Source organism: Bombilactobacillus apium (assembly GCF_013385145.1).
In the GTDB taxonomy this organism is placed as follows: domain Bacteria; phylum Bacillota; class Bacilli; order Lactobacillales; family Lactobacillaceae; genus Bombilactobacillus; species Bombilactobacillus apium.
Genome location: NZ_JABZEC010000001.1, coordinates 288,358 through 345,707 on the forward strand (window position 1 = coordinate 288,358; position 57,350 = coordinate 345,707).

The following is a 57,350-nucleotide window of genomic DNA, read 5'->3' on the forward strand; positions in this document are numbered from 1 at the left end:
CGTCAAGAAGATTTGAAGTATGTCAGAATCATTGGTCAGAGGGTCTCATATATTCAAAATTCTTAAACTGCAAATCACTTATTTTTTAAGATAGAAAAAATGATAATAGAGTTATTCGAAGTTTATATAATAGTGTTGATAATTGTGATCCAAAATAAGAATAATAACTCTAATAGTAAATCTAGAAAACAAGTGGCAGCAACTTTATTTTGTGATATTGAATCTTTGGATAAGTTAAATCAAACTGAGACTGCCCTGCGAAAAACATCAAAAATTGGCTTTTCTTGGAAACACTGTTTTCAAAAAACAAGTTGGCAACAATTATTGTCTAAGAACTAAAAACCTATTACTTTAAATAATTAGTGGATAATTTTAACCATTTTAGAGTTTAAAATAATTTAATTAATTTGAATTCTCTATAAAAGTAACCTTTATAACTATAAAAAATACACTTAGTTAAATAAATTAGCTGAGTGTATTTTTGTATGCTTTTAGTTTTTAGGAATCTACTAAGCAAAACCATAATTCCTACTATTAGTTATCGCTCTAACTAGATTAGCTTAACAAAGAGGGTTAGTCCGATTCAAAGAGAGGAACCGGTGTTTGACTAGGGACATCGAAGAGCCCGCGATCAGAAATTTTTAGAGCCGGAGAAACCAGTAACGATAACGTAGAAAAAGACATGATTTCATTAGGATTTCGGTAACCTAATTCGCGCATCTTTTGCCGTACCTGTTGGATTTGTCGACTTAAAACAGGCATCGGAGCTGGGCTAATAATTCCCCCTAAAGGAAGCGGGGCGTTAGCTGTAATTTTCCCCTGTTGCGCCACCAAATACCCCCCTTGTTGAGCAATTAGTTGATGTTGAATCGCCAAAATAGATTGGGAATCGGTCCCTAAAATCATTATATTATGATGATCGTGGGCCCAAGTAGCCCCCACGGCCCCGGGTTGAGTTAAGGAATTAGCAACTAAGCCATAAGCTAGACGTTGACTTTTTCCATAGCGCTCTTGCACTAGCAGTAAGGCTAGACCAGATTCTTTCCACTGAACTTGATGGTTGATGACCTTTAATGATCGTTGGCTGCGCTCCGTAAAAGTTCCCTGCTCGTTAATTGCAATTACATTGGTCTTAACAGTTCCCCCTTCTTGCGGAACTTGTAATTCTAAATCTGTTGTCGTCAATTTACGAGCATGGACGCTTTGTTCAAGTTCAGGCAAAAAATTAGTTTGGGATTTTTCCCAAGCGGTTTCATCTGGAACCAACTGGCCATTTTTATAAACAGCCGCAATTTGAAACTTTTGATAGTCATCTAAGACAATAAAGTCGGCTTGTCGTCCCGGAGTAATCGAGCCGCGATCCCATAAGCCCATGCGTCGGGCCGGAGTATAAGTGGCCAAATAAATTGCCATTTTGGGGTCTAAACCGCACTGAATTGCTAGTTGAACTAAAGCATTCAAGTGTCCGTGAGTTAAGTCATCCGGCAAAACATCATCAGTAACTAAGGCAATATGTTCTTCTAACTGATGTTTTTGGACAGCTTGAATGACTTCTGGAGTAATTGATTTTCGCTGAAGTTGGACAAACATCCCATTGAGAACTTTTTCAACAACTGAAGCTGCAGTTTGTTGAGTATGATCAGAAGTAATGCCACTGAAAATAAAACGGGCTAAATCTAAACCTTGATATCGGGGACAATGCCCTTCCAAAGGCATGGTTGGGCGAATTTTTCGACAACTAGCAATAATTTGACGAATCAGTGATTGAGTTTCAGAGGTGATTCCTTGAAAATTCATCGCCTCTCCTAAACAAATCACTTGGGGGTTTTGGAGGAGAGCTTGAACTTCTGGAACCCCAATCGTCCCTCCCGTAGTTTCCAAATCAGGATTGGTTGCTGGGACGGAGGACGGAATTGCGTAAAAAATATCAATTGGTGCTGGTTGCTTCATGAAAGCTTCTAACCCAGCTAAGCCAGCAACATTGGCAACTTCATGGGCATCAGCAACTACGGTTGTGGTCCCCCAAGGAGCTACAGCACGACCAAAGTTTTCGGGAGTCGTCATGGAACTTTCAATATGCATATGAGAATCGACTAGTCCCGGAACGAGATATTTTCCCGCTAAATCTAAAGTTTCTTGAGCTTGCACTTCTGAATAATCCGAAGTCAACCAGTAAAACTTACCGTCTAAAACGGTCACTGCCTGGGGAATAAAATCACGTAAAACGCTGTTGTAAACTAGGGCGTTTTTAATTAATAAATCAACTTGAGCCATTGTGTCCCTCCCTTACTATTGATTTAAAATCCGATTCCATTGTTTAACCCAGCTAGCTAGATGGCGATTAATATAAGTGAAATCAAGCATTCGGGCTCTTTGAGCGACATCACCGTAAGTTTTATTCTTAGCAGCTGCCCCTTGAAGTTGGACCTGTTGATTAACTGGTGCATTGTTTAGTGACGTTGGGGCGGCTACTTTCTTTTGAACCGATTTACTTAAGCGTTGGTTGAGATATTGATAGGCTAATTTTTGTTGTTTACTGTGGCGCACGATGGCCAGAGTATTGTAGTTGGCATAAGTTCCTTGTTGGGGAACGAGGTAGGTCGTTTGCGGGGCGGCCTTTTCAATTATCCCAACCGCAAAATCTCCCACTACTGCCGCTTCAATCTCACCACTCTTAAACATATTTGCTAGATCAGAAGCTTGGGAGTAGGTCTTCACAATATTCGGCCGGAGTTGACGTAAAGCTTGAAAAGCTGCTGCTCCTTGATCTTGAGTTACCGGAATCTGCGCGTGATCGCCGGCTAAGTAAACCATTGCGGGTCCAAAAGTGGTTGTGATATCAGGAATTGCAAGTTTATTTTGCAGTTTTTTCGACCAGAGTTGATCCCAAGAAGTAATTTGACCTAATTTTTTCGGGTTATAGATGATCCCTAAAGAATTAACAGTATAGGGAAGACTATTTGTTTGGCGCGCTAACTTTTGTTGTGTCGGAGTCAAGGTCGAGAAGTTTTTAATCTTTTTAAAATCTAGCTTCTGGAAAAGTTGTTTCTGATTACCCGTCAAAGCATTATTTTGCGAAAGTTCAATCACATCAATTCCACTACGAGAATTATGTTCAATTTGGGTATAGCGAGCTGAACTAGCCCCTGATTGAACGTGAACTTGGGCCTGATGTTGTCGCGCAAAAGGTTGAGTAACATCACGGGCCATTTGGCGGGTAGAAATTCCAAAAGTAGATAAATTCAAGGTGGTTGAGGCGGATTTAGAAGCACATCCTCCCAAACTAAAAGCAGTTAAAGTGACGCCTACTGTCAATAGCAATTTTTTGGTAATTTTCAAAATAAAGACCTCCTAATCGGTTAACGGTAACAAAGCAGTTACAGGAAGATTAATAGTAACAGCCGTATTTAAAGGATAAGTTTGCTCTTCCGCAATGACTTGCAGAGTTCCTAAGTCGGTTTGTATTTGGTAATTGTAACGCCCACCTAGATAGGTGCAATCAATAATCTTCCCCTTGATTTCGTTAGGGCCCGAGCCAAAACGGATGGCTTCAGGACGAATTGTCAACCATTGGGCCTTTTGACCAGTCGCTTGGGTGGTTAATTTTTGACCAGTAACTTGATAATGGTAGGCATCTTCTTGCTGAAGAACATTAATAAAATTAGCGTAACCGAGGAAACGGGCTACAAATTTGGTTTGGGGCTGTTGATATAACACTTCCGGGGTCCCAATCTGTTCAACGCGACCTTGGTTTAAAATGGCAATTCGATCAGAAATAGCGAAACATTCGGTTTGATCGTGAGTCACCATAATAGTTGTGAGCTGAAACTTTTGTTGGAGACGGCGAATTTCTAAGCGCATCTCGAGCCGGAGTTTAGAATCCAAATTGCTTAGAGGTTCATCCATCAATAATAACTGTGGTTTAACAACTAGCGCCCGGGCTAAAGCAACTCTTTGTTGTTGGCCCCCAGATAATTCACGAGGATAGCGGGCAGCTAAAGGTGTGAGTCCAGTACTAGTGAGCATTGCTTGAACAGCTGCTTCAATTTCAGATTTCGGGCGATGCGCTTGCCGCAGACCAAAAGCGACGTTTTCAAAAACAGTTAAATGCGGAAAAAGGGCATAGCTTTGAAAAACCATCCCAAACTGTCTTTGATAAACCGGAACGGTCTTTAAATCAGTTCCATTAAGTAAGATTTGGCCACTGGTCGGAGTTAAGAATCCGGCAATTAGCCGTAAAGTCGTAGTCTTTCCTCCCCCACTAGGTCCTAAAAGTGAAAGTAGTTCTCCTTGATGAACAGTTAAATTCAGATCTTTGATTACTGCCGGAGTTCCCGGATAATTCATATTTAAATTTCGTAAGACTAATTCGGTCACTTTACTTCTCCTAATTTAAAATTGATTTTAAACCGAGGATCCGTTCTATTAAGACCATCAGGAGTGCCGTAATCAACATTAAGATTACCGAAATCGCCGAAACAGTGGGATCGTAGTTATTTTGTAAATAATTTAAGATTGCGGTCGGCAGAAGATTCAAGTCAGGACCATTTAAGAATAAAGTAATTGGAATGTTGTTAAAGGAAGTAATAAAGGAAAGGCTTAAAGCTCCCAAAATACTAGGATAAATATTGGGTAAAACAACTTTAATAAAGGTTGTCTTCCAAGGGCAGCCGTAAATTGCTGCCGCCTCCTCTAGATGAGGATCTAAAAGTAATAAACTCGCAGTTAATAAACGAATTGTATAAGGTAGACAAAGTAAGATATGTCCTAATAACAAGGCCAGAATTAATGGAAAATGACAGGTAATTACTAAGCCCTGATAGAGAGCAAATCCAACTACGATTTCCGGAACAAAAGCCGGACTAAGAAAAATAGTTTGAAACCAAGTTTGATATTGCAAGTGGCAGCGGGTCAGTGCGTAAACCGCTGGAATCCCAATTAGTAAGGCTCCTAAGCTGGCAACAAGGGCAATTTCCAAACTGGTTTGAAAACCTTGGAGAAAATCTGGTTGTTTCCCAATGTTTTGGAACCAACGTCCAGTTACTCCATGGATTGGAAAAGTAATTGTTGTCTCAGAGCCGAAGGCCGTGATGAACACGACAATTAAAGGGCCAATTAAGAAAGCTAGTGTTAAAACACTAAGCAAGGTTGTTCCTCGATACTTAGGTCTAAACATGTTTCAATCCTTTCCGGCGACGCATCAAATAATGCATTCCCCCTGTCCAACAAAGGGTAATTACAATTAAAATCAGGGCAATTCGACTAGCTTGCGTCCAATCGCCTAAAGTCATCGCCTGTTGGTAAATTAACGTTGAAAGAACCAAACTACGATTCCCTCCCAAAATCTGTGGCGTCGTGTAAGCCGTCATTGCCCCCGCAAAAACTAAGGTTAATCCTGTTAAAATACCAACTCGTAATTGGGGTAAAATGATTTTTCGCAAAATAACGGCCGGTTTTGCGCCGCAAATACTAGCAGCGGCTTCTAAATTGGGATCTAATTCTTCTAAGCTACTTAATAAAGTCGTAATCATAATCGGTAAAAATAAGTAAACAGAACCAATAACAATCGAAAAACTGGTATAGAGTAATGGCAATGGCGTAACAATTAAATGAGATTTTATTAAAATATTATTTAAAATTCCGTTTTTTCCCAGAATAATAATCCAAGTAAAATTACGAACAATAGCGTTAGTTAAAATCGGAAACAAAATTAATATTGTCCAAAATCTTTTCTTTTTTTGAGCTTTATTATTGATCCAAAAAGCAACCGTAAATCCCAAAATAAGAGTTACAAAAGTAGTAATTATTGCTATAAAAAACGTTCGTCCAATAATCTTTAGGTTACTATAATTGCTAATTAACCCCCAATAACTATTGTTCGTATTTTCCCCAGATAAAGTCGGTCCCAAGATCAGTAATAATGGTCCAATTAAAAAAAGCAAGACAATGATTAGTCCTGGAAGCAACAAGAGTTTGCCTTTCTTATTTGAAAGCATTGATTTCATCCCCTTTCTTTTATTTTATGAAGCTACTATACCACAAAAAGCGAACTAAATAAAATAAATACTCATATATAGTTCGCTATATTATATAAATAATATTCCTCAAATTATTAGATCAGTCTTTAAATGGCCACTTTTTAAATTTATATTTTTAAATAATAATTTACAGAATATAAATATCTATCAGACAGATAAGCCCTGATAGTTGTCGTTAAAAATAGTATTTATTAATATAAGAAAATTATATTAATAAACATATATTTAAGATATTAAATTAATTTAATTACGTATTTTTATTTTATGAAGTGTTTTTTATAAAGACATCTTTTTTAAAAAATTGGCAAATGATTAGTTATATACAATTTAGATTAAAATATTATTATTAATAATTAGTAGATACTATTTTAGTAACGGAGACTATCTAAAGCGGTTATGATTCCTTATAAATTCATTTATATCAATGAATAAACATGGTTTTTATTTTTGTGGTAACATATGTGGTAACAAAAATCGTATTTAAAAGGAAATTTAAAAATGGGACCAACAAATTCAGCAATTCGAAAATATCAGCTTAAATCCGGGCGAGAAAAATATGAGTTCTCAATTCGGGTTAATAGTCAGAAGATAATCCATCGCCGCGGATTTTTAACTTTTAAAGAAGCTAACTTGGCTTATCTTGATTTAAAGCAACAAATCATTCGCGGCTCTTATCTCACTTTAAAGGCTAAAATTAAGTATCAAGACCTCTATCAAACTTGGATTAAACGTTATGCAAATGAGGTCAAAGAAAGCACGCTCAACAAGACGATTCGGACTTTTGAACTCCATATTTTGCCTTATTTTGGCTCAAAATACTTAGATCAAATTACAGTCGCTGAATGTCAAAAGGCTGTCGATCAGTGGTCTTTAAACCTGGTTAAGTACAAATTCATTAGTAACTACGCTGAAAAGATTTTTGCGGAAGCTCTCCGCTTGAGTTATTTAGAGAAGAATCCCTTTAATCAGGTTATTGTTCCTAAGATAACTAATCATGTTAAAGAAGTTCAGCAAGGAAGAAATAACCATAACTTTTATAATAAGGAGGAATTGGCCCGTTTTTTAAAGACGACTAAGGAACGCATGCCCTGGCAGATCTACACTTTCTTTCGTTTATTAGCCTACTCGGGCCTGCGACGAGGGGAAATTTTGGCTCTAACTTGGGGAGATTTAAACTTTAAAGCGGCCACGTTGACCGTTCAGCGAACCATTTCGGTGGGTTTAAATTATCAAGAGTTTATTGCGGCGCCTAAAAGTATCGCTTCTCAACGGACTTTAGTTTTAGACGCACAAACCTTACGGATTTTACGCCAATGGCAAAAAAAGCAGGAACAAGAATTAGCTTGGGATATTGTTCCCGTAACGCAATTTATTTTTCAAGACCCACAAAACCAACACTATCCTTTAGCGCGTCCACGACAGTGGTTGCAAAAGATTATTCGTTGGGGACAGTTACCGCCAATTACTATTCACGGCTTTCGGCATACGCATGCTACCTTGTTGTACGATGAAAATCCCTATATTACCCCCAAGGATGTCCAACGGCGATTAGGTCATGCCAAGGTTGATGTGACGATGAATATTTATGAACATACGACAAGTAATTCGGATTCGAAGATTCTCCAAGCCATGAATCAGCTCAGTCAAGAAAGCCAAGCATAAAAAAACCTCGATGAAAATTATTTTTTCATCAAGGCTTTTTGTACTTTAGGTGGAACTATTCAGCTTATGAAGTTGCCATACTAGTTTAGAAGATAATACTATTGATAGACACATTTGAAGAGCTCACAGACACATAAACTCTCCGGAGTAAATTCTAAACCAGCAGTTTGATATTCTTTTTGGAAAAAATCCCAATGGACTCGACGCCAGTAGTCTAAGGAACGATCCCCTTCTCCTTCTAAATAAGCATGTTCAGCAGTAACTTGCTGGAAAGGAACTTTTTCGACAACTAAGGTTTGCGTAATACAAACCGGCTGATTTTGCGAATCTAAAATAATATTGTAATCACCTACAAGTGGGAGCGCATCTCCATCATGCTCATACAAGGTAAAACCCGAGGTCGTTGCTGTCTTTTGCCCCTGTAAAACTAATTGCGCTAATTCATCAATGGTTTGGGGGTAATAGCCAAAGGACCAGGCTTCGTAATTGTCACTTTGTAACTGCTCTTGCAGCTTAAATTGTTGCCAATAGTCGGTAATTGCGGTCATATTTGTCCCCCAAGAAGTTTATTTCTTAGTTTAACAGTTTCTCTGAATAAACAAAAGCAACCACTTAGCTAAGTGGTTGTTAATTACTCAATGAATTAATCGTTAAATTGATGCCAAATTTCTTGGTCAAAATGTCCCAAACCATTTAAAGCCAAAGTCCGCAAGTAAGCCAGCAATTGAACAAAACCTCACGACTGACTTGGGCCACGACGTTCAACCCCGTCCAATTGGAACCACGTTACTCATGGCGGTGATTCTTTGTCCTGGAGCAATGGTCACTTGAGAACAAGTAATTGTCCATTGGTCAGGAAGAATAGGAGCAAAAATCAAAAATAAATTAAAGTCCGCTGACAAGTATGCCGGTAGGGCCCAAGCCAAGTCATCCATTGCTTCTGGAAGTAAATTTTCTTGAAAGGCAAAGCGGGTGATATTATTTTTTTGAGGCGCAACATCTAATAGGAACATCGTTTGTTCAAAATGAGGATCTGCTAAATCTAAGTCTGAAAATTGTTGATCCATTACTTTGGCTCCTACACAAAATTTGTTCGATAGAAATTATATTTTTGCCGAATTGATTGTAAAACGGGATCCATAATATGTTCCATCCCAGCTTTGTCAAGTTGAAAATGTTGTTGAATAATCAGCTGAATTTTTTCTTGTAACTGAGGTGCCGCTGCCAAAATAGGCTGTAATTTGGTCGTCATAATTTCATAATGCTGCGTATATTGGGGCACGAGCAATCGACAAAAATCCTGATAGGTATCTCTGCTAAAACATCGGCATAGATATGATCAGCATACTTGAGTTCCACTTCTTCTAACAGATCATAGTATTGCCGGTTACTGAGACCACGTTGATCTTTCAACAAATGTTCTTCATCATATTTGTGAACTAAATAAGAATCTTACTCCCGAAAAGCATAGCTAACTAAGCGTTGGCGAAACTTTTGTCCTTCAAAACTCAGATTCGATATTTCAAAGGAAGCAGTAGAGTCCAAACGGTAGGGCTGTAATAATTGTTGAAAGACTAACGCATAAAAAGTATCCTCTAACAATTCCGGCTCTTTTTGCCCCTGATAAAGCGGGCCAGTTCCCTTCAAGGAGGGAGGATGGCGTAAACCATGCCGCGTTTGTTGTAAGGCAAAAATTAAATTCTCGCTAACTTCATCAATTTCCGCTTGGGAACTTAGAATTTGTAAAATTCGTGTCAAAAGTTGAACTAAATGATCTCTTTCCAAAATCTTATTGGAAAAGATTCCCCCCTGATGTTCATACTTGCGCATTTGGCGTTCTAATATGTTCTTCATAAGCATTAATTTGATGTTCAACTTCGACCGGAAGAACTCTTTACATGAAAGACTCACGGGCTAAAGTTCGGACAGCTAAACGTAAACGTTGCCGCATTTTTGGTAAGATGCTTTTTTCGGATTTCTCGATGAGTTAGGAGCCGGGGATCTACTCCCACTACTTGAACAATTGCTTTAGTCTAAGGCAATAAGTCATTAAATTGTTCGGTGGTGTTAATTTAGCAGCCAAACTGAATAAATCAAGCAACGGTTCAGGAGCCCGAGTCTTAATAGTTGAGCTAACTTGGGTCTCATGATATTTGGTTAATTCTGCTTTACAGATATTCTTTTGGATAAAAGTCGGTTGATCATCATCACTACTAGTAAATATATGGCCATTTTGGTCTTTAAATTTAACTTGGTAAAAAGGCTGTTTAACATATCTCTTAATTGCTTCCATTTGATCATAAATCCGACGAACGATTACGCTTTTAAGACGGCCTTGGCGGATACTTTTAACGTCATAACCTGCACTACGTGCAACAGTTGTTGAAGCTCGAGTTAACTGCATTGAGGTAAAATCCCATTTTGAACGTTCTTGGGCCTTTAAATAGTCTCCATCTTGAGCTTGACTAGAAATAGTAATAATTTTTTCAAAGGCTACTTGAAGACTCTTAGCTGACTCATCTGCAAAGTACATTCGGCCCTCAGCCCACTTAAGTGCTTCAATGATTTCCCAGCCAATTAATTCTCCTTTTCCTCAAGGATCATCATCAGTTGCAATTATCAGGGCTTCAATTCCGGAAGTTGCCGCTTTAATCTGATCTAAGACTTTTCTAGAGCCAGTAATCAATTGTTGTTTCCAAGTAAAATCATGCGGATCCCAAGGTAAATCCTCAAGGTTCCACGAAGAATATCTCGTCATTAACTGCAACTGCGGATCTTTTAACATGTTGTGGTCATTAGGCTCACAAAAGGTTATGAGTTGGCCATGACTGGCTACAATTCGAAAATTTTTGTGAGCGTACGTCCCCTGGTAACTGCCAAAAGCAACAGCCATCTTCTTGGCGGCACTGGGCTTTTCCGCTAAAATTAAATAATCAATCATTTTTAACACTCCATTTCTTGATGTCGTTGCTTAGTTTGCCGAATTCGATTAATTATTTGATCCATTTGAATATCAATCTTTTTTAATAAAAGCTTTGAAGTTCTATTGGCGCGATCTAAGCTTTTGAATTTATCAAAGTGCTGTAAGCCTTCCTTTTGGATAAACGTGGCTAAATAATTGAGCGAATCAGTTTTCGTATTAATAACGTAATTTTTAGCTACTGTATATGCCGTCACTTCTGCCTCAAATTCGGCGGTATTTTTATCTACTGGCTGTTTGTCAACTATTTGATCCAGCAGCGTTGCAATAGCATCAAGATTATCAGGAACGTTCCACAAAGACATGCCAGTTAACGTAATATCTTTGCTGATAATTAGTCGAGGATTGAAGTCAAGAGAACCACGATGGCCAATAATAACAATTCGGCAAAACTTTTTTAATATCCCAATATCGTTAATCAAATTAACATTTGCTAACATCTCAATCACGAGATCAACATTTTGAATGTTATCTAAATACGATGGATCATGGTGATTTAAAATCAAATCGGTGCCGGCTTGTTCAACCTGATTGATCCCGTTCAGTGAACTAGCGGTCCCAATAACTTTAGCGCCAGCACGCTTAGCTAGTTGAACAGCCAATAGTTCAATGCTGCCTGAAGCGCCATGAATTAAAATGGTTTCCCCGGCATTCAATTTAGCTTTGTCAAATAGTGAATGATAAGCTGTTGAAGCTGGTGATCCTAAAGTGGCCCCTTCTGAAAAGCTGACAAATTGCGGTAAGAGACGAACAAACTTAACATGACGAACCGTCTTTTCAGCATACGTGCCATTTTGAGCATTAGCTAGAGACGAAGTAACAAAGACCCGATCACCTTTGTTGAATGCAGTGACTCCTGGGCCAAGTTTATCGATTACCCCAGCGCCATCTAAGCCTAGAATATACAGCAAGTTAGGTTTAAAAGCAGTACAGTTTCCCGAACGAATATAGGTATCGACGGGATTAACTCCGGCTGCGTATAATTTAATTCGAACTTCATTTGTCTGTGGCTCAGGTTCCTGAACATCAGTTAATTTCAATAGGTCAGGTGACCCAAATTTTGATAAGCGGATAGCTTTCGTTTTAAGTCTCCTTTAAACATGATTCTTAAAAAAATAATGCCATTTGTAATGAATGCTTCTATTGTGCTTCTGTATCTACACTAATTTCTACAACTTCAATTTCACATAATATATTGGCTGGTAGTTGACAGCCACACAAGTACGAGTCGGTTTTAAAATAAAATACCGTGCATAGATTTGGTTAAAAGCATCAAAGTCAGCCACATCTTGTAGAAAACAAGTTGTTTTTAACACCGCTTTGAAATCACTTTTGCTAGCTTTGAGTACAGCTACAATATTCTGATAAGCTAATTCTGTTTGGGCGGTGATCCCTACGGGAACGTCACCACTTTGGGGATCTAATGGTCCCTGACCAGAGCTGTAAAGTACCCCCCTTAGAAACCATACCCTGAGAATATGGTCCAATCGGCTGTGGAGCTTGACTGGTTTTTATGGTTTTCATAATAAACGCCCTCCTGTTAACATCGTGTATAATTTCTTAGCTAGTGAACTATTTTAAAATTGGTCACAGCTTTATTTTAGATTAAGGTTACCTGTTGAATATAGCGTAGCATGTCCAGCTAATTTGGTAATTTCCCCTTGATAATCGCAGTAAAGAGTACCGGTACGTTCAGAAGCTTGAAATGCAGCAATTTGATTTTTGCCCAGCTTCTTTGCCCAGTAGGGAATGACGTGACAATGACCACTTCCACAAACCGGATCTTCATCAACATTTAATTTAGGTGCAAACGAGCGGGACACACAATCATAGGCCTTACCAGGAGCAGTAACATTTTGCAAAAGGCCATCAAGATGCTTTAACTTTTCCAAATTCGGTTGCATTTTTTTAACTTGATCCTCATTAGTAAATACTGCTAATAAGTCACGTCCAAGATAGGCTTCAATCGGCCGCACGCCAAAAGCCGCTTCCATTTCATCAGTAACTGGTACTGACTTAAGTTCGTAAGATGGGAAGGTCATTTCATATAAGTCGCCTTTCTTAGTCACTTTTAAAGCACCGCTTTGAGTATTAAAGGTGACCGTGTCGGTATCCTTGGGGGTGGCATTTTGAAAGACTAAGTAACCCGTAGCTAAAGTTGCGTGTCCACAAAGGTCGATTTCTCCGCCTGGAGTAAACCACCGTAAATCATAATTAGCATCTGATTTTTTGATAGCAAACGCTGTTTCTGAAAAACGATTTTCCATAGCAATATTTTGCATTAATTTGTCAGTGAGCCATTGATCAACAAAACAAACCGCGGCTGGGTTGCCCTTAAACAACTCATTGGTAAATGCATCTACAACAGACATCTTCATTGAATACCACTCCTTTGATAGTTCGATATAACCTAATCATACTTGTACTTATAGGATAGTTAAAACAAATATAATTAATGATTTCATTAGATAAAATGATTTGTAATGTATAACTGCTATTACCCATACTAGTTCAAGCAAAATTTTGGTCTTTAGTTACAAAAAATTTACTAGCGCAATTGACCCTTATTTTTTAACAATTCCTGAATAAAGTACTGACTAGCAATTGGCAAACGTTGTTTGTCTTGATAAGCAACTGCAATTTCACGCTGAATAGCGGGAACTAGCGGTCGAGTAACAATGTTAAATGGCATGCGTTGCAATACCAATTTAGCCAAAATACTGACTCCCAGTCCTGCCTCTACCATCGTCATGATGGCATAGTCATCGTGAATACGATATTTTATGTTGGGCTTAACCCCTGCAGTGGAAAAGGCGTTTAGTGGCTCACTATAATTGCCTTCTTCCAACAGAATCAAGGGATCGTTCTTAAGTTCCTCTAGTTTCAAAGGAACTTCTGGTTTGCGAGCTAATAGGTGATTTTTAGGCAAAACTGCTAGCATTTCACCTTGTTTAATGGGAATAGTTTTAAATTTGGTAGCCATCGGTGGTGTAGTAAAACCAAAATCAACTGTATTAGTTCTAATCCATTCAGCAATGGAATTGTAATCACCTTGATAAAGTAAAAATTCAACATTGGGATATTTAATTTTGAACTGTTTAATTAACTTGGGTAACCAGTGAACAGTAATACTGGAGATCGTCCCAATTCGGATAACAGCGGTTTTTAAGCCCTTAATCTCGGTCGCCCGCTCTTGAACAGCTTGATACTGACGAATAGCTTGTTGAATTAAAGGATAGAGTCTTGTCCCTCTAAGGTTAATGAAACCCCAGAACGGGACCGATTTAACAACTTAATGGACAATTCATCTTCCAGTGATGCAAGCATCTGACTGATTGAAGATTGGGTATAGCCTAAAACCCCGGCAGTCTTAGTAAAGCTACCAAGTTCAATGATTTTTTGCAGTATTAGGAAACGATTCATGACACATCACTCTTTCTAATGTTTGAATTATAATTATTTGTTTTTATTATTTTACTAGCCAATATATACTAAGCGTAACTTATTCTTCAAGTAATGAATTGATATGTCGATTGAAAATGTCTGTCAGTACTTTAAACAATTTGGCTTAGCCGATCGCGTAGTGGAACACTATCATATTGGTGACACATTAGCGCATGCGGCACAAGTGCTAAATTGTGAAGAAAGGCAAATCGTTAAAGCTGTGACTTTTATGGTTGATGATCAGCTCGTTTTGATTGCATGGCAGGAGACGCTAAAGTTGATAATCATAAGTTTAAAGCAACGTTGGATAGTCGGGCTAAGATGATTCCTTTTGACTAAGTAGAGAGTTTGATTGGTCATATTCCTGGCGCGGTAACTTCATTTGCCGTTAATCCAGGTATAAAGACTTATTTAGATGCTTCACTTAAACGTTTCAAAACTGTGTATACGGCTGGTGGAAGTTTAAATAGTACCATTAAACTATCACTTGGGGAGTTAGAGAAGTATACTAAACTTACAGATTGGGTAGACGTTGGCAAAGGTTGATTCATCAACGAATAATAGTTAACGTCAACTATCAACATTGGAAAAACAAAATAAAAGGGTGTAACGATGAATTTAGATGAAAAGTTTCAATATATGGCAACAGAAAAGCCTTACAATGATTTAGATCCACTTCTATCAGATACTCGTCATCTTTCTACAAAGATGACAAATAGAATTAATCGGGAAGAAGACCCTGAGAAAAGAGAGCAACTGATTCGTGAGTTATTTGGCAGCGCCGGAGTTAGCCCTGAAGTTAGTCCTAACTTCAGGTGTGAGTTTGGTCGTAATATTCATGTTGGTGATCATTTTTATGCGAACTATGATTGTGTTATCTTAGATGGTGCCAAGGTTACGATTGGTGATCGAGTTCTCTTTGGCCCTAAAGTAGGCCTTTATACGGCCAATCACTTATTTGATGCCAAGGAACGTGAAATTGGGGGTTGTATTGCTAAACCAATTACCATTGGTGATCGTTGCTGGTTAGCTGCTAACGTGTCTGTTTTGCCCGGTGTCACCATTGGTAGTGATACTATTATTGGTGCCGGTAGTGTGGTCACCCATGATATTCCCAGTAATGTTATTGCTGCAGGGAATCCATGTAAAGTGATTCGGCCAATTACTAATGATGACAAAACCAGTTTTACCGGCCATGACAATTTGTAAGGGATTACTATTTTTTAATGTCAGCAAAATAATATTAATAAAAAAGTCATGAATCATGGTTCTCAGGAAATTTCTACAACCATGATTCATGACTTTTACATATAGTAAGACTATAGAAACTAGGCCAACTGTTACAGATTTTGTACTGGTCAAACTAATATATTTTCATAACCCCTTTATTCATAACTTGGCTTGCGGTATAGATTCCCTGTATAATGGATAAAGCAAGAAGTTTTAAGGGCGGTGGCTGTCTCTTCCCTTGCGAGGTGAGGCTCATGGGAACATGGAATAATCTTCAGGAAGGTTTCACAGTCAATGAGTGTCTTCCAGACACTCTCGTTGATGTTGCTGTTTGGCACGTTTTTAATTGCGCTACTCAGCTATATCGACAAGCACCGCAAATAAAAAAGCCGCCCTGCGTAACTTTGGCCAGTTACAGGGTAGCTTAATGCTGTCTTATTAACTTCGTCACCGACTTTGAAGCGGCTTGCACGGGAAATCCTGTTCCAGCGGGACTTCCTTTTTCTATTTCTATTATAGCATGTCCTTTAAAAACTGACTAACGTTTCAGACTTTGATCAGATTCAGAATCAGGTTGCTTGATTTCCGTATTTTGTTCAGCAATGTCTTTCAGTTGCTTTTGTGTTCGCTCACTTATTTCTTGGTGAACATCATTTAACTTGTTTTTCAGTTAAGATGACGGTTGTCATAGTCATGCACTCCTTTTGTTAAGAGGATTTTCAAGTTCCATATACCCCTTTTATTAACCTCACTAAACCATTCTTGATGACGTTGAATTTGTTGTTGTTCAGTCTGCTTTTGTTCTAAATACAGACGATATCTTTTGATCGCTTTAATATCACTACAGGTTGACCAGTTAAACAGGACAGCAGCAAGTCCAGTGCCATTAAAGCTGTTGATATGAAGTCTATTTTTATAGACAACGCAAATTCGTATAAGCTCTTCACCAACATATAAATTCCTAGTAAATAGAAGGAGCGATCGAAGTAATAGGACAACTTGGTACACTTATAGGGAGTTACAAAGGGATCTGTGTGCAAGCTGACGACGATTTTCTTAAAATTAATCTCCATTTTTTCACGGAAAATTTGTTACATTAAAAGTAAAAAACTCTTTTCCATTTGCAACGTACAGATTTGAAAGAAGTAAATTAAAAAATTTGAATATAAAACAACTAAGTAATACTAGTGAATAATAGTAGTTCAAATATATCAAGTTCCCCTTTCAAATTAAACCTTCTAACCGTAAAATAGAGAGCTATATTGTTTTAACTGGATTTCTGGGTTATGACTATAGAATTAATCATTTGGCTTAAACTAAAAAAGATCATTCTCAATTTACGCTTGAAAATGATCTTTTCGTTGGTGAGATGAACATATCCAAAACTCTACCAATCCTAGAATATGGGGTAAAGCTCTAGAAGGAAATTATAGATTAATTGTCGATATCTTAGATGATAAATTTTTAGTTCTTATTTTAAAATCTGGAAAAAGAACCGATATTTATAAAAACAAATAATTCAAAAATAAACTGACCTTCCAAACTTACGCGAAATTTTGCCGAGGCAGTTTATTTTTAGATTACTTTCCTTTTGATCCGATAAACGGTACTTCAACCAATATCATATTTTTTTGAAATCTTTAATATAGGAAAATTTTTTTAGGTCTCGGACAATAACACGATAGATTGCTCTCTTTTGAGGTTGAGAACTTGGTCTTAACCAAAAGAGCTTGGCAGCATCAGAGATATTCAGATAGTTGCTATTATATAATTTCTATTCTATATTACGTTTATAGAATATATATTGTACCGAAAGACATAAATAACATTTATAGAATAGAAGTCTACGAAGATCGTCATGGTTATAGTGAGATTAAAAGTTGGCTAGATAGCCTAAATCAAAGCAATCAGAAAGATGATCAAAAAATTTTAAAAAAAGTTCGTTATCAATTAAAAATTTTAGAAGCACTGGGGACTGATATTAGACCGCCACATTCAAAAGTTCTTAAGGGTTACAAATATACAATTATGGAATTAAGACCACAACCAGAAAGAGTCTTTTATGCAAGTTATGATGGCAATAGTTTTATACTACTAAGCCATTACACGAAAAAAAGAATAAAACTGATAAAAAACAAGTTGAGCACGCAATTACCTTATTCGAAGATTGGTTAAAAAGAAAGGAAGGATAGTCATGCTATTAACAAATTTAGAAACAAGTTTTTCTTCAATTCCAGTAGATGAAAAGTTTATCATTGATACTATGGCTAAATTATATGCAGAACGGATCAAAAAGAATATCTCACAGCAAGAATTAGCCGAAAGAATTGGAATGAAACAGCCACAGCTAGCTAAGCTTGAACTATTAGAGTCTATTCCAACTCTAAAAACCTTAAACCGATATGCTAAAGGAGTCGGAATGAAATTAAACATAGGTCTAGTCCCAGTTTAAAACCGTTGCTGTTTTAAAAATCGCCCAGTTTTTACTCTTAGTGTTAGAAATAGCACTGAGAGTTTTTTTATTCAATCGTTTTATGGTAGTTCCCTTTTAATTCGGTAAACGGTGCTTCGACCAATACCATATTTTTTTGAAATCTCTAATATAGGAACATTCTTTTCCAGATCTCGGACAATAGCATGATAGATCGCTCTCTTTTGTGGATTAGCAGCATGAGCACTATACTCTTTTGCTTTACCTTTATAAATTCCCCTCTTTTTGGCAATTTCAATCCCTTCACGTTGTCTAGTTCTAATATGTTCTCTTTCTGATTGAGCAATATAACCCATCAGATCTAAAACTAAGTTAGTCAATAAGTTACGTAAGTTAGTATCTTCAATTCCCTCGAAGGATGGGAGATTTAAAATATCAATTGTAGCTCCTTTATTTTTGATCTGATTTAAAATATCTCTGATATCATCAGAGTTTCTACCTAAACGATCCAAGCTGTTGACAATAACTACATCATCATCGCGAATATAACCTAAAAGCTCTTTTAGTTGCGGGCGTTCCATATTCTTGCCAGATAGCTTTTCAGCGAATATCTTTTTACATTCGGCTTTTTGTAGCATCTCTATTTGTCGAGCTAAATTTTGACTTTTAGAAGATACTCGGGCATAACCAACTTTCAATGTCCTTCTCACGCCTTTCATTGATACACCCTTATGATACACATAATTTCAATAAAAATATAGCTTTTTCTACTGGATCATAAGAGTACACCCAGAAATAACAAAACCATTACTGTTAAGTTATGACTTACATTTAATTGAGTAAGACATTTTGCACCTACTTGAGAACATTTGAATCTTTGATTGGTAAGGCAATTTGTTGCATAAGTCATAACCTCCTTTGATGATATAATAGTGCATAATTGACGTACGTTATCATGCACACCTATAATATTAGATAATTGAGGAGGGGAAATCATATGGTAAAAATTATTAATCCCACCACAGCACGAACAAATCTATTTTCACTTATGGCGTTTTAGATTTTTTATGTGCCAAGGCCTCGAGTTTTTCAAAGTATGCTACCCGGATTCGTAAAAGCTCGTTTTCTTCTTGAAGTTGTTTCAATGTCTTAGATTGTTTAGATTTATCTGTCATTTTTAAAGACCGTCCTTTAGATGGCTTAAGACGTCCCTCAATCAGTCTTCGTTCCCAGTCCCAAACCACCATTTACCTGTAAGATACAGATTTTATCTTAAGACTCAGTCATCATCGGTAAAACTGTGGGTATGACTTTACTCAACAGATACGTTTCATTAGACAAATCATTTATAAAAGATTTTCCAGGCAAGTCTTTCAAATACTCCTGAAGTACAAACTCTACATTATCTGGCCATCCGTGGATATAGTCCATTAATTGTTGATCTCCATTATACATTCTTTTTATGAATGCTATATCTGAAATATCAGACGTTTTTAATTCCATCGGTTCGATTTTTCTAACATGTCGCTGGACTCCAGCATAACTTTCATTTCCTCCAGTTTGGACATATGATCTTACGTATGGCAACCCAAATATGTCATTACTAGAAATATAGATAATTTCATCTGCTAAAATGTGCCCTTGAGAAAAGTAGCTGGTTTTACCAGCATTTGATATGCCTAGTAAAAGCTTTTTCTTACCATTAAATTCTCCAATTACTCCATGAATTGGGTAAACTCCTCTTTTTAGCATTGTTTCAGTTATTCTAGCTTCAATAATTTTTTGGAGTAATAAAAAGTCCTTGAGTAACTTTTTTAGATCAACATATTGAATCAACACAACGCTGCTCATATATTCAACATTACAAAATGAGGTTCTAGTAAACAGCGTTCCATTTGTTGACTGCCCCTTAATGAACTCACCTTCATCTAAACTAACGTAGTCAACCTCATCATAACTTTCCACTTTTGAAAACTTGAATATTTCAACTGGCATTAGCACATTATGATTCATAATAGAGGCTGTTAAAAAATAGTATTTATTCAATTCGTTTAAAATACTTTTCTCATCTGAGGAAAACAACATCTTTATATCTGAAATAGCTGCCACCAAGTTAAACCGTTCCAAGATATCACTTATTGGAACATTTGCATCTACCAGATTATCGCAGATAGACAATTTTCCCTTTTGAAGCACCGCTTTGTACTTATTCATTAGTATCACCTCTGACTTTTTTTCTCGCGAGCCACACTGCTAAACGTTTTAAGCGTGTATTAATCTCATTTTCACCGATATTAATTGAAGAAAAACGCAAACTTATATATTCTTGAAATTCATCATCCGTTAGCAGATCCTTTAACAATAATGGTAGCCACTTTTGATTTAAGGTTGTAATTCGATTTTCCACCAAAACCATGGTTCCCAATGAATCAACTGCATTACCAACCACCATAGCCCTGACATACTTGTCCGCGACCTTTGTATCCGTAAGGTCATTCAAAAACTGATAATAAAACTTTTTTTCTAAGGTATTAAAATCAAGTTTATTTTTTGCTGTAGCTAAAATGCGCTTTAATGTGTCATCTCTATCCTGCAGAACTTTACCGGAAATTACCCGACCACTCATTAAATTTAAATCATGCTTAGCATCTAATACTTGTTGGACGAATGTATTAACGAATTTTTCAAATTCATGTACGTTAATGATTTGTAAATGAATTTTCTGATGTTGAAATATATCCACAACTAGCTCTTTAGCATGATAACCATCAACTACAACAAATATATCTAAATCACTTAAATCATTGGACACTCCCATAACTGTTGATCCATGCTGAATCATTCCAATAATATCAAGTTTCTTCAATTTTTTATTCTGTTCTATATACTCCGCTATCAATATAATCCCCCCCTATACCCAGACCAGAAATATTATGACAAGAAAAACTAGGACTCGAACAATGTGATGCTTTAAATGGAAATTATTAATTGCAATTCCATGCATAATTGCGGCCGCAGCAATTATACATGTTGCAACAGTGACTGTGATTTTAATTAGCAAATTAGTACCTACAATGAAGACCAGCAATACTAAAACCATACTTAATATATTGAGACTCCCTGAGATTTGCAATAACCGCGAACCCGTACGAAACTCTTTAAAATTGATAAGTGTCGTAATACTCATTAATACCGTGATTAACAAAAGCGTATATTCTGCAACTATATTAAGCATATGATCGCTCCCTTAAGGTATAATTCGAATTCCTTTAAATGCCGCAAAAACAACCGCTAACGCGGACAAAATAAATAACACGCCCCACACTGTAGATACCAATTTTTGCTTAACCGATTCTTTCCGTTGATGATTTCTTAAAAATCTTCGAAAAAAAACGTTTCCTAACACCGTAAACACCAGTTATTTCTTGAAAAAGACTGTATCCATCACTTCTAAAAAGAAATGGATATATGGAAATTCCGACCATAATCAGGGCTGCGTACGCGTATTTTTTTAGAAAAACACCCATCATATCATTGCCCATTTGAAATTCTAATGCTGCTAAACTAAAAACGATTCCGACAAATCCTAACATAGAAATAATTACTCTTGAAAATACGTAGATACGATCACTTTTATCTTTCTCATATAGATATACCTTATTTGTTGTAAATGATAAAAACATAAACCAGGTTATTCTAATTGCAGCTTCGCGAACTCGACTCCCTACAGATAGCGTATACAACGTTTCAAATATCTCATGAAGAATCGCTGTCAAAACAACTGAGAAATAGATAACCAGCAAATCATTACGATTTAATTCTTCAAATATCAGTAGTTGCCTATTTAAATAGACAGACGTAAGTCCCATGACAATAAATGTCACACTCAAACCTGTTAGAATTGATATATGTTTGGGTCGAACCACTATATTCTCCAAATTAATAGGAATTCGGATTCGAACAATTCTATAAATCATCGACCAAAACCTTCCAAAAGTAAATCCAGAACCTGCTCGTACTGGAACAATTACATGTCTATCTAAAAAAAAGGCGATTAAGTCAAGATCAGCTTTGGAATATTTCTCATCTAATTCTGTTTCTTGATTGAAGCTTAGCAATACTTTGGCATAATATTTTTTTACCTTAAAACTCGTTTTCCTCGTTATAACCATGTATTGGGTTGTATCGTCGATTTGTTCAATCACTGTACCCGGAGCCAAAATATACTTAGGATTCCATGGTTGCTTCGCTGATCTCAATACCTGATTCATTAAAATCACTCTCTTTTTTGCCGTGCCCTACATTCTGAAGGCTTTCGTAAAATAACGTTTTTACTCTTCCAATCGGGTTATCTTTCATTAAAATCTGTTTCTTTTGAACAACATTGGCCATTTCAAAGTTCTTACTAGCGAAATCCTTGAACGTATTCAAATATTGCAATACTAGTTCTCTAGTCCGTTTGAATTCCTTTTTGGCAATCGATACACAGAAGTATATATCCATACCGTCCTTGTTCTTTGTTTGAACAGTTTGTGAACGATAGATTAGGCCCTTACTACGCAAGACTCCTGTCAATGTAGTCAAAAATTCCTGTAGTAAGATGCTAATATTTTCACTTCCTAATACGTGTATCTTCACTGTGTAACAAGTCTCTTCAGTGGGAACTGTTTTTGAGTAGAATGACTGAATACCTTTTGATTGAATTACTTTGGCATTATTAAGACTATTAACACGAATAATGGTATTTTTGGCATCCGTATCTGATGAAATTAAATTGCTAAATTTTTTAAGCTCCTCAACCTTAGAATAAATATCTGCTAATTTAATACGCTCTAAAGACTCAATACTTCCTAAAATAGGAATTTCGTCCGGATTAGCGGATAATTTTGCAATTAGTAATTCAAAATTATCCAAAAAATAATGTTTTATTTCTCTTATAACTAATTTCTTTTCACTCAACATTTTTTCTTCAGAAACGTCAAAATTGCAAAAAATATTTTCCATAAATGTTTTGGTCAAATCATCATCCTCGTTTAAGCTCTGAACATAAAACAAAGTAAAATCAAATGATGTCGCACCATTAAATGCAATACCTGCTTTATTCATAGAATCCATCATTTTTTTATTAGAACTTGTTTCAAATATCAGATGTTCTGTTAAATGTGCTAATCCTGATTTGCCAGCCGGATCAGAAATCGATCCAAATGGTGCACCTGCACCATATGCTATCGTTTGAAACCCACTCATAGTCTCACCTCCACTAACTTATGAAAATCGTCTGAAGCTTTATAACCCACACTATCATTTAAAATCTCTTTGAAAATTGACATGCCCAATTTATATTTGAAACACTTACCCTTTACAAATTGTGACTTGAGATAAACCGGGTTAAGGGTTGACGTTACCTGTTCCCTAGATAATAAGCAAAAGCACTTAACCTGTGAAATTGAAAGAGTTGAAAATTTTGGTGTTTGTAAATTCAACAGAACTTTTGCCTCACTATTGATTACACTTTTGGATTTTATCCAACTTTTCTTTAAAAATTCAGGATGAAATTTTTTTAGATCTCGCATATATATACCTGGGCACCTGCTCAATGCTTGAATCGTACCGTCTTCACTAATAGCAACAAATTCGTCCGTTAGTAACTCCCATCCATTTGCTACCAGGTTCAGGGCACTTGACGTTTTTCCACTACCTTTCGGCCCTATAAACAGAACTGCCCTATTTGTTTGTGGATTTCTTACTAAAGAAGCATGTATGCCCCAAACTGCATTTTCTAAAATCTTTTGTCTTACAAGTTCCGTGACTCCTCCCCTGAGCAGTCCATACATAACATCTACTTGATCATTCAAGGTCTCATCATAATAAAGCTCCAGTAAGCTTTCACTTTGTTTACGGATAGAATGCCCATAATCAAAATACACAAATTTCTGATCACTCCATACACTACAGACTTCATTAATTCCGATAAGCTCAGCATTTGGAGCTATAATTTTATTTATATCATTTGTTAGTTTCAATGAAATATGTGCATTGTTCTCAATACTAGAAAATTCATTCCTAATATTTTCAATCATTTCCTCAATATCCATACTAGCTATCCCCTTGTTGTAAACTAGAAATAAAAGGGTGAGGAGCAAAGGATTTAACCTTGCCCTTCACCCTTTTATTTCTAACTTAAAAGCTAATGTAGTAGAAATTGTTTCTTCGCTAAGAATCCTGTTTCACCGCCATCGAATTCTTCAATCTCGGCCAAGTCAATTGTTTGATCGGATTTGTTTTGAGTCATCATGAATCACCTCTCTATCAAACAAGTATCATCTTCTAGATACCTGTTTTGGATTGGGAACATCATACATCCGCTAAAGATATAATGCAATGCTTTTTAAGCGTAAATTAATTATTCTTTAATCTTTGCTCATTCGATTCCTACAACAACCCCATAACAAAGGCACTTTAAGAAATATATTTTTTCTGTTGGATATATATTTCTTATTTAAAATTAATTAATGATTAGAAAGCGGTGATTTTACGAAAGAGTATCTGGTAGATTGCAAATTTAATCCGAATTTTTTGACAAATTGGTCAACATAACCTGGTAAGGTGTTTGCCTGCCAGTTAAGTATTTTAAGAGGTCTCTGATTAATTTAGAGTAACGTCGTTGTTAAATCTTGAGCACTAATGTGCTCAAAACAAGTCCCCTTAGGGTAAAAATAACGTAAGTTCCGATTAAATTGTTCATTACTGCCGCGTTCAGCTGGCGTATAAGCATGGCAGTAATAGGTCGGAATATCGTATTGTGATTCAAATGACACTAGATTGCTAAACTCAGTGCCGCGATCGACAGTAAAGCTGTGTACCGGCCCCTTAAAAGTTGCTAGAAACTTCATTAAGGCCTCATTAACAGCTGCTGCCGTCTGATCTTTTAATTGATAGGCCCAAAGAAAACGTGATTTACGATCAAGTAAAGTTAATAAAACGGCCTTACTGGGGTCAATGGAACATCCATACGGAAAGTAGCGGTAGGCGCCTTAATCAAAAATCCAAAACGCTGTTAAATCAACGTTTTGGATTTTTAGTTACTGAACTAAGTCACTATTTGCTCGGAACATTCTCACAAAAAGTAGCGGTAGAAATTAAATCCCGAACATTAGCTATTTTCCTCAGGCGTATCTAATGGTCGTAATTGGCCATCTGCGAGGGCTTCATCATATTGAAATGTATACTGGCCAATAAAATTGATATGCTCAAACATCAGTGGCGATAGTTTACCGATCATTTCATCGTCACATTGATACCCCTCCGTTTTCATCTTGTCAATAATTGCTGCTATATATAAGGTGTTCCAATAAATGATAGCATTGGTCACCAGACTGAGCGCAGTTAATTGTTCCTCCATACCATCAAAATAAGTCTGATACAGTTTGCCTTTCCGGCCATAGAAAATGCTACGGCAGAGGGCGTGGCGGGCTTCCCCCTTATTAAGTTGCTCTAAAATTTGCCGGGCATAACCCTCATCGGAAAGATAGCGCAGTTGATGTTTCGTTTTATAAACTTTGCCATACTCCGTAATTGCTTTGCCTAGTTGGGTTGGATGGCCTTCCCGCTGTAAGGCTTGTGTTAATTCAGTGGCGTTGACCTTCCCTGATTTTAGCGAGGTGGCTACTCGGAGAATATCGTCCCAATTATCCGCAATTAATTGACGGTTAATCCGATTTTGAGAGACCTGGTTGAGAATTTGATAATCGGCCTGTGGATCACAACGCCAGAGCTTAGTCCCCTGATTATTTGCAATTCGGGGACTAAATTGAAAACCTAGGAGGCCAAACAACCCAAAAACTAAGTCACTGTAACCCGCAGTATCCGTCATAATCTGCTGGGGTTCTAAATCACTGGTTTGATTCAAAAAACCTGCCAATAAATACAGCGAATTGCGTAAAGTTCCGGCCACGACCATACCATAAAAGCCAATGTATTGATCTGAAACGAAGTTGTAGAAAGTAATCCCCCAACCGCGACCAAAATAGCGCGGGCTGCGGCGTGACATAACGAATACCATCTGCTGAAGCCATTTGCCCGTCACCCCAAATTTGAGCGATTTTCAGTTGCCAATGGGCATTAATAATCCGGTGATTAGCCGCTGATAGGGTATCTAATCGCAAATATTGATGGTCAATGTACAGGAGGCGGTCATATTTTAAATTGCGATCCGTCTTCTTGGCCACCGGTGAAATCCCGATATTACAAGCTTCTGCCAATAGTACGGCTAAGATACTGATATCTACATGCTTCATTTTGGTCTCCCCGGCATTCAGATGGGTAAAACAATGGGTTAACTGTAGCTGTTGATTCACTTCTAGCAGGAGATCGGATAAATCGATCTTGGGAATTAACCGCCGGACGCGATTTCGAAAAGCCAATTCATCTTTGTGTTCTCGTACTTTGCGTAGTTTGGCAACCACAATTTTATCGTGTCCATCAACTTGTTCAATCCGGCCCATCTCTGAAGCCGGCCAATTTTTTAGCGTTTCTTGATACGAAAGTTCTAAGTCAGTTTCAAGCATGTCAACGGCTGCTTGGCCGGTTGCCGGCAAGTCTAATTGCTGAATTAAGATTGCTTTTTGCTGCTGCCAGGTGGCTTGATCAATCAAACAAGCCATCGGATCGGTGTATCGCTCGCTTTGGGTTACATAAATATCATGCCGTTTAAGGCCATGCATCAATTGCTCAATACCCGCAATTAGAACGCACTGATTCGTGAGGTTGGGGTGCTGGTGGATATAATACTGCCATTTTTTCGGGAGCTGGTCCTCGATCCTTTGAAACATCGGATAGGTAATTGGCCGAGGAAAACGCTGTTCAATTAACCGCCAAACCGTTAAGCTGGCTTGACCATAGTGGGTACCGACAAAGTCAATCGTTGCTAATATATCGGGAATAAATTTTCTGAATTTGCGATAGGAGGTTAACAATTCTTCAATGGCAATCGGCTCTTCATCATTATGCACCAGCTGATTCACCTGGGTCACAGCTGATTGAATATTATCCGGCCCATATTGTTGCAGGATCGTTGGTCGTAAGGTTTGCTGATCAACGGTGTCGTCTAGGACTAAGCTTACAATTTTTGCTAAAGTTAACGCCGCATGATCTAAATCTTTTAAAGTGCGTATCCGTTCCTTAGTTTCTTTATTCTTAGCGCGTTTAAAGAGCGCCTCGTAGAAGCGTGAAAGTGCCAATAGTTGCTCATCCATCACTCGTCGGCGATATTCGTAAATAAACGCGACTAGTAAGGCCGTTTGGCGGATTGGCTTCATTCGTTTAATCAGACTGGCTTTGGCGTTAAACGCATATTGGGCAAGCTGTTTTAGTTTACCTTCTGGAATCGTGGCTAATTGCCAACTGTCGGTTTGAAACTGTTCAAATTGTCGTAGCCGTTGAAAACCACGTTGAATCTCCTTGCGACTTTCATCCATTACCGGCTTTCGCAGGACATCCATGCGAATCGTGGCGCCATCCACAGGCGTTTCAACCGCCATTAATAGTTTTTTTAATTGGTGAATCTCAGCCGCCGTTGGCATCGCAGCGATAGCTTGATCGATTTGCTCAGCAGCTAATTCAATGATTTGGCTGACAAAGCGTTCAAAAGTCGTGATTCCTGGTAACAAGATTTTTTCATCTATTTAGTAATGAATGTTTGAGCCATACAAGTGAAATTAGAGTATTTTTGGGGTGTAGTTTTTGCAAATAAAAAGCCTATACATCGAGGGCAAGCTTAGTTTGGGTCGGATTGTCACCAATGCCAACTGTGGTGTATAAGCCTAATTACTTTCGTCAATTGAATACGGCCAAACTTCTTTTTCAGTCGTAAATTGGTGGAAGATTTGGTTAATTTGTAAGTTACGTTCGATATAGAGATTCATGCATGGTGGGAAAATCCACAGTCGCGGATCATTAGGTAAATCACGTTTACGTGAGACATTGGCTTTGATATGAAATAATTGCTTGGCTTCGAGTGAAGTAGCCAAAATTAGGCCGCCATTGGTGTTTTTAGCTTCGCTAAGGACAACTAAGGGGATTCACAGTCCCCGAGCCAGTGCTTCACAACTGGCATAGAAGCTTTTGTTGTCGATTAGAAAGAACAAAACTGATTTAAAATAGTCGAAAGTCACTTATAGTCACGCTATAATGTGGGTAAGAAAAAGGAAGCCCCGCTGATAATAGGACTTCCCATGTAGAGCCGTTTAAGACGGTGGCTGCATTTGGTTAAATAACCGCTAGCTTGCCAGAGCTAAGGCGGTTATTTTTTGTCTGATTTTTGATCAGCTCAATAATTTATAACTTTTATCTTTTACGCATATTGATATGGTTTTATTTTAATGTAAGAACTGGCATGTGCACTTTTTTCATTGCGAAAATCAATCTCGTTTTGGAGATTAAAAAAATACTTATCGGATACTCCAAAAAATCTCCCCAATCTGATTGAGGTATCAATAGTGATTCTTCTGCGACCGTGTAAGATATCTTGAATCCTCGAGGTTGCTACGCCAATATTCTTGGCTAAAGCATAGGTCGAGATGTCTAAGGGCCTCATAAATTCTTCTTTTAAAATTTCACTAATTGTTGGTGTTGGTATTTTTGTGGTCATTTTATTTTTCCTCCTTAGTGGTGATAATCAGTAATTTCTACATTATAAAAGCAATTCCTATCTTTGAAATTAAAACAAATTCGATATTGATTATTAATTCTAATACTATATTGACCTTCGCGATTACCGTGTAATTGTTCCAAATGATTTGCTGGCGGTATTCGTAAATCATTAATATTTTCGGCGCTATCAATCATAATTAATTTGCGCAAACTTATTTTTTGGATATCTTGCGGTAATTTCTTTGAAAAATTCTGGTTATATATTTTTTTGGTTTCTTTATCAGCAAAATCTTTTATCATGACAAAATTAGATACTTTCTGTAGACTAAACTGTCCTACTACTTCTGCCTTTTTATTATACACGTAATAAGTGTATATGCAACTCAGTTAAAAATAGTATCTTTTGGGTGTACCCTGAGATAACGCTTTGTGTTATAGTGAATTAGCGAGCAAAGAACAGGAAAATAAAGACTATTGACCTATTCTTTTACTTTTGCAGCATGTGTTATTTATACATGTTCATTCTGTTTTTTAGAAAGAGGTCACAAAATGCAAGTTGGCTATGCATGAGTCAGTACGTTGGATCAAAATCTAGAAAAACAACTGACTAGTTTAAAAAAAGCCGGGGTGAAAAAAATTTTCTGGGAAAAAATTTCTGGAAAAGATATCAATCGATCGGCTTTGAAAAATATGCTGAATTACATTCACGAAGATGATCAAGTAATCGTTTTGAGTTTGGATCGACTAGGACGAAATAACCAAGATATTTTGGATATAATTGAGTACATTGAGCATAAAAAAGTTGTGCTGCGTGTTTTAAATCTACCTACCTTTGATAATGTTCAAGATGAAAATTTACAACGGCTCTTAACCAATCTAGTTTTAGAGATTTACAAGTATACGGCTGAAAATGAGCGGATCGAGATCCGTGAACGGCAACGTCAGGGAATTGAACTAGCTAAACAGCATGGTGTTTATCAAGGAGGGCCCCCCAATATACGTCCGATTCTAAAAATCTACAAAAAAGGCATACTTATGAACGAATCGTTGAACTTTTACATACTAAACAACAAGGACAAAAATTACGGTTGCTGAGATTGCACGAGATAATGGTGTTTTACGTAATCTGGTTTACAAGATCAAAAACAATTATCTCAACAACAGGAACATTATGTTATATGATTCTTTACCACCAAACATTAAACCAGCTAATAGCCAATAAAAAGCCGACTGATAATTCTGGCTGTCAGTTTTTTGCGTGACTTAGCGACCTAAATTCAACTAGCACCAAAGATAGATTCATATATATATAAATGTGCACTGGTATTACCTCTTCTAAAAAAATCACTTAATGTGACCCGCTTTTCTGTAACTGTACACTTTAATAGAATATAATTAACCAGCAAATTATTTTGCTGAACTCCAATTAATGCATGCTTATTTAAGACATTCTCAATGTAATTTATAATCTCATACAAGCACTTGCTCCCGTGAAGTCTAGTGTTCATAAAAATTTTTACAGTCACAACTTTTTTATTCACATCGTCTAAGTTAAAAATAATAAAACTGGCTATTCTTTTACCTCGATATTTACATTGATACCACTCCATCTTGCCAGTACCCACCATATCAGTATGCCACCAACAACGAATAGTACGATTTTTTTTGGCTTTTATTATATCAATCATATCTTTCCTCAAACAATCTTTATATTAATTCATCCTCATTTTTAAAGAGCTCTAGTATATCTTTTTTGTCTAATTGATAAAAACATATTCCTCTTCCAAGAATATCCACATCCTTAATCTCACCACAGAAATTAAAATTAAAATTATTTGCAAGATTAATCATTAGCTTATTAGTATTGTATATTTTTATGAGCAGGAAATTTACCTTCATATCAAAAAATAAGAACACTAAAACTTTTTTGAATACTGCTTGTGTAAATATTGAAAAATGTTGTAAATATATAATTGGCTCTGAAAATTGAACATTATTATCTCGTGTAATATTGGCAATAAATACTCCTAGCCGGTGATTACCAGAATAAATAATATAAGTGTCTATTATTAAAGAACGTTTACCAATGTTATTCGTATTATAGCAGGCTTTTAAATACAAACGATCACTATCAGTCAAAGCTTCTTTGAATTCGATAAGCATGTTAGCTCCTCAATCCTTATTCTGTAATAAATTAATTTGTTGTCCAATTTCTTTTTTAATTGTTTGGAAATCCACCTTGTCATTAAATAAGTTTGGGCTTGTAGTGAGCTTTATTTTAAATTTTCTTTCAAGATCAATAATTAGTGAGATGTATGATAATGAATCAATCAATAAGTCATCCCTTACCCTTGAATTATTATTAATATCTTCAATTTTTATTTCATTAGGCGTATATTTTAATATTATTTTTTTAATATATATTTCATCAATAATCATGTTTTTCCATTCCAACTTTCCCCAATCCTAACAGAGAAACTTTATCCGTATATTGTTCAATTTTTCGAGGTATCTTTAATGTATCTAAGTTTTTCCTTGCAAATTCATATAAATTACTTTCAACAAACTTAAAATTCTCGTTCATCACGACTTTTGCTACCGGTACTTCTCCTAAAACTTCATTTTTTGTTTTTTCCACAAATACATGTTTTACACTGGGCATTCTCTCCAGGACTGTCTCAATCTCTTCTGGATAGATATTTACGCCACCTGAAATAATCACATTCTTTTTTCGTCCAAGGATATAAATATAACCATTGGAATCTACTTTAGCCATGTCTCCAGTCTGAAACCAACCGTCATGTGTTAATTTTAAGGGAGATAATTGATAGTCTTCGTTTAGATACCCTAGAGCGAGGTATTGTATTGACTCTTCACTTGCAACTCATCTTTCATGATTCTTATATTCCACTCAGGGCAAGCTTTTCCAACCGATCCAGGTGGACATGCTTTATCATTGGGGCCTCCCATACAAAAAACTCCTAGAGTTTCTGTCAACCCATACATTGGGAAAAAAGCTTCTCTATTTATTAACCCATTAATGTGCTTTAAGTGTTCAAAGTCAATTTTTTCTCCCCCAACGGCAACTGCCTTTACTCCTACAGACCTCCAGTTATACCCGACCTTATCTAGAATGCGCAATATGGTTGGGGTAATACCCATAAAATCATAACTATTACTAAGATTCTGCATTAAATCAGGAATATTAAATGGAATTTGATTAATTTTTAAAGTTCCCTGAGATATGGCTACTGGTAAAAGTTGTGAGAAGAGTACAGCCGTTGATGAAATTGGCAAAGAAACAAGTTCTATTGTTTCTTTGTTAAGCTTAAATTTTCTAGACATGTAATTTACATGATGAACCACGCTATTAAGAGAAATAACCACACTCTTAGGTGTCCTGGTTGACCCACTGGTATTAATTAGCATTGCAATGTTATTACTTAGCTTTGACTTATCACATATTTCATTCCAAATAGTGTTAATGTCAGGTAAATAATTAAGAGCAGGTGTATTGTTGTGGGAAATTATTTTTTTAGTAACTCATCAGTAATTACAATCGTATTTTTCCTAACTTTTAATTGTTTTCCAGTATAAAATGAGAACGTTTTACCAGATAGCCATGTTGCAAAAACACAAGTAATCATGTTCTTGGCACTAGTAGTCGTCAACATTATCTCAGTTTTGTTTCTATTAGATTTCAAGAATCCATACAATTCGCACACATCTTTGGAAATTTTCTTCCAAGTTTTTCCTTCAATTATTTCTTTTACTTGAATCATAATATTCGCTCCCTATATATGCCAATAAATATTTATCCTGCTCCTTCAGTTTTTCTATTACATTTTGAACTTCCTGTCGGTCCAAAATATTTTGAGTTATTGAATATTTATATAAACACACGCGCAGAAGAATCCATTGCTGTTGCCATAAAGTTAAATTAGATAATAGATCAATTTTTCTGGTTTTTTCACAAATTATCTTTACTGTTGCCATGCGTGTAGCAGGGATATTACTATCTGCTAAGTTATATGCCATTTTACGTGCGTCCTTTATTGAAAGTCCTTTGACAAAATCATTTAATTCAGTCCAAGGAACGAATATTTTTCTTATTTTCATCAACTCGCTAAATATAGTATCCAAAGATCTATTTATAACTATCCATTGAAGCAAATTTTGAAAATTAATTTTCAAAATTCTCACATCGTTCATGTTATTATCTATACATATTTCACCAGACATCGATTTGATGGGGTTTGAAGGCACATATGAATCAAAAACTCTCATTGTTTTTCCCCCACAGACGTAAGGAGAACAAAATGATGGTAGTTCAAGTTCTCTGATGTGGTATAAACAGAAGCATATTTTAGATAACGTACAGGTAAGTTAATAACAAACGGTTATGTAATTTTGCTTAATGATATATTATTAAAACTTTCAACTTTGGTATCACGGCCAATGTAATTTAGAATAATGTCATTGACATTGGTATCAAAAGTAAGGTTCTCTTTATTTAATTGTATATTCAAGAATCCTGGGTCAACCATTAAAAATTCCTCTGGAACCTTTACACCATATATTCTTTCTATAGCCAACATGATGGGGCCACTCAAACACTGCATAGCAGGCTTACTTTCAGCCATGGTATCCCCCTTTCTATCGTCTAAAAGACTTCAAATGAGCCGTTTGTTTTTTCATACTTAATGCTATATTGAAAAATACAAATACCTATGATTAGCCACATAAGGTTGACGGCAATATAAGTTAATATTAAATCTATCGGAATGCTGTGTTGTAAATATATTAGCCTCGATATTTCAATACCAGAAACAAATGGAATAACATTTTGAAACGGGCTGAACAATGGAATAGTTATATTTCCAATTAATAATAAAGCTGTTTGGATTGTTGTTGTCCACTGTCCAACACGCTTTACATGTATGGAAACTGCACCAAATATAAATCCAATACCAGACATTCCAATATTTGAGAGTATAGAAATTAAGAGTAATTGTATTACTAACGTTAAAGCCTTTAATAAAGTTAACTTAATTGAAAACGCAGACAGTGTTATAATTACAAGAAAATAAAATATACCAAGAATATTATTAACCCCACTGCGAATTATAATCAAAAGCCACAGGGGGTGGGGACTTTGTAGTTCAGACTCTAATATTCCCGCCTTCGCATCAGACTCAATCGAATCGGATGCTGCATCCATTCCTAGAATACCGGCATTCCAGTAAAGGTATCCTATTAATATTAAGACCTTTCCTGTTACTACAGAAGTATGATAATACGCAGCCATCGTTGGAGAGCTTGCAATATATATAACAATAAGATAGGTTACAGTATATATTGCGATACTGCTTAGAAACTGTATCTTATACTTTGTTCTCACTTCAAATTCTCTTAGTGCTTCCATTTTAATCATTCGCATAATTCCACTCATATATTATCCCTCCTTTTTAAATGATTGATGATATAGGTCAATCAAATCTTCATGGCTCGCTGGTGAGTTCAACTTTGCGATAATATGTCCTTCTCTGATGAACACGTAACCATCACAAACGCTTGTTAAAAGATTTACATCGTGAGAAGATACAAGCACTTTTTGATGCCCATTGTTTTTGGTTAAGTTTAATACATGTTTTAACCCATCCTGTGCGTCAATATCTAATCCATTTGATGGTTCATCTAAAAGTATCAATTTTGTTTTAAGTGCCAGTGCATTTAATAGAGCTGCTGATTTTTTTTGCCCTGTTGACATTTTGTCATAGTCACGATGAATTAAATTCTTCATTTCAAGGGCCTGCGCCATACTTTCAAAGTAATCTAATCCATCTTTGTAATTCACATTTTTTAAACCACAAAAATATCTGAAATTATCAATTAACGAGAGTCTATTAATTAATCCTCGTTCGCCAGCCGGTACATATAGTGTGTTTTTCAATGCCCACCGGTTATAATCAGACTGCTTGTTAGCATCATTCAATAGTATCTTCCCAGAATTTGGTAATAGCACTCCGCTTATCACCCTCATTAGAGTGGATTTTCCTGCACCATTCGGGCCAACTAACCCTATTACCTTACTATCTAAATTTATTGATAGATTAATATCAAATAATACTTGTCTTGCGCTATACTTTTTACTTAGATTCTGAATTTCAATTTGCATAAATACACCACCTTTCCTAGTCAAAAAAATCTAAGATTTTTTTGACTATCTTACCAGTCTCTGAGAGGCCCAAAATAGGTAGGCTAGCCTGATTCTTTAAGCTATCTCCTAACTCAGAAGTTCCTCTTGACTCTACAAGAGCAAGCACTGGTCGATTATAATAAGATTCAATATATCTAACTGTTCTAATAATTAAGTTCATAGAATCATTTCTATTAAAAAGTAGAACATAACAATCAGCGTTTATACCTGTCAGAACAGATTGAGTTTCAACAGGTATAAAACCAATATTTTTCTTATTACTGGACATCACCTGGGACTGTGATCCTGCCACAATCAGGTCATGTTTTTCATCATCGAGCTTCTTCATAGCATTATTAGCCCCAATTACATGCTCTTGCCATGAAAACCTAGTCGCATTATAGCCATAATGCCAGTAATGTTCACAACCAATTATCTCAGCAAATGGTTCTGTTAACATAAGGCCAACATCATATCCCGTTTTTCTAAGAAATCTAGTTATTTCAAGTTGTAAGCTTACTTTTCCCTGCTTACTTGAAGTACCAATAATGCCAACAATGGGTGTACTAAAAGTAAATAAAGAACCACTGAATCTTTCTTTATATAATTGTTTCTCATTTTTCACTAAATCCAATGCATAAATTTTTTCTTATATTTATTGCACTTTTCAATGATTTCAGATAATAAGTCTTTTTTTAGTAACAATGATATTTCTTTAACGTGTCCAAGTACTACTGAATTGAAATCCTTGGATTCCCAATCAATACCTCTCATATCCTGTATAACCTGCTTTGGCACGTAACTTGTATATCCAATATCTGCTGTCGTTTTTCCAATCTTTGAACTTGTGTGATAGTCATAGATTGAGATTATATGTGGAACAACAAAATCAGAGTTATTCATAATGGTAAATATTTCTTTATTTAAGGGTAGGAATATTGCTCTATCCTTGGAAGTAAGCAAATCATTAGCTATATTGTGGTATTTAAGATTAAAAGAGCCATTAGAATGCTGCATTTGACTCATTATCTTTTTTATTTTCACTATAAAATTGCCCTGCCTGACTAGTTTCTCTGACCAAATACTGCTAATTATTGCTGTGATAACAGGTGTACTAAAACTAGATCCAATCAACCAATCTTGGTTTTTGTTAATCTCAACAGAAAAATGACCAGAATACGCTAAAATATCAATCCAATTATTATAGACAACATTAAAACTCTTTATTCGTTTCACTCTGTGGTTGCAAACAACAGAAATAGTGTTTCTATAAAAAGCTGGGTAGCTTATAGCCCCACTGTTGTCAGCAGCACATACTAAAATAACTTTTTGGTCCACAGCATAATTTACAGCCTGCTTTAATTCACCATCCCTATCACTTCTAGTACCCATACTTATATTAATAATATCTGGATGGAATTCATTTATACTTTTCTTTATACTGGAAGCCAAGTTTCTAGCCCGAATCGTTTGATTATCATCAAAAACCTGTACGGAAATGATAGTACTTTCTTGTACGTAATTATCAATTATTTTTGTAACTGCAGATCCATGGTTCATACTTGATGTTTTACTTTCACAGTTATAATTGGGTAAATTAATCCTAACTATCCGGTTTCTGTTTTGGCTATGAAAGGAATAACACCCCCCATCTAGAACAACAATTTTCAAATAACCCCTCCAGTTATGTATGTTTTGATACAACAACAGGACCAGCTACAGCTACTTGTTGTTTGTCGCGCAATACTAAGTTAAAAAAAACGTCTTTCAACATCATTAATTTGCTTTTCATAATTTTCACCTCCTTTTAATTCAGTTAAGTTCTTTATGATACTTGCTGTACGCTTAGGAGTAGCACCTAAAAGCTCTTGAGTAGTTCTGGAGTCAATCACTAGGTCAAAAGTGTCTTCTAGGTTAATTAAAAAATTAACCATTGACAGAGAGTCCATCAATACTTTCTGATTATCATCTTGTATCACAACACCAATATCGGAATAAATAGAACTAATCTTTTGCTTAATTTCATTTTCCTCATTTGCTTTCATACAATCCTCTCTGATTTATCATCATTTGTCACTTAAAAAGTATCACTATTTTTTTTCTTGTCAATACAAGGCAAATGAAAGTTTTAATTTGAGTAAATCTAGAAGTATTCAATGACAGTTTGAGTTTATTTCTAAACGTTCTTGATTAAACCCACATTTTGGTTCCTTAATTGTTTTTACGAGCAATATCTTTAGCTTTCATTTTATCTAATTCTTTTTGTTGTTTCTTTTTCTTATTCTCACGAGCCCATAGCCAAAAACCGCTAATAATGGATCCGCCTATAATTAATACTAGAAACATAGAAAGCAAATGTCCCTGTCCTCTGGTAATCATGACGTAAATCATAAAAATTAAAAATGCTAAGTTATAAACTCCACCAAACCATTTTGGGAAAAGCCTATCTGTCCAATAGACCACTCCATCTGGCTTATTGGTGTGTCCAAGATGATTGCCTTCCAACTTGAAGTACTTTTTAAAGATTTCAACAGTCTTACTTTCAAATAATGTAGCATCCACTGTATTTTGTGATCGCGTAGGTGATTTTCCCCAAGCCATTTCCACCAGTTCAATATCTGATGGATCAATTTCCGTGAGCATATTTAGCAAGTTATTCTTAATGCTTTCAAGATTTTTATCCCTTAGTTTATTGGTTATATTCAATTATGGCAATTTAAAGTTATTGATACAATCTTGGAAAGTATCAAATATATCGCAGATTAAGTAAAAATAATTTGTAATGATTTGCCAAATGCGTTAGCAATTTTTGAAATTGTATCCATACTCGTGTTAGCCCCGTTTTCCACTCTAGCAATTGTTGACTGTGGTAAACCTGACCTTTCCGCTAAATCGTGTTGGGTCCATCCGTAAGCTTCTCGTTCATTCCGTACTGCCACGGCACTGTTTAGTTTATTCATTTCAGCTTTAACATCATTAGCAAAACTTGGATCCTATAAGTCTTGAGCAAAAAGATCATTAATATCTGTTTAAATAAGTTTTATTAGCCATTCTTTTCATCTTCCTTTCGTTGATAGTATTCTGCTCGGATTTCTAAGCCTTGAATCGCATTGTCATACGTCCACTGTTTAATTTTATTCATGTCATTAGTCCGGTAATAATCAGCAATTAACTCGTTCCATTTATCCCACTGATCTAACGGGACATTGATTAATCCAGCGCCACCATCAATCATGATTTTATTGGCGCTTAAAGTGGCTGTCCGTTTGTTTCCATCCCAAAAGATTTGTTGTCGCATATTATGATACAAGACCGTCAAAGCTTTATCAGTCGTAGTTGTCTGGGAATTAGCCAATGTTTTTTGTAAAAATGTTTGTTCCTCTTGTTCATCAACCAGGGGTGGTTCAAAAAACTCTTTGCTTCCTAAATCAACCCCACCTTGCCCTTGCCGTAGCTCACCAGGAACTAAGGCGTCTTCGGCCGCCACTACTTTATTAATTTGCTTTTCCATTGCTAATGTTAAAGGTTCAGTTTGGGTCGTAACATATTGCCAGCCCCGCTTTAAATTAACAATCGTTAACACATCTTCTACTGGCACCCCGGCCACACTCATACCGTCCATGATGGTTTGCGTTTGTGGCAACGTCGTATTAACACCCTCAAAGCGAGAATTTGTATGCACCAACTTAATAAAGTTTGAGCGTGCAAATCGTTTGTTTTCTGCGGGGGTAAAATGATACCGATCCTCATACGCTTGCTTTTCAGTCATGTTCTAACCTTCCTTCTATATTTTTTTAAATATTATTCTTCCATGTTAGATCACAAAGTGTTGTGCGTTGATGATTTGTTCTTGCCGTTTATCAGGATCCGGATTATGTGCCGCTTGTTCCCAAATTTCTTGAATATCGACTGTCCACGGGTCCGTTAACCATTCCTCTATTTTTTCACCTTCTTTGCTTGGTTTGGTCATTAAAAAACTCCTTTCCCATTTATTTAGGTCAGTTATCGGCTATTAAACTACTCAAGGCACCTATTCTTTCTTCTGAGAGATTTTAAATTATTTTAATATAATTATGCTTTTTTCACTTAAAGCGGCTTAAATGAGCTTATATGCGTTTTAGTTCCAAGAACCCTCATTGTGAGTGTTCTGCTCCTCGGGGTGTTTGGCGGCATATTCTCTGGCAGCCTGTTTATTCCACCAAATGGCAAAGAGATTTTGCATGGTGCCGTACAGATAATTTTCCGCGTTCTTGATGTGCTTCTCGTGGCTTCTCAGGGCGTTAAAGTAGCGTCTCAGGGCTTTGGTCATCAAAGGCTTGAGTTCCTCGTCATCTAGGGGAATTAAGACTCCAATATCTTGGTGATCTTTTTCAACTTTGTATTTGGCATTCAGAATAATACCGATAAACCGGCGCATTTGTTGCGGGGTGCGGCACCAGAAACTAAGCAATTGCACGGCTTCGGGTTCTAAGAAAACGGGTAGCCCACTATCTTCGTCAGTTAAGAAGTCGTCCGCATGGGTAACGAGATCTTGGTTTTGTTTTTCGATTTCTGCCGGTGAGAAATTGGTTGTGGAAAAGTCCAACTTGTGAGTATCTATATTGTATCTACCAGTATCTAAATTATTAATATAATTTAGATCGTGTCCGATTTTCGGATTTTTGCTTGTAGCAAGGGTTTGCGGCTCTTTTTGAGCATATTCACCACGTAAATAGACATCGGTTGACTGCATATCTAGTTCGGCTAGGTAAAGTCGATTGGGTTCGTTTTTCCCTGTTTTGGGATTAAAATGCATAGCTTTTTGATAAAGTAGCCCAGCATTTTCTAATTCTTTTTTCACGGCTGCTAATTTATCATTTGAGCAGTTGAACAAATCTTTAAGTTCTTGATTGGTAAAAATAAAGTAGATGTGCCCTTCTTCGTCAACCCAGTGGTTGCGTAGAGAATACTCTAACCGGTCTTTTAGCACCATGTAAGCTAACTTAGCAGTATCACTTAACTTTCGATATTGTTGGCCATACATTAATACTTTGGGAAACTGAAAGAACAAGGCCCTATAAACGTTGTCAGCTTGATAAAATTTGAAATTTGCTTGATCCATTATAAAAACTCCCTTTCTTGACCGACACACGCTGTCTCAAAAGAGAGTTGCTAAAACATTTGACTTGCATTACAATACAAATCTGATATGCTCTAACTGAATTACAAAGCCTCACCGCTAAATGAATGCTTTGTAATTTACCAGCATGTGTCTATTCCGGGTTGCCCAGTCGGCAACTTTTTTAGTTTAACAACAAAAATGGACTAAATAGCTCCGGTTAGCTACTTAGTCCATTGGCTTTAATTTGTTTTTAACTATCCTTCACTTGTCCTCTAGGACTGGTTTGCGGTATAATTAACCTACAAATTAAGAACAATGTTCAGTCGATTTTAACTTGGCGGTGAAAATCGACTGAATCTAAGTAGCTGTCCTATAGCTACTTGCTAAACCCAAAATCCCTGATTCCTCGTGAATCGGGGATTTTTATGTTTAGCTTGATCTCTTTATTCGGTTGTTAAATTAATCTTAGTCTAGCATAGCGCTTACCTAGCGACAACTTTATTTGGTCTTGTATATTTTGCCCGCCTTTGGCTGGAACCAATAAGCAATAGAAGATATTAGCAAATATTCGAACAGCATAAATGCTTCAGGGTGTTTAAGCAAGTCCCCATCAAAAGCACTGAAAATCAAAAGCATAAGTAATCCGGAAAAATAAGTAACAAACAAGGATACTATTTGCAATATACGAATTACTGATCTGCGATTACCTGTCCATTTTTCAAATAAAATTTGCAACCAGTATTGTAGAGGAAATAGCCATTGCCTAAAAAAGAAACGATCATCTATTCGATGGCTCTTCACACTCTTGATGGCAGGCACTAACCAAAAAACGGCAATGCAGGCGCTGAAAAATAAGGTAGTTATTTTAAGATTCAAGATATACACATCCTAATAATACCTGATAAATTATTTATTAACAAAACAAATTAATAAATAATTAAATTGCATCTATAATCGAAGCCAAAAACTCTGAACGATTTTTAAATCCGTTTTGTCGGGCAGCCTTATCCATCTTGTTAAGCTGACTTTCGGTAATTGAAAAGGTCACGGAGCGTTTGCGTTCTACTTCTTTCCGACTAATGTTTTTCAAAAAAGCTGCTGCATTGTCTTTCTTGCTATCTTTCAATGTGGTTTCGTAACTTTCTCTCATTTCTTCGTCTTTCTTTTGGTTGAATGTATCTAAACTCATAATTTAACTCCCCTTACTTAGTTTTATTTGCTAATTGTTGAAAAAGCTGGTCGGCTTGTTCGATGAATTTTTGGTTTTGTTTTAAAATGGATTCATCCTGGTTGGCTAACTCAAATATTGAGGCGTGTCTTGCAGTAGCTTTATTAAATAGTTCCCGTTCAGGGATTATAGTTGCTACCGTTTCATCATTCTCTATATGTTTTAGGAAATCACGAGACATACTTGTATTGTGTCTGATCATATTAGCAACAAAAAAGAGCTTTGCGTCGACGTAAGTTTCACCAGTTCGATAATCAAAAAGTGACTTTCTGAATTTTTCTAAGCGAATTTCCAAGTCGAACTTAGCATTGTAGCCATGTTCACTAGGGGTGATGGGACTAAGTAGATAATTGCTTATAGCAATGGCATTTTTAGTGATGGTACCGAAATCCGGGTGTGTATCAATTAAGATATAGTCGTAGTCACTAAATCTTAATAAATTGGCGTTGTTTTTAAACCACATGAACAACATCATTTCTTTGTTACTGCTGTTTTCTAGATGTCTTCCAAGAACATCGAGGTCTATAAAACCAGCTATTAAATCTAGGTTAGACGCTACCTGGTCAATCTTAACTTTTTGGGCATTTTCTTCTTTAAACGCTTCAGCGATTGTATTATTGCGCCTTGTTTTTTCAAAAACAGTTGTTAAATTGCACTGATGGTCTAAGTCAATTAGTAGAACTTTTTTACCTTGTTTGGCTAACCAATCACCATAATTCAAGGTCAAAGTTGTTTTACCAACACCACCCTTGATAGCAGTAAAAGTAATAATCTTCATTTCAATGCCCCCTTCAATTAGCTAAATTATACCACTGACAAACAAATAAATAAACAATTTATCAAATAATGAAATTGAATGTTTATTTATTTTTGAAAGCCTTCTTTTATCAAGATTTTAGACCGTCAATTAATTAACTCTAAGTTAGATTTGACATAACGTGGACTTATCAGAAGTTTTTTAAAAGAGACAATTAATATTTTCCAAATAAATTTAAAGAACATAAGCAAAAATATACAGTCGGTTGTATAATAAGCGCAAAAGGAGTGATTTCATGTCTTTAAACCAAGAATTTGTGGTTGCTAGAAAGGTTTTTCAATTAGCAAATGCATTGCTTGCTACACGTAACGCACATCTTAAAGCTTTGAACATAACTACTGGACAGGCAGATGCTTTAAACTTTTTCTATGATTTCCCCCAGAGTTCAATTTCTGATTTAAAGAAGTTTAAACATATTCAACATCAAAGTGCCCAAATGATCACTCAGCGTTTGGTCCAAAAAGGGTATGTAAAACTCATGTCTGATCCTACAGATCAACGTGCTAAGCTTATTTTTTTAAGTGATGCTGGCTATAAAATGTGTAGACAATTGCAAAAAAATGGCTCGTATACAGGGGAAAAAATTTTAAATAACTTTTCTTCTGCCGAGAAGGAAAAATTTATTGTTCTATTGGGCAAGGCAGTTGCTAATTTGAAAGAAGAGAGAAAATGAAAAAAAACAATTTACACGCGTAACATTATTATTATACTTGTAGCTACTTTTTTTTACTTGTCTAGTCCAATGTTAGTCAATCCTATAATTACTGGTTTTTCTCGCAGCATAGGCAGTAGCGAACTTATAGCGGGTTTAGTTGCCGGCATTATGAACCTAACTTCATTGGTTTTGCGTCCCGTGGCGGGAAATTTAACTGATCACCATTCTAAGTACGCACTATCTTCTTTGGGTGGGATCTTCCTAGTAATTGCAAGTATAGGTTACCTTTTTTCTGTTAATTCTTTTTTGTTGCTTCTTTTTCGTATAATTAATGGCATTGGCTATGTTTTATGTACGTCTTGTATGGCAACCTGGATGGCTAGCCTTTTACCACGAGAGAAAACAGGCTCTGGTATGGGGATATATGGCTTAACAAACGCGTTAGGAGTTGCCATTGCCCCTGCATTAGGGATTTATCTATATCATCAAGTTAGTTACCAGGCAGTATTTATAGTAGCCGCTGTTTTTGGGGTACTTATGACAAGACTTGTTCAATTTGTTGGCGATCACGGAAAGCCAGTAAAACCAAAGCAAAATGACGCAGCTCCCAGGATGAAGATCATTCAGCCAAAAGTCCTACCTATTGCTTTAATCTTAATGCTGTTTGCACTACCATACTTTGCAACACAAACCTATATTGTTAGTTATGTTTCAGCTCAGCATTTGGCCGTTTCAACAGAAAGCCTTTTCCCAATTTATGCTGTAATATTACTTATTCTGCGTATTGCATTGCGGAACCTTTTTGATACAGTATCGTTTGGAAAATTTTTATATATTGGTTTGCTGTGTGCTTTGGTTGGGTTGTTGGCCTTAACGCATTTGACAAACAATTTAATTATGGTTGTGGCGGCACTTGGTTTTGCAGGCGGTTTTGGTTTAATGTTTTCTGTCTGTCAGTCAGCTGCCTTGTTAATCGTACATGATAATGAACGTGGACTGGCTAATAGTACCTTTTACGTGGGGATTGATTTAGGTATGGCTCTAGGGCCAATTGTAGGTGGAGCAATCCGTAGTTTATTTCCATTAACTTATTTTTATCCGGTAATATTGGTAACTTTACCTTTGATATGGGTAATTTATTTTGTCAATCGAAAAAGTCTTGATCATATAAATTAAGGCCCATTAATAACAAATGGACCCTGTTTTTAATTAATGACGATTAGGGAATTCCTCTGACCACTTATAGAAATAAGATTTATCAGAAAAATCTGCCATATAAGCACCATTTAAAACGGCTTTTTGACCGAAAATTTCTAGTTTAATGATTAGATCTTCTTCTGGTTTTGAAAAATGGATTCTACCGGCCAAAGCAATGCTCCGAATATAGTTAACTAAGTGATTAACCAAAGCAGCAGGATTTTTAGTTGAAGAGATATTTTTGATCACTTGTAAGAGGACATCCATAATATCAAGTAGTTCAGGTGAGCTATTTGCTGTACGTCTTTTCTCCAAATAATTAAATAATTCTTGTGCGTCTTCTTTTGCTAAATCAGACATTTAATAAACCTTCTCTTTTAAAATTTGGAACTGTTTAAACTAATTGTACTCCAAATGAGATAAATCAAGTCTAACCAAAGTCAATATTATCTAACATTTCTTCCGTACTAGCTTGATCTAGGCCTAAATAAGCTAGGGTCATAGCCTCACTACTATGATTCAGCAGGTGCATGACTAGCTCGATATTGTAATTCGACTGCACGTAGACCCGGTAAGCACCTGTTTTACGCATGGTATGGGTCCCTAAATAATCTAAATTAAGGAGATCCCCGACTTTGGTCATGATTTTGTAAAACTGTTTTTCGGTAATGTGCTTGTCAGGGTGCTGGATCGACGGAAAAAGCCAGGGTGAGACTAAATTTTCTTGCTGTAACCACTTTTGATAGAGCATGAGGTCACCTGTAACCGGTTTTAAGTATAAGCGGTTGGCTTTGCCAGTCTTATGATCGTGGAGAAACGTGTTTTGACGCACATTTCCTTGGTCATCAAAGACATCGGTCCGTTTGAGCCGGAGAATGTCGCTGACACGCAATAAAGTTGCTTTACCGACTTGAAAAATAGTGTAGTTGCGGCGACCAGCTTTAAAATCTTCTTGTAAGCACCGCTGGACTTGGGTTAAGACATTGGAATCTTTGATCGGTAAGACTTTTTGTTCCATGGTAATTTATCCTCCTAGAGTAATATTTGCTAGATTGAGTGTTTTTAGTTATAATAAATTATGTAATACGATCGTAAACAAAGGAGTGACGTAAATGAGTAATGCCACTATTAAGAATAAAACTGTTTCGACCCGCGTAACCCCAGAAGTTAGCGCACGGGCCAAAGAAAATCTGGCTAAACAAGGCCTAACGGTCTCGGAATATATCCGGCTGTCACTAGTAAAAGCGGCTAATAATGAGGTTCGTTTAGTGAGTTTCTTAAATTCTACGGAAGCTTTAGCAGCCAAGCATGAAGCTGAAAATAACAAAGTGACTGAGATCGGTTCTTTGGCTGACTTTGACGATTGGATTGATCAACTAGATGAAGATTAAGGCGACTAAAGCGTTTGAGCGGGAGTTAAAACGGCTTAATAAGAAGCATTTTCCCGTTAAAGTGTTAAAACCATGTTTGGCAGCAATCATTGACCAAGATCTTGCCATGTTAAAACGTATTAAAGACCATGCCTTAACAGGAAAATGGCAAGGTTATCGGGAATTTCATCCAGCAAGATATGGGAGTTATGGGAAGCAATATGACGGTTGGATCGTGGTTTATCAGTTAGACCATGACGAGTTGATTTTACTGTTAGTTACCACAGGGCCACATGAAATTTTGACACAATAGATGAAAATGAAGCCCCTGATTTCAATTAGAAACCAGGGGCTATTTTGATACTTTTTTGGCTGTTTTTGCCCCTTACTTTCAAGTCTAAAATAAAGAGGCCGGTAAATCAAGTTTTGCCAGGGTCTATTACTAGATAATGGGCCCTAAAAATAATCAGCTTTGTGCATTTTAAGTGTTATAATTCAAACTTCGGCATTACTAGTGCCATACCTGGTTATTTGAATCAGCCATAGTTGGATCTTACGGATCAGCCCAAACGTTTATATAGATGTCGTTTAGTCGGCCCCCGTCACTCCACTGACCAATCATTTTATGATCACGACATGCATTAGCAAATTTAGTCATTCTTTTTCTAAAAAGTTTTGCATTGTTTGCCTTAATTTGGATTGTATCAATTCGAACTCTTTGATAGAGAGGGGGACACTCACAAAAGTATTCCCTGGCTCCTGGACGTCTTTTAAGGGCTCGTTTTATTCTTTTATCCATTCTAAAGCTATTTGGATTCATGTCAGGTAATCTTGCTTTTCCCGCAGCAGTCATTCGCCCTTGTTTTTCCATTCGAATACATCTGGCTTTGTTTAATTCCGACCAGATGCTACCTTGTTTTCTAGGAACAAATCGCTGAAAAGCTGGTTTACTTGGGATAATCACTTTGTAAGTACTATCTATCCACCCAAAGCACATTGCTTCTTCAACAGCGTCAATATACCAAAAATTAGTGTCCGTTTGTGGTATTCCACGTTTAACCATAACCCAGCATTCTTGGGTTTGGGTATAGTTTTCAGTTAACCACTTACGAAATTCATTTCTGCTGGTTACATTTAACAAATTTTGAGGATCTTGAATACTCATATATATTTACCTCACGCTTAATTTTTTTACGCTCACAAATTTTAAGTCATTTTTCTTGAGTGATGACTTGTATGATAAGAGGGTCTATTATTCACAAATGAATCTTAAAATGATTATCTATAATATTTAATACAGGGGCATACTGTATCTTCTTTTGTATTGTTTAGTTTTTTAAAGTTTCATAAAAAAGCAAAGAATAACGCAAAAATCTCAATAAGATCTGTAAATCAAAACATAGAAAAATTTCTTTCAAAAATTGCAACGTAAATAAGTACCAAAACTCCAGAGATGGACCTTATTAAATTTTTAAAAAGTATGGTAATGTTTTCTATATAAAAATTATTAATCTACCAAGCTCCATAATGCTTGTGGACAATCTTAGTGCACTTAATTGTCCTTCTTATACTTATTGAGTTAGAATCATAATTTCCAACCTATATCTTTACGGGATCAACTATTGAAACGTTTGTTAAATATTTTTCTGAGAATTAAAAATTTCTACACCGTAATTTATCAATTAATCAGTGGGACAGATAATTCTATAACAAAAATTGTAATATTAAGGTATAGCTCTTCGATTTTGATTTAACTTATAGTGGCCATTATGCATACATTTTCAAGTAGAGCCACCCCCAAATGCCTAATATAAACAATCCAATCAGGTTTAATATTGTGAACACTTTTAAAAAATACCATAATGATTGCTGACCATTGAATAATAATAATTGTTTTACTGCAAGTAAGTTTGCAAGAGAGGCCACACTTGATCCAAGTCCACCAATATTAACACCTAGGAACAGTGCTGGTATGTAGTGTGTAAAATGAGTTAGTAAGATAGCGGCTGGAACGTTACTAATCACTTGACTAGTAGCTAAGCTGGTAACATAAATACTCTGTGGTGTTTTCATTAATTGATTTAACCAGTGAGTAATGTATAAATTGTGACTAAGAGCACTAACAAAAAGAAAAAAGCAAACGAATGTTAATAGCAAGGCATAATCAACGTGTTGAAAGACGTGCCGGTCAATTATCAATCCGACAACAACAGTAACAATAATAACTAATAAAATTGGTACTAAATTGAAAATTCCAAGCATGATAAATCCAATCAGACCCGTTGTAATACTAATTTGGCGAGCATGAATGGTGACTGATTTCTTAGAAATCATCGCTATAGAATTTTTTGGTATCCACAAGCTTAACACTGCCAAAAGAATTAGGCTGGCGATCATTAGTGGAATCGATAATTGGAAAAAAGTCAGTATATTAACGTGATAATATGTCACAAGAAAAAGATTCTGAGGATTTCCAATATGTGTAAAGGAACTTCCAAGATTTGCTGCTATCACAATCAAGGTTAATGGATAAGCAATTGTTCCCTTTTGATGATGAGCCAGTGTCATAAAGGTGGGAATCAAAGTTAGAATAGCAATATCGTTAGTCAAAAACATTGATCCACAAAATGCTAATAGAATAAAAAATTGTGTCATCTGTCGAGTATGTTGTGATTTGACTAATAGCCAATCACTTAAGGCATCTAAGATATGCATAGCTCGTAATAACTGAACACCAATCATGAGCGATAATAACGTTCCAATCGTGTTCCAGTTAATCTCGGTAACTTGTGGTGTTCCAACCAAAAAGCTCAATCCCGCGCAAACTAATGCAATATTAAAAATTTTATCGCTGATAATTCGTCGGAAGACAGTACCCAATTAGGTCATCTCCTTTTTCATGCCTTTTTTTAGTATCAACTTTTATAAACCCGTTTACTCGTGAATAGGAAGAAGACTTGTATGATCATTCTTGTGCCTGTGCATAAATTTCATTTACAGATTCTCCCAAGATATCGGTGTTTTTATAATCAAATAAAACCAGGTTAATTGCCCACTGTTATTCAGAAATATGTATGCTTTTTTAGCTATTGTAGCGATAATAATTTATCGTGTTGTCCATTAACAAATCATCAATACAGATTGAAATCTTCATTAGTGATCATACTCCTTCAAAGATAGAAAAGTTAATGTAGTCCAAAGACATGTAAAAACCGATGATTCTTTTTTTCCCTTTTATTTTTATATAGATCAAATAGTTTGTAAGATTACTCTCTTCTAGAGTTCAACTAATGATCACGGGAAGCTATTTTTGAGTCGTTTTAGGCAAAAATGATTGCAAAACCTTTTGGACCAACGTGAGTCATAATTGTTGGACTGGTTAATTGATTAATAATTTTTAAATCGGGACGTTGATTTCTTAAAGTCGTTTCAATGGCATCTGTATCCTGATGACTGTCAACATATGATAATCCTACCTGTGTAATTTGAGGATCTTTAGTAATGATATCGATTACTTGATTAATTAATTTTTGCATACCATGTTTACCACGAGCTTTGTGCACCACCTTTAACTCTCCATTAGACATAGCTAACTCTAGTTTAAGATTAATTAAGGAAGAAATAAATCCAGTTGCACGATTAGCTCTACCACCTTTAACCAAATAATCAAGACTATTAACGAAACAAGTTAAGGTGATTTGTGATATATATTTTTTTAGTTGTAATATTATTTTTTCTGCTGTAGTTTGTGATTGAGCTAGCTTAGCTGCCTTTAGAACAACTAATCCTAACCCACGATCTGTTAATCCACTATCAAGTATCTTTATTGGGGTTGTTAGTTGATTTGCGGCCATTTGGGCTGTTTTAACAGTACCACTAAGAACTGCACCAATATGAATTGAAATAATTTGGTCTCCTGGTTGGAAAAGCCATTTATAAGTTTCGATAAAATCACCTACTGATGGTTGACTAGTTTGAGGAAATTTGCTATTTGTTTTGAGTTGCTTTGAAAACTCATTTCGATTGATATCAATTTTATCTCGATAATTTTTACCATTTAAAGTAACCGTTAATGGAATAACCGTTATGTGATTAGTTCTAATCTCTTGATCAGTAAGTTGAGCAGTAGAGTCTGTAACAATGTGAATCATAAAAATCAACCTCTCTTTATAATAACAACATAAATGAGTTCTTAGCTTTCTTCTGTACGATACTTTTCAATTCAATATAATATTACAAGGCAATCTCCAGCATATAAGCATTATGACGTTTTATTAATTTATATTCCTATTTTCGTCGAATTAGCACCTAGCAGACTTTTTGTAAATATAGTGTTTTTAATGATTCGGTGAGGGTCCGTACTCTCAAACTTTGTCTCGATACTTTCCATGGCGCTTCTTAATGATTTCCCGTTTCTCTTAAGCCATATATTTATACAACTCAATGATAATGTTAGTCATTATGGTCCGTAAGTTCAGGTTGTCAATCCGATTAATACTTGGTAAATTCAAGATATTCAACGTAGCCCTTTGGTGACAAATGACTTCCATAATCGTTGCTAAATCGGTTGAATTTCGACCTAATCGATCCAGACTCACCACGATGACTTCATCGTCATCGCGGAGATTCCGAAGTATCGCCCGCAAGTGCAACAGTTAATCAAAAAAGTAAGCTTGAAAGTTCAACTCATTATCTATTTTTCTTTTTTTCCTTTGGAATTTTTACTTTGAAATAATTTAATTTTCGTGCATGTTTAAAATACTTTGTAATTTGGCCACTATTTATACCCCATTCATAAAATAATAATGATCCTATAATAACGACAAGAAAATCCCAAGGATATTTAATGACACCAATGCCGTTAAATTCTTTACTACCAATGTAAGAAAGTAAAGAAATAAAAATTAGATAAAAAAACATCCATGAGCTACCAGATAATTGTTCTTCAATATGTTTCCATCCTTTTTTCCATTCATAATACAGGTAAATAGGTACACCTAAGAGAATAATTATAATAACTTCAATTGTAGTTGGCCACATTGCCCAATAAACAGCCAATGAGGTTAGTGCAAAGGAAAGTGGCGCAAAAAAATTAACCTTCCTATTTCTAAATGGTCTCTCCATATTAGGTGCTTTTTCTCGTAGATAAACCACCGACACAGGACCTGTTAAATATGCAATCAACATTAAGGTTGAAATAACGGTTGCCAACATACTCCATGAACGAAAAAAAGTCACCATTAAGATACCAACAGCACCATTAACCAATACCGCATTTCTAGGTATGCCTGATTTTAAATCAATTTTCCCAATAGATTTGGGCAAATGATCATTATCAGCCATTGCAGCTAATGCTCGGCTACCAGAGGCAGAGTTTGAAACACCTGTTCCAAAAGGTGAGATAAAGGCATCAATATATAATATTAGAGATAGCCATTGCAATCCAATAATAATTGCTAGATCAGCAAAAGGTGAATCAAAGTTAATACCTGCCCAACCAACTTTTGTAATTTTATTAGGTGAAATAGCCGTTAGATAAGCAATTTGCAACAGTATATAAATAATTGCACTGAGGAATAACGAAATATGCACAGCTCGTTTCATATTAATTTCAGTTTTTTTTAAATCGCTATCAATATTAATAACTGTTTGAAAAGCATTCAAAGAAAAAATAATCCCAGCTGTTGTTGTAGCTTGAAAAATTGTAGCTGATCCATAAGGCATAAATTTACCTGACGTAATACCAATATTGCTTACGTGGAAACTGCTTAACATTAATGCAATAATTGTTATTAAGGGAATGATGATTTTAAAACTAGAAATTAAACCTGTAAACCGCATTAATAGTTTTACTGAAAAATAATTAACAAAAGAAAATACGGCGATAAATAAATAAACTACTAGTAAGCCTTGAAAAGTGACTTGTCCATTGGACATTAAACGATGTGTGAATGAAGCCCAATGCCACGGCCAGCTACTCATATATTGAACACAAGCTACAGCTTCAATTGGTAAGGTAACAATAAGTGATATCCAATTAGCCCAAGCAGAAATATGCCCTAGTAAGGAACCGTGTGAGTATTGAGCATATTTACTAATGCCACCATTTTCTGGCAACATAGCTCCTAATTCTATATAATTATTCGCAATCACTAAAGTAATAATGGTACCGATGATCCAAGAGATAATTGCAGCAGGTCCAGCAACTTGTGATGCTTGCCAAGACCCGAATAGCCATCCTGAGCCAATAATTGAACCGATTCCTAACATAACGGCATTAAACAAGCCAATTTTTCCTTTTGATTTTTTCACTATGTTCTCCTTTATTTACTATAGTATCCGATATAATTCTGCAGCTCGCACACTTCTTATTGAATCAGACACGACTAATGCATTAGTATCTATTTTATTAATCATAGGAATAATATTGGCCATTTGGTGTGAGGTACAAATTAAATAAATAATTGGATTCTCTTTCTTGCTATAAAAACCATGTGCTTCGATTAACGTAAGACCTTGGTGTAAGCTATTTGATAGTGCCTGTGATATTTCTTTATAATGGCTAGAAATAATTTGAATAACTCGTTTTGAACCAAACTTCGATAAATAAATATTTGTAATCTTTGCAGATATATATAACTCGAATATGGTCAGTATAGTGTTTTCAAAGCCTATAATGAATATTGAAGGTATGGCCACGGCTAAATCAAAAAATAATGTTGCATAACCAATAGGAATGCCCCAATATTTATTAAAAATTTTTCCCAAAATTGTGCTACCTGCAATAGAACCATGCGAATTCAATATGAGACTCATTGATACTCCAGTTAATATTCCACCACAAATAGTGGGAATAATCGTTTGACTAGTTTGATAGTGTAAAAAAACGGGTAGTTTTAAGAAAATTGATAGCCATAAGACAGCCCAAAGTGATAACAAAATTGTTTTTTTATCTAAAAACTTAACGCCAATTATCAATAAAAGCGTATTTAAAACAAAATTAGTTAGATACGTGGGTACTCTTAATGTGTAAAAAGCAATGGTTGTTAATCCAGTTACACCACCTTCGCCTAACTTAGTTGGAATAAGAAAGTAATTAATTGCAATGGCATATAATAAGGATCCTATGACGATTAAAAATAATGATTTCGCATTTTTTTATTGATATTAATAGCCTCCTTAAGATATCTAAGTCCTAAATTAATCATATAACCTACTTATCCAATGTCAAAATTATTTGTGCTTCAATTTGAAATTAGAGTGGATGCTTGGCTATTATGTAAACCCTTCTGATAGATGATGATCTTTTTAAAATATAATCCAATCAATTACGATCATTAATTTTGATCAGCAATATAAATGATCGTAAACTATTTACTGATTAGGGGAGCCAGAAGGTAATTGATACCATTGAGCCGATATGAAGAATGAAAAGATCACATTGAAATCTCGTACAAATCCACTCAACATGGTTGCTTGCGTTGATGTGCAGCTTTAAACTTGATATATGTGATATAGCATTATCACGATAATATTTAAGAGTTAGTTTAAAAATTGGTTGTCATTAACAATATTGAAACTAACTTAAGCTGTATAGTAAGTTATCAACCAGTTTTTTGTATCTTTCCTTTTTGTATCTTATAATAGCGTGGATGGTTATGTGCAAATGATAAAAATTTTTTCTTGTTTGATAGTTGATTTCACAAATTGGAGGCAATTTTATGGCAAATCAATACAATTATGATGTTTTATATCTCGGAAGTGGTCATGGGACTTTTGATGGGGCGATTCCCCTTGCACATTCTGGTGTCAAGGTTGGTATTATTGAAGAAGATATGATTGGCGGTACCTGTCCGAATTATGGCTGTAACGCAAAAATCACATTGGATGCACCTGTGGCATTGACAAGGGAAGTCGAGCAGCTTCAAGGCATTGTTGAAGGACAACTGTCCATTAATTGGACCAAGAGTGAGGCTCACAAGCAGGATGTCATTAAGGGCTTGCCAGGAATGATTGGCGGCTTACTTAAGGATTCCGGTATTGACGTGATTCATGGGAAAGGGACCTTTAAAGATAATCATACGGTATTAGTTGACGGGCAACCGAAGACAGCTGAAAAAATTGTCATTTCAACTGGATTGCGGCCACACCGTTTGGATATTCCAGGAACCGAATTGGCTCATGATAGTCGTGCATTTATGAGTTTAACCAAATTGCCGAAACAGATCGCTATTATTGGTTCCGGGTACATTAGTATGGAATTTGCGACTATCGCCAATGCCGCAGGCGCCAATGTTACGGTTCTCATGCATGGTGATCAGGTACTTCGAAACTTCTATCACCCTTATGTTGCCCAAGTTGTCAAAGATTTGGAAAAACGAGGGGTTAAGTTTGTAAAAAATGCTGGTGTTTCTTCGTTTGAGAAATCTGGTGATCAAGTTGAAGTCCACTATGGGGATAGTCGCACCTTAACTGTTGATTGGATTCTGGATGCAACCGGCCGAATTCCAAATGTTGAAAAAATTGGTTTGGATAAAATTGGAGTTAAATATAACCAACACGGGATTGAAGTAAATGATTATTTACAAACAAGTGTTGATAATATCTATGCTTCAGGAGACGTGATTGATAAAGCACAACCTAAGTTAACGCCAACGGCCATTTTTGAATCGACTTACTTATCTAAGCGTTTTTCAGGACAAATCAATGATCCGATTAACTATCCGGTTATTCCATCTGTTGTCTTCACATCACCACGAATTGCTAAAGCAGGTCTTTCCATAGAAGAAGGTAAGGAAAAGAGTTATCAAATTGAAACTAACTACCTACCAGATGATTGGTATCGTCAAGTTGATAATGAGACCATAGGTGATAATTCAATGGTTTTTGATAAGCAACATCACTTGGTAGGCGTGACAGAGGTTAGCGAACAGGCTGAAAATGTCATTAATACATTATTGCCGGCAATTGAATTTAAGTTTGGACCGGCAGAACTGAATAGACTGGTCTACTTGTTCCCATCAATTGGTTCTGCTGCATGGACGCAATTGTCATAAAATAATTACTAATAACATGGATCTATTCATTATTTAGTAAATAATTTTAAATGTTCACGTTCTACTGGAAATATTGGTAAAACTAATTATGATGTGGCTATTAATTGTGGAGCTTCTGCAATTAAGGGCAATGGATTTATCTTTCATCAACTTAATAGGATGAAATATAGCATTGGGCCAACTTTTAAAAGTATTAGTTCAAATGATATAAAAAGTGCTGGAATAATGGTTACAAATTTTGCAGAGCAACAAAAAAATGATGTTTTCTTCCAACAAGTTGATGAGACTATTACCTTCTATCAGAGTAAGTTTAAAAAACGCAAAAAGGGTATCTGCAAAAGATGTTTTGCTGATCCTTAATCTGGTTAAATTTAAGACCCTATGAACTTCCATGCCTTAATTTTTAACGCGCTTGGTCAATACTTAATTCACCTATATAATGGATTAAGTAAGAAGTTTTAAAGGTAGTGACTGTATTTTTCCTTGCGAGGTGAACATGAAATAATCTTCAAGAAGATTTCATATTCAATAAGTGTCTTCCAGACACTCTCGTTTATATGGTTGTTTGGTATGTTCTTTGTGCGACTCAGCTACATCAACAAGCACCACAAATAAAAAGCCACCCCATAACTTTAATCGGTTATGGGGTGGCTTAATATTGTTCTTTAGCTAAGGCCACCGCTTTTGAAGTGGCTTGCACAGGAATTTCTGTTTTCGGTGAGGCTTATTTTTTCCGTCTTCATTATGGCATGTTCTTTATGGCATGTTCTTTAAAAATTGGTCAATGTTTCAGACCTTAAGCAGTCAGTCCCGTTTATTATTTCGAATTAGCTCAATAAACAATAAGAAAACTATCCCTACTAAAAGAATCGACACAAGCAATAAAATTGTTTGAAATTCTGTCAATAAATGCCACCATTCTAGCTTGATTCCCATTATTCTTTCAAAATCACTTCGTTGATTATGAAAGATTGTGCTTAATTTATCTGTCATAAGTATTTGTCGGTAAATCGCTGCTACATATGCTCCAGGTGTTAATTTGATAAGAAATTGCGCGAAATTAGGAAGAATACCAATTGGAACATAGGTGCCGACTAAAAATCCAGAAGTGGTTCCTATGATGGTTTCCAAAATTCCAAGAGAGTCAAAACGACTTATAAATTGAATGAATAGCATATTAATGACAACTGCTAGTAAAGAGCTAAAAAGAGCAACACAAATTACAATTGCTAATGAATTCCACGGAATAGTTAGATTATCTGTAAATGAAAAATAGGTTATCATAAAAATAAGCATTATCAGTTGCATAATAAAGCCGATTAATGTTGCACTTAACATATAACTAATTTTTATTTCGAAACGAGAAAGATCGGTTAAATAAAAATCCTTAATAACATTATTCTCTTTATCCTTAATCAATCAGTTGTCCTAATAAAGCTAGAGTAGTTGTAATGGCAGTGACTGATAGGGTGCCACCAATTATCCAAAGATCAAGTAATTGACGCGAATTTGGTATGATCTGCCAACTGTTTATCATTGATTTTTTCAGAAAAATAATATATAAGAGAAACGAAATCATTGCTCCTAATAATGATAAAATTACTTCAGAGTAATTGCGAAAATACAATAATAGATTCCTTTTTGCCAAAATGATCATATCAGCGCATCTTCCTTCCGGTAAGTGACAAAAAAGCATCATCCATTGTACCGTCTTGATAAGTGAAAGTTTTAACATAGATACGAAACTTTAACAATAATGTTAGGGCTTCATCAGAATCAGCGGGAAAACAAACGATTTTATGATTAAATTGCGTATGGTTTATTTCACCTGGAATAAGTTTCATTAAGTAATCTGCATGTTCAGAAACAATTGTTAGTTTATTGTTGGAATTTTGTGCTTTAATCTCAGTAGCCGACCCGCTTGCAATTACTTTGCCGCGGTCAATAATATAAACTTTATCTGCATTATCTGCTTCTTCAAGGTAGTGAGTGGTCAAAATAATTGTAAGGTTATTATTGTGCTGAAATGAATATAATAAATTCCAGATTGCTGATCGAGTTTGAATATCTAGACCCGCTGTGGGTTCATCTAAGAAAATAACATCAGGCTGATTGAGTAAAGCTCTGGCAATGTCAACTCGTCGACGTTGACCACCAGAAAGTTGACGGTATTTTCGATCAATAAATTGCGCTAGTCCTACTTGATCAATTAAGGTATCAATATAATTAACGTTTGATTTTTTATAAAGTTTATTTCTAATAAGTAGATTTTCTCTAACCGTTAGATCGTTATCTAAAATGCTTTGTTGAAAAACCATACTAATCTTTGTTTCTGCTTTCATCTTTATAATTCCAACAGTCGGCTTCAAAAGCCCCGTGAGCATTGATATGATTGTTGTTTTACCAGCACCATTAGGCCCTAACAAAGCAGTCAGACTTCCTTTTTTGATTTTTAAATCAATATGGTCGACCGCAATTTCTGTCTGATAAACTTTAGTGAGATTACTTGTTTGAATAATCACTTTGCCACCTGCTTTCAGAACTAGGGAAAATTCTATCATTGAGAATTTTTATTTTGATGAAAAAATTGCTAATTAAAATTTTTGCTAAAAATACAATAATCGGAAAGGTTGCAAAATATTTACAGCTTTTCTCTTACTAAATCCTGTTTTAATACTGATATTATAATACTTGTCTGGGTGTATGGGGCGCGTTTTTTACGTTGGATCAATATGCCATTTAATTTAAGCAAAAGTAACTTTAACGATTATATATTTATCTTGTAGTGAAATACCCACTTATCAAAACTTCCACACAGAATTCACATAAGGACATAATTAATACCGTCTAAGTCATCCAGCACAAATTCATGATAATGATCAATTAGTTTTTTAGAAATAAAATATAAAATTACTGAACAGATTCTTGCTCCCCCAAATACTCTTGACATGCTTTGATAATACGTTTTGCGGCATAACCATCTCCATATGGATTTTTAGCATTAGACATAGCCTGATATTTTTTAGGACTATTTAAAAGCTCCTCCATTGCTAATTTAACATTGCCAGTTTGTGTTCCAACTATTTTAAGAGTACCTGCTCTAACTCCTTCTGGACGTTCAGTTGATGTACGCAACACAAGTACAGGTTTGTTTAATGAGGGAGCTTCCTCTTGTTGCACCCCACCAGAATCTGTCATAATAAAATAGCTATTTGCAGCCATATTGTGAAAGTCAATAACGTCTAAAGGTTCAATTAGATGAACATTGTCAACATTATCGAATGCTTCGTGT

General features: G+C 35.8%; 68 protein-coding genes and 6 pseudogenes (2 of these 74 only partly in view). 14 read left to right on the forward strand and 60 right to left on the reverse strand.

Annotated features, from left to right (window positions below; translation table 11 throughout):
* Positions 1-66, forward strand: partial view of a S24 family peptidase gene (locus HU830_RS01370; protein ID WP_176942024.1) — the 3' end only. 321 nt of this gene lie to the left of the window's left edge; the window shows 66 of its 387 coding nt (coding positions 322-387); its start codon lies off the left edge, out of view; its stop codon occupies positions 64-66.
* 507 nt (positions 67-573) lie between these two features.
* Here HU830_RS01370 and HU830_RS01375 read toward each other — a convergent pair.
* Genes HU830_RS01375 through HU830_RS01395 form a run of 5 tightly spaced genes read right to left on the reverse strand, consistent with a single transcriptional unit; the run spans position 574 to position 5,996 of the window.
* Entirely contained in the window at positions 574-2,274 is a 1,701-nt protein-coding gene (locus HU830_RS01375) for an adenine deaminase C-terminal domain-containing protein (protein ID WP_176942025.1), read from the reverse strand.
* Between the two features lie 15 nt (positions 2,275-2,289).
* A complete protein-coding gene (locus tag HU830_RS01380; RefSeq protein WP_228765683.1) occupies positions 2,290-3,339 on the reverse strand; it encodes an ABC transporter substrate-binding protein in 1,050 nt (349 codons plus the stop codon).
* 12 nt (positions 3,340-3,351) lie between these two features.
* Positions 3,352-4,377 (reverse strand): ABC transporter ATP-binding protein, encoded by a 1,026-nt coding sequence (locus HU830_RS01385; RefSeq protein WP_176942026.1) that lies wholly within the window; start codon positions 4,375-4,377, stop codon positions 3,352-3,354.
* A 10-nt stretch (positions 4,378-4,387) separates the two neighbouring features.
* Positions 4,388-5,176, reverse strand: a complete 789-nt coding sequence (locus HU830_RS01390; RefSeq protein WP_176942027.1) for an ABC transporter permease — start codon at positions 5,174-5,176, stop codon at positions 4,388-4,390.
* Positions 5,169-5,996: an ABC transporter permease gene (locus tag HU830_RS01395; protein ID WP_176942028.1), complete on the reverse strand. Its 828-nt coding sequence runs from the start codon at positions 5,994-5,996 to the stop codon at positions 5,169-5,171. The genes HU830_RS01390 and HU830_RS01395 overlap by 8 nt, the downstream gene beginning before the upstream one ends.
* A gap of 540 nt (positions 5,997-6,536) precedes the next feature.
* Here HU830_RS01395 and HU830_RS01400 point away from each other — a divergent pair.
* Positions 6,537-7,700 (forward strand): site-specific integrase, encoded by a 1,164-nt coding sequence (locus HU830_RS01400; protein ID WP_176942029.1) that lies wholly within the window; start codon positions 6,537-6,539, stop codon positions 7,698-7,700.
* A 98-nt stretch (positions 7,701-7,798) separates the two neighbouring features.
* Here the strand turns inward: HU830_RS01400 and HU830_RS01405 are convergent, their stop codons facing one another.
* The 11 genes from HU830_RS01405 to HU830_RS08720 form a co-directional block, all read right to left on the reverse strand.
* A complete protein-coding gene (locus tag HU830_RS01405) occupies positions 7,799-8,248 on the reverse strand; it encodes an ASCH domain-containing protein (protein WP_176942030.1) in 450 nt (149 codons plus the stop codon).
* Between the two features lie 213 nt (positions 8,249-8,461).
* Positions 8,462-8,767 (reverse strand): hypothetical protein, encoded by a 306-nt coding sequence (locus HU830_RS01410; RefSeq protein ID WP_324196236.1) that lies wholly within the window; start codon positions 8,765-8,767, stop codon positions 8,462-8,464.
* 11 nt (positions 8,768-8,778) lie between these two features.
* Positions 8,779-8,988, reverse strand: coding sequence for a hypothetical protein (locus HU830_RS01415; RefSeq protein WP_176942031.1), 210 nt, complete (start codon positions 8,986-8,988; stop codon positions 8,779-8,781).
* 164 nt (positions 8,989-9,152) lie between these two features.
* The gene (locus tag HU830_RS01420; RefSeq protein WP_176942032.1) at positions 9,153-9,554 is read right to left on the reverse strand and encodes a hypothetical protein; all 402 of its coding nucleotides are present in this window, start codon (positions 9,552-9,554) and stop codon (positions 9,153-9,155) included.
* Between the two features lie 157 nt (positions 9,555-9,711).
* Positions 9,712-10,233, reverse strand: a complete 522-nt coding sequence (locus tag HU830_RS01425) for a hypothetical protein (protein ID WP_176942033.1) — start codon at positions 10,231-10,233, stop codon at positions 9,712-9,714.
* 60 nt (positions 10,234-10,293) lie between these two features.
* Positions 10,294-10,641 (reverse strand): toprim domain-containing protein, encoded by a 348-nt coding sequence (locus tag HU830_RS01430; protein WP_176942034.1) that lies wholly within the window; start codon positions 10,639-10,641, stop codon positions 10,294-10,296.
* A 2-nt stretch (positions 10,642-10,643) separates the two neighbouring features.
* Entirely contained in the window at positions 10,644-11,720 is a 1,077-nt protein-coding gene (locus tag HU830_RS01435) for an NADPH:quinone reductase (RefSeq protein ID WP_176942035.1), read from the reverse strand.
* 129 nt (positions 11,721-11,849) lie between these two features.
* On the reverse strand, positions 11,850-12,167 hold the full coding sequence (locus HU830_RS01440; protein WP_228765685.1) for a RidA family protein: 318 nt from the start codon (positions 12,165-12,167) through the stop codon (positions 11,850-11,852).
* Between the two features lie 108 nt (positions 12,168-12,275).
* A complete protein-coding gene (locus HU830_RS01445; protein WP_176942036.1) occupies positions 12,276-13,058 on the reverse strand; it encodes a PhzF family phenazine biosynthesis protein in 783 nt (260 codons plus the stop codon).
* Between the two features lie 170 nt (positions 13,059-13,228).
* Positions 13,229-13,942, reverse strand: coding sequence for a LysR family transcriptional regulator substrate-binding protein (locus tag HU830_RS08715; protein WP_324196248.1), 714 nt, complete (start codon positions 13,940-13,942; stop codon positions 13,229-13,231).
* A complete protein-coding gene (locus HU830_RS08720; RefSeq protein WP_228765687.1) occupies positions 13,909-14,103 on the reverse strand; it encodes a helix-turn-helix domain-containing protein in 195 nt (64 codons plus the stop codon). The genes HU830_RS08715 and HU830_RS08720 overlap by 34 nt, the downstream gene beginning before the upstream one ends.
* Positions 14,104-14,472: 369 nt before the next feature.
* Between HU830_RS08720 and HU830_RS09065 the strand changes: the two genes are divergently transcribed.
* The 5 genes from HU830_RS09065 to HU830_RS01475 all read left to right on the forward strand — a co-directional run bounded on the left by HU830_RS09065 (position 14,473) and on the right by HU830_RS01475 (position 17,806).
* On the forward strand, positions 14,473-14,670 hold the full coding sequence (locus HU830_RS09065) for a YbaK/EbsC family protein (RefSeq protein ID WP_324196237.1): 198 nt from the start codon (positions 14,473-14,475) through the stop codon (positions 14,668-14,670).
* 66 nt (positions 14,671-14,736) lie between these two features.
* Complete coding sequence (locus tag HU830_RS01460; protein WP_057745206.1) at positions 14,737-15,333, forward strand: sugar O-acetyltransferase; 597 nt, start codon at positions 14,737-14,739, stop codon at positions 15,331-15,333.
* A gap of 342 nt (positions 15,334-15,675) precedes the next feature.
* Positions 15,676-15,738 carry a putative holin-like toxin gene (locus HU830_RS01465; RefSeq protein WP_228765720.1) on the forward strand — a complete coding sequence of 21 codons (63 nt, stop codon included), beginning with the start codon at positions 15,676-15,678 and terminating at the stop codon, positions 15,736-15,738.
* Positions 15,739-17,064: 1,326 nt separating this feature from the next.
* Positions 17,065-17,529, forward strand: coding sequence for a type II toxin-antitoxin system RelE/ParE family toxin (locus HU830_RS01470; protein ID WP_324196239.1), 465 nt, complete (start codon positions 17,065-17,067; stop codon positions 17,527-17,529).
* Between the two features lie 19 nt (positions 17,530-17,548).
* The gene (locus HU830_RS01475; protein WP_176942037.1) at positions 17,549-17,806 is read left to right on the forward strand and encodes a helix-turn-helix domain-containing protein; all 258 of its coding nucleotides are present in this window, start codon (positions 17,549-17,551) and stop codon (positions 17,804-17,806) included.
* 80 nt (positions 17,807-17,886) lie between these two features.
* Here HU830_RS01475 and HU830_RS01480 read toward each other — a convergent pair whose 3' ends face one another.
* From HU830_RS01480 to HU830_RS01535, 12 genes and pseudogenes are all read right to left on the reverse strand, one after another.
* Positions 17,887-18,504 (reverse strand): recombinase family protein, encoded by a 618-nt coding sequence (locus HU830_RS01480; protein WP_176942038.1) that lies wholly within the window; start codon positions 18,502-18,504, stop codon positions 17,887-17,889.
* 327 nt (positions 18,505-18,831) lie between these two features.
* Positions 18,832-18,960, reverse strand: a complete 129-nt coding sequence (locus tag HU830_RS08980; RefSeq protein WP_267463523.1) for a hypothetical protein — start codon at positions 18,958-18,960, stop codon at positions 18,832-18,834.
* Positions 18,961-19,057: 97 nt separating this feature from the next.
* Positions 19,058-19,999, reverse strand: a complete 942-nt coding sequence (locus HU830_RS01490) for a hypothetical protein (protein WP_176942040.1) — start codon at positions 19,997-19,999, stop codon at positions 19,058-19,060.
* Entirely contained in the window at positions 19,992-20,684 is a 693-nt protein-coding gene (locus tag HU830_RS01495) for a nucleotidyltransferase domain-containing protein (protein ID WP_176942041.1), read from the reverse strand. The genes HU830_RS01490 and HU830_RS01495 overlap by 8 nt, the downstream gene beginning before the upstream one ends.
* Positions 20,685-21,129: 445 nt before the next feature.
* Positions 21,130-22,056, reverse strand: a complete 927-nt coding sequence (locus HU830_RS01500; RefSeq protein WP_176942042.1) for a hypothetical protein — start codon at positions 22,054-22,056, stop codon at positions 21,130-21,132.
* Complete coding sequence (locus HU830_RS01505; protein ID WP_176942043.1) at positions 22,013-23,032, reverse strand: insulinase family protein; 1,020 nt, start codon at positions 23,030-23,032, stop codon at positions 22,013-22,015. Before HU830_RS01505 ends, HU830_RS01500 begins: the two co-directional genes overlap by 44 nt.
* Positions 23,029-23,880: an ATP-binding protein gene (locus HU830_RS01510; protein ID WP_176942044.1), complete on the reverse strand. Its 852-nt coding sequence runs from the start codon at positions 23,878-23,880 to the stop codon at positions 23,029-23,031. The genes HU830_RS01505 and HU830_RS01510 overlap by 4 nt, the downstream gene beginning before the upstream one ends.
* Before the next feature lie 467 nt (positions 23,881-24,347).
* A pseudogene (locus HU830_RS01515) lies at positions 24,348-24,777 on the reverse strand (IS30 family transposase); the annotation flags it as partial.
* Positions 24,778-24,938: 161 nt separating this feature from the next.
* A pseudogene (locus HU830_RS09070) lies at positions 24,939-27,468 on the reverse strand (Tn3 family transposase); the annotation flags it as partial.
* A gap of 76 nt (positions 27,469-27,544) precedes the next feature.
* Positions 27,545-27,957: pseudogene (locus HU830_RS01525) on the reverse strand (Y-family DNA polymerase); the annotation flags it as partial.
* Between the two features lie 179 nt (positions 27,958-28,136).
* The gene (locus HU830_RS01530; protein WP_176942045.1) at positions 28,137-28,433 is read right to left on the reverse strand and encodes a HigA family addiction module antitoxin; all 297 of its coding nucleotides are present in this window, start codon (positions 28,431-28,433) and stop codon (positions 28,137-28,139) included.
* Between the two features lie 14 nt (positions 28,434-28,447).
* On the reverse strand, positions 28,448-28,735 hold the full coding sequence (locus HU830_RS01535; protein ID WP_176942046.1) for a type II toxin-antitoxin system RelE/ParE family toxin: 288 nt from the start codon (positions 28,733-28,735) through the stop codon (positions 28,448-28,450).
* Between the two features lie 279 nt (positions 28,736-29,014).
* Here HU830_RS01535 and HU830_RS01540 point away from each other — a divergent pair, with 279 nt between their 5' ends.
* Positions 29,015-29,530, forward strand: a complete 516-nt coding sequence (locus tag HU830_RS01540) for a recombinase family protein (RefSeq protein ID WP_228765689.1) — start codon at positions 29,015-29,017, stop codon at positions 29,528-29,530.
* A 182-nt stretch (positions 29,531-29,712) separates the two neighbouring features.
* Here HU830_RS01540 and HU830_RS01545 read toward each other — a convergent pair whose 3' ends face one another.
* The 21 genes and pseudogenes from HU830_RS01545 to HU830_RS01650 form a co-directional block, all read right to left on the reverse strand.
* Entirely contained in the window at positions 29,713-30,123 is a 411-nt protein-coding gene (locus tag HU830_RS01545; protein WP_176942047.1) for a hypothetical protein, read from the reverse strand.
* A 19-nt stretch (positions 30,124-30,142) separates the two neighbouring features.
* Positions 30,143-30,598 (reverse strand): hypothetical protein, encoded by a 456-nt coding sequence (locus tag HU830_RS01550; RefSeq protein ID WP_176942048.1) that lies wholly within the window; start codon positions 30,596-30,598, stop codon positions 30,143-30,145.
* A 9-nt stretch (positions 30,599-30,607) separates the two neighbouring features.
* A complete protein-coding gene (locus HU830_RS01555) occupies positions 30,608-30,874 on the reverse strand; it encodes an acyl carrier protein (protein ID WP_176942049.1) in 267 nt (88 codons plus the stop codon).
* A complete protein-coding gene (locus tag HU830_RS01560; RefSeq protein WP_176942050.1) occupies positions 30,864-31,211 on the reverse strand; it encodes an AMP-binding enzyme in 348 nt (115 codons plus the stop codon). The genes HU830_RS01555 and HU830_RS01560 overlap by 11 nt, the downstream gene beginning before the upstream one ends.
* 71 nt (positions 31,212-31,282) lie before the next feature.
* Complete coding sequence (locus HU830_RS01570) at positions 31,283-31,966, reverse strand: AMP-binding protein (RefSeq protein WP_324196249.1); 684 nt, start codon at positions 31,964-31,966, stop codon at positions 31,283-31,285.
* Positions 31,963-32,217, reverse strand: coding sequence for a hypothetical protein (locus HU830_RS01575; RefSeq protein WP_176942052.1), 255 nt, complete (start codon positions 32,215-32,217; stop codon positions 31,963-31,965). The genes HU830_RS01570 and HU830_RS01575 overlap by 4 nt, the downstream gene beginning before the upstream one ends.
* Positions 32,192-32,722 carry a hypothetical protein gene (locus tag HU830_RS01580; RefSeq protein ID WP_176942053.1) on the reverse strand — a complete coding sequence of 177 codons (531 nt, stop codon included), beginning with the start codon at positions 32,720-32,722 and terminating at the stop codon, positions 32,192-32,194. Before HU830_RS01580 ends, HU830_RS01575 begins: the two co-directional genes overlap by 26 nt.
* A gap of 113 nt (positions 32,723-32,835) precedes the next feature.
* Positions 32,836-33,078, reverse strand: a complete 243-nt coding sequence (locus tag HU830_RS01585) for a hypothetical protein (protein ID WP_176942054.1) — start codon at positions 33,076-33,078, stop codon at positions 32,836-32,838.
* Between the two features lie 20 nt (positions 33,079-33,098).
* Positions 33,099-33,887 carry a hypothetical protein gene (locus HU830_RS01590; protein WP_176942055.1) on the reverse strand — a complete coding sequence of 263 codons (789 nt, stop codon included), beginning with the start codon at positions 33,885-33,887 and terminating at the stop codon, positions 33,099-33,101.
* Positions 33,888-33,890: 3 nt separating this feature from the next.
* Positions 33,891-34,613 carry an ATP-binding cassette domain-containing protein gene (locus HU830_RS01595; RefSeq protein WP_176942056.1) on the reverse strand — a complete coding sequence of 241 codons (723 nt, stop codon included), beginning with the start codon at positions 34,611-34,613 and terminating at the stop codon, positions 33,891-33,893.
* A 16-nt stretch (positions 34,614-34,629) separates the two neighbouring features.
* A complete protein-coding gene (locus HU830_RS01600; protein WP_176942057.1) occupies positions 34,630-35,268 on the reverse strand; it encodes a DUF1611 domain-containing protein in 639 nt (212 codons plus the stop codon).
* Positions 35,259-36,305 carry a S8/S53 family peptidase gene (locus HU830_RS01605; protein ID WP_176942058.1) on the reverse strand — a complete coding sequence of 349 codons (1,047 nt, stop codon included), beginning with the start codon at positions 36,303-36,305 and terminating at the stop codon, positions 35,259-35,261. Before HU830_RS01605 ends, HU830_RS01600 begins: the two co-directional genes overlap by 10 nt.
* A gap of 80 nt (positions 36,306-36,385) precedes the next feature.
* Positions 36,386-36,679, reverse strand: coding sequence for a hypothetical protein (locus HU830_RS01610; RefSeq protein WP_176942059.1), 294 nt, complete (start codon positions 36,677-36,679; stop codon positions 36,386-36,388).
* Between the two features lie 166 nt (positions 36,680-36,845).
* On the reverse strand, positions 36,846-37,340 hold the full coding sequence (locus tag HU830_RS01615; protein WP_267463524.1) for a restriction endonuclease FokI C-terminal domain-containing protein: 495 nt from the start codon (positions 37,338-37,340) through the stop codon (positions 36,846-36,848).
* 56 nt (positions 37,341-37,396) lie between these two features.
* Positions 37,397-37,685, reverse strand: a pseudogene (locus tag HU830_RS01620) (helix-turn-helix domain-containing protein).
* Entirely contained in the window at positions 37,678-38,403 is a 726-nt protein-coding gene (locus HU830_RS01625) for a Fic family protein (RefSeq protein ID WP_176942062.1), read from the reverse strand. The pseudogene HU830_RS01620 and the gene HU830_RS01625 overlap by 8 nt, the downstream one beginning before the upstream one ends.
* Before the next feature lie 45 nt (positions 38,404-38,448).
* Complete coding sequence (locus HU830_RS01630; RefSeq protein ID WP_176942063.1) at positions 38,449-38,604, reverse strand: hypothetical protein; 156 nt, start codon at positions 38,602-38,604, stop codon at positions 38,449-38,451.
* 147 nt (positions 38,605-38,751) lie between these two features.
* Positions 38,752-39,735 carry a replication initiator protein A gene (locus HU830_RS01635; protein ID WP_176942064.1) on the reverse strand — a complete coding sequence of 328 codons (984 nt, stop codon included), beginning with the start codon at positions 39,733-39,735 and terminating at the stop codon, positions 38,752-38,754.
* Between the two features lie 498 nt (positions 39,736-40,233).
* A complete protein-coding gene (locus tag HU830_RS01640; RefSeq protein ID WP_176942065.1) occupies positions 40,234-40,611 on the reverse strand; it encodes a hypothetical protein in 378 nt (125 codons plus the stop codon).
* Positions 40,612-40,672: 61 nt separating this feature from the next.
* Positions 40,673-40,924, reverse strand: coding sequence for a ribbon-helix-helix domain-containing protein (locus HU830_RS01645; protein ID WP_176942066.1), 252 nt, complete (start codon positions 40,922-40,924; stop codon positions 40,673-40,675).
* A gap of 13 nt (positions 40,925-40,937) precedes the next feature.
* Positions 40,938-41,741: a ParA family protein gene (locus HU830_RS01650; RefSeq protein ID WP_176942067.1), complete on the reverse strand. Its 804-nt coding sequence runs from the start codon at positions 41,739-41,741 to the stop codon at positions 40,938-40,940.
* A 274-nt stretch (positions 41,742-42,015) separates the two neighbouring features.
* Between HU830_RS01650 and HU830_RS01655 the strand changes: the two genes are divergently transcribed.
* The gene (locus HU830_RS01655; protein WP_176942068.1) at positions 42,016-42,453 is read left to right on the forward strand and encodes a MarR family winged helix-turn-helix transcriptional regulator; all 438 of its coding nucleotides are present in this window, start codon (positions 42,016-42,018) and stop codon (positions 42,451-42,453) included.
* A 9-nt stretch (positions 42,454-42,462) separates the two neighbouring features.
* Positions 42,463-43,611 carry an MFS transporter gene (locus HU830_RS01660; protein WP_324196250.1) on the forward strand — a complete coding sequence of 383 codons (1,149 nt, stop codon included), beginning with the start codon at positions 42,463-42,465 and terminating at the stop codon, positions 43,609-43,611.
* A 33-nt stretch (positions 43,612-43,644) separates the two neighbouring features.
* Here the strand turns inward: HU830_RS01660 and HU830_RS01665 are convergent, their stop codons facing one another.
* Together HU830_RS01665 and HU830_RS01670 are read right to left on the reverse strand one after the other, a co-directional pair.
* Positions 43,645-43,992: a bacteriocin immunity protein gene (locus tag HU830_RS01665; RefSeq protein WP_176942070.1), complete on the reverse strand. Its 348-nt coding sequence runs from the start codon at positions 43,990-43,992 to the stop codon at positions 43,645-43,647.
* A gap of 70 nt (positions 43,993-44,062) precedes the next feature.
* Positions 44,063-44,650 (reverse strand): site-specific integrase, encoded by a 588-nt coding sequence (locus HU830_RS01670; protein ID WP_176942071.1) that lies wholly within the window; start codon positions 44,648-44,650, stop codon positions 44,063-44,065.
* Positions 44,651-44,744: 94 nt separating this feature from the next.
* Here HU830_RS01670 and HU830_RS01675 point away from each other — a divergent pair, with 94 nt between their 5' ends.
* Entirely contained in the window at positions 44,745-45,023 is a 279-nt protein-coding gene (locus HU830_RS01675; RefSeq protein ID WP_176942072.1) for a plasmid mobilization protein, read from the forward strand.
* Positions 45,013-45,315 (forward strand): type II toxin-antitoxin system YafQ family toxin, encoded by a 303-nt coding sequence (locus HU830_RS01680; protein WP_176942073.1) that lies wholly within the window; start codon positions 45,013-45,015, stop codon positions 45,313-45,315. Before HU830_RS01675 ends, HU830_RS01680 begins: the two co-directional genes overlap by 11 nt.
* Before the next feature lie 240 nt (positions 45,316-45,555).
* On the opposite strand, the gene HU830_RS01685 is transcribed toward HU830_RS01680, so the two are convergent.
* From HU830_RS01685 to HU830_RS01710, 6 genes and pseudogenes are all read right to left on the reverse strand, one after another.
* Positions 45,556-46,167, reverse strand: coding sequence for a YdeI/OmpD-associated family protein (locus HU830_RS01685; protein WP_176942074.1), 612 nt, complete (start codon positions 46,165-46,167; stop codon positions 45,556-45,558).
* Positions 46,168-46,769: 602 nt separating this feature from the next.
* Positions 46,770-47,882, reverse strand: a complete 1,113-nt coding sequence (locus HU830_RS01690; protein WP_176942075.1) for an SLC13 family permease — start codon at positions 47,880-47,882, stop codon at positions 46,770-46,772.
* 440 nt (positions 47,883-48,322) lie between these two features.
* On the reverse strand, positions 48,323-49,153 hold the full coding sequence (locus HU830_RS01695) for a DegV family protein (protein WP_176942076.1): 831 nt from the start codon (positions 49,151-49,153) through the stop codon (positions 48,323-48,325).
* Positions 49,154-49,369: 216 nt separating this feature from the next.
* A pseudogene (locus HU830_RS09130) lies at positions 49,370-49,648 on the reverse strand (recombinase family protein); the annotation flags it as partial.
* A gap of 43 nt (positions 49,649-49,691) precedes the next feature.
* Positions 49,692-51,314, reverse strand: a complete 1,623-nt coding sequence (locus HU830_RS01705; protein ID WP_176942077.1) for an APC family permease — start codon at positions 51,312-51,314, stop codon at positions 49,692-49,694.
* 18 nt (positions 51,315-51,332) lie between these two features.
* A complete protein-coding gene (locus HU830_RS01710) occupies positions 51,333-52,136 on the reverse strand; it encodes a YitT family protein (protein WP_176942111.1) in 804 nt (267 codons plus the stop codon).
* A 587-nt stretch (positions 52,137-52,723) separates the two neighbouring features.
* Here HU830_RS01710 and HU830_RS01715 point away from each other — a divergent pair.
* Together HU830_RS01715 and HU830_RS01720 are read left to right on the forward strand one after the other, a co-directional pair.
* Positions 52,724-54,058, forward strand: a complete 1,335-nt coding sequence (locus tag HU830_RS01715) for a dihydrolipoyl dehydrogenase family protein (protein WP_176942078.1) — start codon at positions 52,724-52,726, stop codon at positions 54,056-54,058.
* 159 nt (positions 54,059-54,217) lie between these two features.
* On the forward strand, positions 54,218-54,418 hold the full coding sequence (locus tag HU830_RS01720; protein ID WP_176942079.1) for a restriction endonuclease subunit S domain-containing protein: 201 nt from the start codon (positions 54,218-54,220) through the stop codon (positions 54,416-54,418).
* Positions 54,419-54,862: 444 nt separating this feature from the next.
* Here HU830_RS01720 and HU830_RS01725 read toward each other — a convergent pair.
* The 3 genes and pseudogenes from HU830_RS01725 to wecB form a co-directional block, all read right to left on the reverse strand.
* A pseudogene (locus HU830_RS01725) lies at positions 54,863-55,715 on the reverse strand (ABC transporter permease).
* Position 55,716: 1 nt separating this feature from the next.
* A complete protein-coding gene (locus tag HU830_RS01730; RefSeq protein WP_176942080.1) occupies positions 55,717-56,580 on the reverse strand; it encodes an ABC transporter ATP-binding protein in 864 nt (287 codons plus the stop codon).
* A 388-nt stretch (positions 56,581-56,968) separates the two neighbouring features.
* Positions 56,969-57,350 carry the end of a non-hydrolyzing UDP-N-acetylglucosamine 2-epimerase gene (gene wecB / locus HU830_RS01735; protein ID WP_176942112.1) on the reverse strand. The gene runs 731 nt beyond the window's last position, so only the last 382 of its 1,113 coding nucleotides appear in the window; its start codon lies beyond the right edge, outside the window; the stop codon is at positions 56,969-56,971.

Coding starts and splice junctions, on each gene's coding strand:
- HU830_RS01375 (WP_176942025.1), bottom strand. CDS start 2,274: ATGGCTCAAGTTGATTTATTAATTAAAAACGCCCTAGTTTACAACAGC.
- HU830_RS01390 (WP_176942027.1), bottom strand. CDS start 5,176: ATGTTTAGACCTAAGTATCGAGGAACAACCTTGCTTAGTGTTTTAACA.
- HU830_RS01395 (WP_176942028.1), bottom strand. CDS start 5,996: ATGCTTTCAAATAAGAAAGGCAAACTCTTGTTGCTTCCAGGACTAATC.
- HU830_RS01400 (WP_176942029.1), top strand. CDS start 6,537: ATGGGACCAACAAATTCAGCAATTCGAAAATATCAGCTTAAATCCGGG.
- HU830_RS01405 (WP_176942030.1), bottom strand. CDS start 8,248: ATGACCGCAATTACCGACTATTGGCAACAATTTAAGCTGCAAGAGCAG.
- HU830_RS01410 (WP_324196236.1), bottom strand. CDS start 8,767: ATGGATCAACAATTTTCAGACTTAGATTTAGCAGATCCTCATTTTGAA.
- HU830_RS01420 (WP_176942032.1), bottom strand. CDS start 9,554: ATGAAGAACATATTAGAACGCCAAATGCGCAAGTATGAACATCAGGGG.
- HU830_RS01425 (WP_176942033.1), bottom strand. CDS start 10,233: ATGTACTTTGCAGATGAGTCAGCTAAGAGTCTTCAAGTAGCCTTTGAA.
- HU830_RS01430 (WP_176942034.1), bottom strand. CDS start 10,641: ATGATTGATTATTTAATTTTAGCGGAAAAGCCCAGTGCCGCCAAGAAG.
- HU830_RS01445 (WP_176942036.1), bottom strand. CDS start 13,058: ATGAAGATGTCTGTTGTAGATGCATTTACCAATGAGTTGTTTAAGGGC.
- HU830_RS08720 (WP_228765687.1), bottom strand. CDS start 14,103: ATGAATCGTTTCCTAATACTGCAAAAAATCATTGAACTTGGTAGCTTT.
- HU830_RS01460 (WP_057745206.1), top strand. CDS start 14,737: ATGAATTTAGATGAAAAGTTTCAATATATGGCAACAGAAAAGCCTTAC.
- HU830_RS01475 (WP_176942037.1), top strand. CDS start 17,549: ATGCTATTAACAAATTTAGAAACAAGTTTTTCTTCAATTCCAGTAGAT.
- HU830_RS01480 (WP_176942038.1), bottom strand. CDS start 18,504: ATGAAAGGCGTGAGAAGGACATTGAAAGTTGGTTATGCCCGAGTATCT.
- HU830_RS08980 (WP_267463523.1), bottom strand. CDS start 18,960: ATGACAGATAAATCTAAACAATCTAAGACATTGAAACAACTTCAAGAA.
- HU830_RS01490 (WP_176942040.1), bottom strand. CDS start 19,999: ATGAATAAGTACAAAGCGGTGCTTCAAAAGGGAAAATTGTCTATCTGC.
- HU830_RS01500 (WP_176942042.1), bottom strand. CDS start 22,056: ATGAATCAGGTATTGAGATCAGCGAAGCAACCATGGAATCCTAAGTAT.
- HU830_RS01505 (WP_176942043.1), bottom strand. CDS start 23,032: ATGAGTGGGTTTCAAACGATAGCATATGGTGCAGGTGCACCATTTGGA.
- HU830_RS01510 (WP_176942044.1), bottom strand. CDS start 23,880: ATGGATATTGAGGAAATGATTGAAAATATTAGGAATGAATTTTCTAGT.
- HU830_RS01530 (WP_176942045.1), bottom strand. CDS start 28,433: ATGACCACAAAAATACCAACACCAACAATTAGTGAAATTTTAAAAGAA.
- HU830_RS01535 (WP_176942046.1), bottom strand. CDS start 28,735: ATGATAAAAGATTTTGCTGATAAAGAAACCAAAAAAATATATAACCAG.
- HU830_RS01545 (WP_176942047.1), bottom strand. CDS start 30,123: ATGATTGATATAATAAAAGCCAAAAAAAATCGTACTATTCGTTGTTGG.
- HU830_RS01550 (WP_176942048.1), bottom strand. CDS start 30,598: ATGCTTATCGAATTCAAAGAAGCTTTGACTGATAGTGATCGTTTGTAT.
- HU830_RS01555 (WP_176942049.1), bottom strand. CDS start 30,874: ATGATTATTGATGAAATATATATTAAAAAAATAATATTAAAATATACG.
- HU830_RS01560 (WP_176942050.1), bottom strand. CDS start 31,211: ATGGCTAAAGTAGATTCCAATGGTTATATTTATATCCTTGGACGAAAA.
- HU830_RS01575 (WP_176942052.1), bottom strand. CDS start 32,217: ATGATTCAAGTAAAAGAAATAATTGAAGGAAAAACTTGGAAGAAAATT.
- HU830_RS01580 (WP_176942053.1), bottom strand. CDS start 32,722: ATGAGAGTTTTTGATTCATATGTGCCTTCAAACCCCATCAAATCGATG.
- HU830_RS01585 (WP_176942054.1), bottom strand. CDS start 33,078: ATGGCTGAAAGTAAGCCTGCTATGCAGTGTTTGAGTGGCCCCATCATG.
- HU830_RS01590 (WP_176942055.1), bottom strand. CDS start 33,887: ATGAGTGGAATTATGCGAATGATTAAAATGGAAGCACTAAGAGAATTT.
- HU830_RS01595 (WP_176942056.1), bottom strand. CDS start 34,613: ATGCAAATTGAAATTCAGAATCTAAGTAAAAAGTATAGCGCAAGACAA.
- HU830_RS01610 (WP_176942059.1), bottom strand. CDS start 36,679: ATGAAAGCAAATGAGGAAAATGAAATTAAGCAAAAGATTAGTTCTATT.
- HU830_RS01625 (WP_176942062.1), bottom strand. CDS start 38,403: ATGACTGAAAAGCAAGCGTATGAGGATCGGTATCATTTTACCCCCGCA.
- HU830_RS01630 (WP_176942063.1), bottom strand. CDS start 38,604: ATGACCAAACCAAGCAAAGAAGGTGAAAAAATAGAGGAATGGTTAACG.
- HU830_RS01635 (WP_176942064.1), bottom strand. CDS start 39,735: ATGGATCAAGCAAATTTCAAATTTTATCAAGCTGACAACGTTTATAGG.
- HU830_RS01645 (WP_176942066.1), bottom strand. CDS start 40,924: ATGAGTTTAGATACATTCAACCAAAAGAAAGACGAAGAAATGAGAGAA.
- HU830_RS01650 (WP_176942067.1), bottom strand. CDS start 41,741: ATGAAGATTATTACTTTTACTGCTATCAAGGGTGGTGTTGGTAAAACA.
- HU830_RS01655 (WP_176942068.1), top strand. CDS start 42,016: ATGTCTTTAAACCAAGAATTTGTGGTTGCTAGAAAGGTTTTTCAATTA.
- HU830_RS01665 (WP_176942070.1), bottom strand. CDS start 43,992: ATGTCTGATTTAGCAAAAGAAGACGCACAAGAATTATTTAATTATTTG.
- HU830_RS01670 (WP_176942071.1), bottom strand. CDS start 44,650: ATGGAACAAAAAGTCTTACCGATCAAAGATTCCAATGTCTTAACCCAA.
- HU830_RS01675 (WP_176942072.1), top strand. CDS start 44,745: ATGAGTAATGCCACTATTAAGAATAAAACTGTTTCGACCCGCGTAACC.
- HU830_RS01680 (WP_176942073.1), top strand. CDS start 45,013: ATGAAGATTAAGGCGACTAAAGCGTTTGAGCGGGAGTTAAAACGGCTT.
- HU830_RS01685 (WP_176942074.1), bottom strand. CDS start 46,167: ATGAGTATTCAAGATCCTCAAAATTTGTTAAATGTAACCAGCAGAAAT.
- HU830_RS01695 (WP_176942076.1), bottom strand. CDS start 49,153: ATGATTCACATTGTTACAGACTCTACTGCTCAACTTACTGATCAAGAG.
- HU830_RS01715 (WP_176942078.1), top strand. CDS start 52,724: ATGGCAAATCAATACAATTATGATGTTTTATATCTCGGAAGTGGTCAT.
- HU830_RS01720 (WP_176942079.1), top strand. CDS start 54,218: ATGAAATATAGCATTGGGCCAACTTTTAAAAGTATTAGTTCAAATGAT.